Annotated in this window: 44 protein-coding genes and 1 other RNA gene (2 of these 45 only partly in view); 30 read left to right on the forward strand and 15 right to left on the reverse strand. The window is 47.8% G+C overall.

Translation table 11 applies throughout. The features are described 5' to 3' along the window. The 4 genes from M2137_RS05210 to M2137_RS05225 form a co-directional block, all read left to right on the forward strand. On the forward strand, positions 1–1,794 hold the 3' portion of the coding sequence (locus M2137_RS05210) for a TonB-dependent receptor (RefSeq protein ID WP_280765408.1). 1,443 nt of this gene lie to the left of the window's left edge; only the last 1,794 of its 3,237 coding nucleotides appear in the window; its start codon lies off the left edge, out of view; the stop codon is at positions 1,792–1,794. A 20-nt stretch (positions 1,795–1,814) separates the two neighbouring features. After that, positions 1,815–3,296, forward strand: coding sequence for a RagB/SusD family nutrient uptake outer membrane protein (locus tag M2137_RS05215; protein WP_280765409.1), 1,482 nt, complete (start codon positions 1,815–1,817; stop codon positions 3,294–3,296). A 75-nt stretch (positions 3,297–3,371) separates the two neighbouring features. Then, positions 3,372–6,257 carry a M16 family metallopeptidase gene (locus M2137_RS05220; RefSeq protein WP_280765410.1) on the forward strand — a complete coding sequence of 962 codons (2,886 nt, stop codon included), beginning with the start codon at positions 3,372–3,374 and terminating at the stop codon, positions 6,255–6,257. Positions 6,258–6,392: 135 nt separating this feature from the next. Then, a complete protein-coding gene (locus tag M2137_RS05225) occupies positions 6,393–8,066 on the forward strand; it encodes a putative transporter (RefSeq protein ID WP_280765411.1) in 1,674 nt (557 codons plus the stop codon). Here M2137_RS05225 and M2137_RS05230 read toward each other — a convergent pair. Further along, entirely contained in the window at positions 8,032–9,330 is a 1,299-nt protein-coding gene (locus tag M2137_RS05230; protein WP_280765499.1) for a YihY/virulence factor BrkB family protein, read from the reverse strand. The genes M2137_RS05225 and M2137_RS05230 overlap by 35 nt on opposite strands. Positions 9,331–9,455: 125 nt before the next feature. Further along, positions 9,456–9,812, reverse strand: an RNA gene (gene rnpB, locus M2137_RS05235) — RNase P RNA component class A. Between the two features lie 502 nt (positions 9,813–10,314). Here rnpB and purH point away from each other — a divergent pair. The 6 genes from purH (at position 10,315) to rodA (ending at position 17,606) form a co-directional block, all read left to right on the forward strand. Then, a complete protein-coding gene (gene purH / locus M2137_RS05240) occupies positions 10,315–11,838 on the forward strand; it encodes a bifunctional phosphoribosylaminoimidazolecarboxamide formyltransferase/IMP cyclohydrolase (RefSeq protein WP_280765412.1) in 1,524 nt (507 codons plus the stop codon). A gap of 6 nt (positions 11,839–11,844) precedes the next feature. Next, positions 11,845–12,864 (forward strand): rod shape-determining protein, encoded by a 1,020-nt coding sequence (locus M2137_RS05245; protein WP_280765413.1) that lies wholly within the window; start codon positions 11,845–11,847, stop codon positions 12,862–12,864. A gap of 70 nt (positions 12,865–12,934) precedes the next feature. Beyond that, complete coding sequence (gene mreC, locus M2137_RS05250) at positions 12,935–13,786, forward strand: rod shape-determining protein MreC (protein WP_280765414.1); 852 nt, start codon at positions 12,935–12,937, stop codon at positions 13,784–13,786. Next, on the forward strand, positions 13,783–14,307 hold the full coding sequence (gene mreD, locus M2137_RS05255) for a rod shape-determining protein MreD (RefSeq protein WP_280765415.1): 525 nt from the start codon (positions 13,783–13,785) through the stop codon (positions 14,305–14,307). Before mreC ends, mreD begins: the two co-directional genes overlap by 4 nt. After that, positions 14,291–16,150, forward strand: a complete 1,860-nt coding sequence (locus tag M2137_RS05260) for a penicillin-binding transpeptidase domain-containing protein (protein WP_280765416.1) — start codon at positions 14,291–14,293, stop codon at positions 16,148–16,150. Before mreD ends, M2137_RS05260 begins: the two co-directional genes overlap by 17 nt. Beyond that, positions 16,137–17,606 carry a rod shape-determining protein RodA gene (gene rodA / locus M2137_RS05265; RefSeq protein ID WP_280765417.1) on the forward strand — a complete coding sequence of 490 codons (1,470 nt, stop codon included), beginning with the start codon at positions 16,137–16,139 and terminating at the stop codon, positions 17,604–17,606. The genes M2137_RS05260 and rodA overlap by 14 nt, the downstream gene beginning before the upstream one ends. A 13-nt stretch (positions 17,607–17,619) precedes the next feature. Here the strand turns inward: rodA and M2137_RS05270 are convergent, their stop codons facing one another. Together M2137_RS05270 and ricT are read right to left on the reverse strand one after the other, a co-directional pair. After that, the gene (locus M2137_RS05270) at positions 17,620–18,096 is read right to left on the reverse strand and encodes a gliding motility lipoprotein GldH (protein WP_280765418.1); all 477 of its coding nucleotides are present in this window, start codon (positions 18,094–18,096) and stop codon (positions 17,620–17,622) included. A 9-nt stretch (positions 18,097–18,105) separates the two neighbouring features. Continuing rightward, on the reverse strand, positions 18,106–19,401 hold the full coding sequence (gene ricT / locus M2137_RS05275; RefSeq protein ID WP_280765419.1) for a regulatory iron-sulfur-containing complex subunit RicT: 1,296 nt from the start codon (positions 19,399–19,401) through the stop codon (positions 18,106–18,108). A gap of 533 nt (positions 19,402–19,934) precedes the next feature. On the opposite strand from ricT, the gene glmS reads away from it, so the two are divergent. The 9 genes from glmS (at position 19,935) to M2137_RS05320 (ending at position 28,707) form a co-directional block, all read left to right on the forward strand. Further along, positions 19,935–20,348: a methylaspartate mutase subunit S gene (gene glmS, locus M2137_RS05280; protein ID WP_280765420.1), complete on the forward strand. Its 414-nt coding sequence runs from the start codon at positions 19,935–19,937 to the stop codon at positions 20,346–20,348. 19 nt (positions 20,349–20,367) lie between these two features. Beyond that, the gene (glmL, locus tag M2137_RS05285) at positions 20,368–21,741 is read left to right on the forward strand and encodes a methylaspartate mutase accessory protein GlmL (protein WP_280765421.1); all 1,374 of its coding nucleotides are present in this window, start codon (positions 20,368–20,370) and stop codon (positions 21,739–21,741) included. 32 nt (positions 21,742–21,773) lie between these two features. Continuing rightward, positions 21,774–23,231 carry a methylaspartate mutase subunit E gene (locus tag M2137_RS05290; RefSeq protein WP_280765422.1) on the forward strand — a complete coding sequence of 486 codons (1,458 nt, stop codon included), beginning with the start codon at positions 21,774–21,776 and terminating at the stop codon, positions 23,229–23,231. A 124-nt stretch (positions 23,232–23,355) separates the two neighbouring features. Further along, positions 23,356–24,600, forward strand: coding sequence for a methylaspartate ammonia-lyase (locus tag M2137_RS05295; RefSeq protein WP_280765423.1), 1,245 nt, complete (start codon positions 23,356–23,358; stop codon positions 24,598–24,600). Between the two features lie 18 nt (positions 24,601–24,618). Then, positions 24,619–25,980, forward strand: coding sequence for an acyclic terpene utilization AtuA family protein (locus tag M2137_RS05300; RefSeq protein ID WP_280765424.1), 1,362 nt, complete (start codon positions 24,619–24,621; stop codon positions 25,978–25,980). Positions 25,981–25,991: 11 nt separating this feature from the next. After that, positions 25,992–26,312, forward strand: coding sequence for a DUF4387 domain-containing protein (locus M2137_RS05305; RefSeq protein ID WP_280749729.1), 321 nt, complete (start codon positions 25,992–25,994; stop codon positions 26,310–26,312). Positions 26,313–26,318: 6 nt separating this feature from the next. After that, positions 26,319–27,263, forward strand: coding sequence for an alanine-tRNA synthetase second additional domain-containing protein (locus M2137_RS05310; protein WP_280765425.1), 945 nt, complete (start codon positions 26,319–26,321; stop codon positions 27,261–27,263). Beyond that, positions 27,263–28,105, forward strand: a complete 843-nt coding sequence (locus M2137_RS05315) for a fumarate hydratase (RefSeq protein ID WP_280765500.1) — start codon at positions 27,263–27,265, stop codon at positions 28,103–28,105. The genes M2137_RS05310 and M2137_RS05315 overlap by 1 nt, the downstream gene beginning before the upstream one ends. Positions 28,106–28,140: 35 nt before the next feature. Next, the gene (locus M2137_RS05320; protein WP_280765426.1) at positions 28,141–28,707 is read left to right on the forward strand and encodes a Fe-S-containing hydro-lyase; all 567 of its coding nucleotides are present in this window, start codon (positions 28,141–28,143) and stop codon (positions 28,705–28,707) included. A 230-nt stretch (positions 28,708–28,937) separates the two neighbouring features. Here the strand turns inward: M2137_RS05320 and rseP are convergent, their stop codons facing one another. From rseP to M2137_RS05350, 6 genes are all read right to left on the reverse strand, one after another. Then, complete coding sequence (gene rseP, locus M2137_RS05325) at positions 28,938–30,266, reverse strand: RIP metalloprotease RseP (protein WP_280765427.1); 1,329 nt, start codon at positions 30,264–30,266, stop codon at positions 28,938–28,940. Between the two features lie 11 nt (positions 30,267–30,277). Next, complete coding sequence (locus M2137_RS05330) at positions 30,278–31,429, reverse strand: 1-deoxy-D-xylulose-5-phosphate reductoisomerase (RefSeq protein ID WP_280765428.1); 1,152 nt, start codon at positions 31,427–31,429, stop codon at positions 30,278–30,280. 3 nt (positions 31,430–31,432) lie between these two features. Then, complete coding sequence (locus M2137_RS05335; RefSeq protein WP_348538027.1) at positions 31,433–32,254, reverse strand: M23 family metallopeptidase; 822 nt, start codon at positions 32,252–32,254, stop codon at positions 31,433–31,435. A gap of 89 nt (positions 32,255–32,343) precedes the next feature. Then, a complete protein-coding gene (gene rimM / locus M2137_RS05340; RefSeq protein ID WP_280765430.1) occupies positions 32,344–32,871 on the reverse strand; it encodes a ribosome maturation factor RimM in 528 nt (175 codons plus the stop codon). Continuing rightward, the gene (gene murA, locus M2137_RS05345; protein WP_280765431.1) at positions 32,868–34,172 is read right to left on the reverse strand and encodes a UDP-N-acetylglucosamine 1-carboxyvinyltransferase; all 1,305 of its coding nucleotides are present in this window, start codon (positions 34,170–34,172) and stop codon (positions 32,868–32,870) included. Before murA ends, rimM begins: the two co-directional genes overlap by 4 nt. After that, a complete protein-coding gene (locus tag M2137_RS05350) occupies positions 34,169–34,792 on the reverse strand; it encodes a DUF4290 domain-containing protein (protein WP_280765432.1) in 624 nt (207 codons plus the stop codon). Before M2137_RS05350 ends, murA begins: the two co-directional genes overlap by 4 nt. Positions 34,793–35,296: 504 nt before the next feature. Here M2137_RS05350 and M2137_RS05355 point away from each other — a divergent pair. Both M2137_RS05355 and M2137_RS05360 read left to right on the forward strand, forming a co-directional pair. Continuing rightward, entirely contained in the window at positions 35,297–35,671 is a 375-nt protein-coding gene (locus tag M2137_RS05355; protein WP_280765433.1) for a BlaI/MecI/CopY family transcriptional regulator, read from the forward strand. Then, complete coding sequence (locus M2137_RS05360) at positions 35,668–37,092, forward strand: M56 family metallopeptidase (protein ID WP_280765434.1); 1,425 nt, start codon at positions 35,668–35,670, stop codon at positions 37,090–37,092. The genes M2137_RS05355 and M2137_RS05360 overlap by 4 nt, the downstream gene beginning before the upstream one ends. 23 nt (positions 37,093–37,115) lie before the next feature. On the opposite strand, the gene M2137_RS05365 is transcribed toward M2137_RS05360, so the two are convergent. Together M2137_RS05365 and M2137_RS05370 are read right to left on the reverse strand one after the other, a co-directional pair. Continuing rightward, entirely contained in the window at positions 37,116–39,581 is a 2,466-nt protein-coding gene (locus M2137_RS05365) for a bifunctional UDP-N-acetylmuramoyl-tripeptide:D-alanyl-D-alanine ligase/alanine racemase (protein ID WP_280765435.1), read from the reverse strand. Between the two features lie 52 nt (positions 39,582–39,633). After that, complete coding sequence (locus tag M2137_RS05370) at positions 39,634–40,620, reverse strand: GSCFA domain-containing protein (RefSeq protein WP_280765436.1); 987 nt, start codon at positions 40,618–40,620, stop codon at positions 39,634–39,636. Between the two features lie 256 nt (positions 40,621–40,876). On the opposite strand from M2137_RS05370, the gene M2137_RS05375 reads away from it, so the two are divergent. Both M2137_RS05375 and M2137_RS05380 read left to right on the forward strand, forming a co-directional pair. Beyond that, the gene (locus M2137_RS05375) at positions 40,877–43,216 is read left to right on the forward strand and encodes a TonB-dependent receptor (RefSeq protein WP_280765437.1); all 2,340 of its coding nucleotides are present in this window, start codon (positions 40,877–40,879) and stop codon (positions 43,214–43,216) included. Positions 43,217–43,227: 11 nt separating this feature from the next. Further along, entirely contained in the window at positions 43,228–44,109 is an 882-nt protein-coding gene (locus tag M2137_RS05380) for a DUF4249 family protein (protein ID WP_280765438.1), read from the forward strand. On the opposite strand, the gene M2137_RS05385 is transcribed toward M2137_RS05380, so the two are convergent. Both M2137_RS05385 and M2137_RS05390 read right to left on the reverse strand, forming a co-directional pair. Further along, on the reverse strand, positions 44,110–46,344 hold the full coding sequence (locus M2137_RS05385) for a S9 family peptidase (protein WP_280765439.1): 2,235 nt from the start codon (positions 46,342–46,344) through the stop codon (positions 44,110–44,112). Between the two features lie 350 nt (positions 46,345–46,694). Beyond that, positions 46,695–47,399: a SprT family zinc-dependent metalloprotease gene (locus M2137_RS05390; RefSeq protein WP_280765440.1), complete on the reverse strand. Its 705-nt coding sequence runs from the start codon at positions 47,397–47,399 to the stop codon at positions 46,695–46,697. Positions 47,400–47,483: 84 nt separating this feature from the next. Between M2137_RS05390 and gpmI the strand changes: the two genes are divergently transcribed. The 7 genes from gpmI (at position 47,484) to M2137_RS05425 (ending at position 57,186) form a co-directional block, all read left to right on the forward strand. Next, positions 47,484–49,007, forward strand: coding sequence for a 2,3-bisphosphoglycerate-independent phosphoglycerate mutase (gene gpmI, locus M2137_RS05395; RefSeq protein ID WP_280765441.1), 1,524 nt, complete (start codon positions 47,484–47,486; stop codon positions 49,005–49,007). 94 nt (positions 49,008–49,101) lie between these two features. Beyond that, positions 49,102–49,683 (forward strand): DUF3109 family protein, encoded by a 582-nt coding sequence (locus M2137_RS05400; RefSeq protein WP_280765442.1) that lies wholly within the window; start codon positions 49,102–49,104, stop codon positions 49,681–49,683. 26 nt (positions 49,684–49,709) lie between these two features. Beyond that, a complete protein-coding gene (locus tag M2137_RS05405) occupies positions 49,710–50,768 on the forward strand; it encodes a DUF2027 domain-containing protein (RefSeq protein WP_280765443.1) in 1,059 nt (352 codons plus the stop codon). Between the two features lie 76 nt (positions 50,769–50,844). Continuing rightward, a complete protein-coding gene (locus M2137_RS05410; RefSeq protein ID WP_280765501.1) occupies positions 50,845–51,324 on the forward strand; it encodes a CYTH domain-containing protein in 480 nt (159 codons plus the stop codon). 78 nt (positions 51,325–51,402) lie between these two features. After that, positions 51,403–52,827: a cardiolipin synthase gene (cls, locus tag M2137_RS05415; protein WP_280765444.1), complete on the forward strand. Its 1,425-nt coding sequence runs from the start codon at positions 51,403–51,405 to the stop codon at positions 52,825–52,827. Positions 52,828–52,858: 31 nt separating this feature from the next. Next, the gene (locus tag M2137_RS05420; RefSeq protein WP_280765445.1) at positions 52,859–55,018 is read left to right on the forward strand and encodes a S46 family peptidase; all 2,160 of its coding nucleotides are present in this window, start codon (positions 52,859–52,861) and stop codon (positions 55,016–55,018) included. Positions 55,019–55,143: 125 nt separating this feature from the next. After that, positions 55,144–57,186 (forward strand): HAMP domain-containing sensor histidine kinase, encoded by a 2,043-nt coding sequence (locus tag M2137_RS05425; protein WP_280765446.1) that lies wholly within the window; start codon positions 55,144–55,146, stop codon positions 57,184–57,186. Positions 57,187–57,204: 18 nt separating this feature from the next. Here M2137_RS05425 and prfB read toward each other — a convergent pair. Then, positions 57,205–57,671 (reverse strand): peptide chain release factor 2 gene (gene prfB, locus M2137_RS05430; protein ID WP_280765447.1); it runs 656 nt beyond the window's last position. Within the gene, positions 57,205–57,671 belong to an annotated coding region that runs on past the window's edge; the region does not span the whole gene.

A 57,671-nucleotide genomic window follows, 5' to 3' on the forward strand; every position in this document is an offset into this window, starting at 1 on the left:
GTTGACCAAACTACCGTGCATCAATTTGTCGGTAACACGATGTTTGAAGCCCGCTTTTTGAATGATTTTAAAGCAGATGTCAGTATTGGTCTACAATATTTAGGTAATAGCAGAGATCGGTTGACAAACCCATATTATGGAGACGCTAAAGGTTTGGGACGTATTCGGAAAACTCAATCGTCTTATCTGGGTTTCTCCTCTACGCAAAAACTTTCTTATTCAAAAAGTTTTGACAGACACAATATTGATGTGTTTGTTGCTCATGAATCAAATCTTCAGAAAGTGTCAATGATAGATGGTTCTAAATCGTTGCTGGTTCGTCCGAAGAATACAGAATGGTCCAATGCAGTTATTATGGGTTGGATGGATTCCGACACGTACGGTTTTGCCGTTGAAAGCTATTTCGGACAGGTTCGTTATGACTTTGATGATAAATATCATTTTAATGCCTCTATCCGTCGCGACGGTAGTTCCCGTTTTATGGATGGAAACCGCTGGGGTACTTTTGGATCTATTGGCGGTGCCTGGTTGATCACACGTGAAGACTTTATGCAAAATGCCGACTGGTTGAAAGAACTTAAGCTAAAGGCCAGCTGGGGAAAGATAGGTAATCAGGATTTAAGTATTGCAACAGCTACAGCCAACTATCATCCTTTCCGTGACCTTTATTCCATTTCGAACATGAATGATAAACCCTCTTTCTCTTTTGCTTATAAAGGAAACCCGGATTTGACATGGGAGAAAACAAGCATGTGGAATGCAGGATTGGAATTCAATCTTATTGATATTTTTGAGGGAGAAATTGAGTACTTCAATAAAACAACAACAGATCTTTTGTTCTACAAACAGGTAGCTCCTTCTTTGGGATATGCTTCTGTTCCGGTGAATGATGGTAAATTAGCCAGTTCGGGTTGGGAATTCAATTTGTTGACACATGTTGTTAATACCAATGATTTCAAATTTGATTTTCGTCTGAATGGTGCATTCTATAAGAATGAAATGTTGGAGATGCCGATTGATGACACGACAGGACAACCTAAACCTGTGGAGCTGAGAGGTTCTTACGCATGGGCTAAAGGCCGTGGTATCAGAGATTTCTATTTAAGAGAATATGCTGGTGTAGATTCGGAAACAGGATTAGCGCTTTTCAATCAATATTATAATGTGAAAGCTGATGGAACAAAGGAAGTTATCCATGAAATGGAAACCTATAAAAGCAAAAATACCATCGGAAAATTAGAGAAAGAGACCACTTCTGATTATGCCGAAGCGACGCAATTGTTTGTTGGTAAATCTTCTATGCCTACCGTTTCCGGAGGTTTCGGACTGGATATGGATTATAAAGGGATCACTTTAAATGCTACATTTACCTATTCTTTGGGTGGCTATGCGATGGATGTTGTTTACGCCGGTTTAATGGGTGATAATACTCCCGGATCGCGTAACTGGCACCCGGATATTGAAAAACGTTGGCTGAAACCGGGCGACATAACAGACGTGCCTCGTTTGATGGCTGGTTACGATTCTTATACAAACACAACAGGATCGGATCGCTTCTTGACAAGCCGTTCTTATTTAAACCTGGCAAATGTACGTTTAGGATATACTTTCCCGAAATCAATCATGAATAAGATCAAATTAAACGGTTTATCCGTCTATGTGTCGGGAGATAACCTGTTTGTGATGTCGGCTCGTGCTGGATTTGTATCTATGGCAAGTGTGGACGGAGAGTCGAACAGAAGCCAATATGTACCTTTAAGTACTATTATGGGAGGAATTAAAGTAGAATTCTAATAAAAAAAACAGAAAGTCTTATGAAAAAATATATAAAAATAGCAGGTGTCGCCTTATTGACACTGTCATTGACCGGCTGTTCGGATAGCTTTCTTTCGCAATTCGAGCCGCAAGGTTATATTTCCCAGGAACAACTGGAAGAAAATGCAAAATGGAATACTAATATTATGTTAGGCCAAGCAGCAGGTATTACTGCCACTTCTTTTGCAATGGGAACGGGAGGTACGGATAACCATGATGATTTTGGACAGAAATCGATCGATATAGCAACTGATTTAATGTCAGGAGATATGGTGATGAAAGGAGAAACCTACGGATGGTTTAGCGCCGATGCCCGGTTAATTAATAATACGAAAGACAGGACACGTCGTACATATATGGCATGGCGTTATTATTTCCAGGTGATAAAAGCTGCCAATTCTATCTTTGATACCGTTGGTGGTGATGGAAAGATGCCAGACGAAGGTAGCAATCGGGTATATTATGGTCAGGCAAAAGCTTTCCGCGCTTATGCTTACTTCAATATGGTGAACTTGTATGCCCGCCCATACGATGTGGCAAAAAATGAAAAAGCGCTTCCTATTTATACTTCACAGCTTACGGCAGAAACGTCAGTTCTTTCTACTGTTGATGAAATATACACATTTATCATCAATGATTTAAAAGAGGCTATTACAGCTTTGGATGGAGCAAGAAGGACAGATAAGGGTGCTCCCGATGTAGATGTAGCAAGAGGTTTATTGGCCTATGCCTATTTGAGTAAAGGCGATTATGCATTAGCTGCAGAGCAGGCTTTAGCCGTAATCGACAGAGGTGCCTATCCTTTAATGACTAAGCAGGAGCTTCTAACTACAGGATTTGCATCTATTGATATCCCCGAATTTATGTGGTGTATCGATTTAACGAAAGATAATTCTCCGGCTCTTCCTACTTTCTGGGGACATGTAGACCTTTTTACTTATAGCTATGCGGCTGCTGGGGATTTAAAAATGATTCCGGATAATTTGTACAAAGAAATTCCTGCAACGGATATCCGTAAAGGATGGTTCTTTTCAAACTCAAGCTCAGGCTATTATTTAGCGCCGATAGGTAAATTCTTTGACAAAGGGAGAGCGGTTATGGGAGACCGCTTGTGGGAAAATGACGAAGTATATATGCGTACTGCAGAGATGTATCTGATTGCATCCGAAGCCAGCCTGCGTGCCGGTGATCTGGCAACAGCTAAAACTGTTATTGCAGAACTTTTGGCTGATCGGGATGAGGTAGCGGCAGCTGCTGTTGAAACGATGACCAGTGAAGAATTACTGGAACTTCTCTATTTCAACTGGCGTGTTGAAATGTGGGGCGAAGGTCGTGGTTTGTTGACGATGAAACGTTTCAAAAAAACAGTAGTACGTGGTGCTAACGATTTTGCTTATAAAGGTGAAAGTTTCAGCTATGATGATTCTCGTTTTTATTTCGAAATACCGGAAAGAGAAATTACGAACAATCCTAACTTGTAATCTTTCTATTGCATAAAAGGAGGGAACCTTAGTGTCTTCTAAGGTTCCCTTTTTAATTACTAAATATACAACAAGATGAAAAAATCTGTTTTATTACTTCTATTACTGTCAACTTTATTTACTACGTATAGTCATTCCCAAGGATTAAAGGGGTTTAAATTGCCCAATGGTTTAACAGTCTATATCTGGGAGGATTTTACCAAGCCAGATGTGTTTGGTATGGTAACAGTCAATGTGGGTGCAGCTTCGGATCCGGATAATCTGACAGGATTAGCCCATTACCTGGAGCACGTTATGTTTAAAGGAACGGAGAAAATTGGAACGATGGATTGGGAAAAGGAAAAACCAATCTATGAACAGATCATTGCCAAATATGATGAATTAGCTGCTACACAAGATGCGGCTCAACGTGAAGCGATCTCTTTAGAGATTAATAAGCTGACGGTAGAGGCTGCCCAGTATATGGTAGGTAATGAGTTTTCGAATTTGACGGAAGAAATGGGAGGAATGATGCTGAACGCCCAGACAGGTTATGACTTTACCCGCTATTTCAATCTTTTCCCTCCTTCTGAAATATACCGGTGGCTGGAGTTGAATTCCGAACGTTTTATCAATCCGGTATTCCGTGCTTTTCAATCAGAGTTGGAAACGGTATATGAAGAATACAATATGGGTCAGGATGAACAAGGACGTCAAATCCAAAGCTTTATGTTGAGTAATATCTTCCCAGGACATCCGTATGCCCGGCCGGTAGTAGGGTATCCAGAGCATCTGAAAAATCCGCAGTTGAGTAAACTAATTGATTTTTATAATACCTGGTATGTGCCTGAAAATATGGTTCTCATATTAGTAGGAAATGTGAAAGCCTCCCAGGTACGTGGTATTATACAGGATAAATTCGGGCGTTTACAGGCAAGACAAGCACCACAACAGAAAGAGAATGCCAGCTGGAACATTAAAGGGAGAAAAGTGGTATCGACGAAATTGACTCCTTATCCCATGCTTCATCTTGCGTTTAATGGAGTACCTCAGGGACATCCTGATGAAATTCCTTTGGAAATATGTATGTCGATTCTCTCGAATGCAAGCCAGACAGGCCTATTGGATAAATTAACTTTGGAAGGAGATTTTATGCAAGCGAGTGCAAGCTTAGCTAACTTCAAAGAACAGGGTCGCATAATGATATCCGCTGTTCCTTACTTTGATATCAATCAGCGCAGATTCAATTCTTTAAGGGATACGGAAAAGATGCTTTGGAAAGAATTGAACAAACTCCAAGAAGGTAAGATTGAAGAGTGGTTATTGCAATCTATAAAAAGCACAATGATCAGACAGTTTGATTTGGCTTTTGAATCTTCTATGGAAAAAGCATTTCGTCTGATGGAGTCTTTTATAAACAAACAGGACGTAAGCGAAGTGTTAGCTTATAAAGACAGGGTGGCGGATATTTCCTTAGATGAGATTAAGGCTGTTGCTAAAAAGTATTTGACAGATGATTTTCTTGTGTTGGATATACAAGAAGGGAAAGCTCCCAAATCTGAAAAACTGGAAAAACCCGGATATGATCCGATTACTCCTTTACGTAATGTAAGATCGGCATACTCTAATACGTTTGCCTCGTTGCCCGTGATGAAGAAAGAACCGGAATTTTGTGATTTTAATGAGGTTCAACAAAAGAAAATCAATGATCTTTCTGAGCTTTTCTATACGAAAAATGAGGAAAATGAGATATTTACTCTTACGCTGAAATATGGTGTGGGAAGAGCGCTTATGCCGAAGTTGGATTATGCGGTTCAATTAATGAATAATGCTGGAATTATGGGATTCTATGAACCTCAGGAGTTAAAGCAGGCATTTAGCGAATTAGGCGCTTCCTGCCGTTTCCGTGTAGATGACAGTTATCTCTATGTGATTATGGAAGGATATGAAGAAAACCTACAGGAATCCTGTAACCTACTGACACGCCAAATTCTGATGCCGAAGTTGGAAGAGAAGCAGTTGAACAATATCATAGGAGGTGAAATGCAATCCCGTATGCGGGAAAAAGATTATGTGGAAAGTGTGAAGGATGCTGTTTCCGAATACCTATTCTATCAGGATAAGTCAGAGTATCTGGATCGGTTACCGATTACGGAGATCCGTGAAATGACAGTTAGCTCATTAACAGGTGAATTCTCCCGTGCTACAGATTACGAAGCAGAAGTTCATTATGTTGGGGGACGTCCTTTTGATGAGGTATACGATATTCTTAGTCAAAATTTACCTTTGAAAGCGAATGAAAGGCCAAGTATATCTCCGGAAGTAAAAGAAAGGGTTTTTTATAGTGAAAATACGATTTTCTTTTTGCCGGAAAACGATGCACAGCAAAGCGGAATCTATTTTTATATCGACGGAAAGCCTTTCAATATAAAGGAACGGATGACAATTAGTGCTGTCAATCAATATCTGAGTGGAGGTTTTAATGGTATCATCATTCAGGAAATCCGGGAATACCGTTCAATGGCATACCATACTTACGGGCGTATTCTTACACCTACTATACCCGACAAACCTTATTACTTTGATGGGTTTATAGGTACCCAGTCTGATAAAACGGTGGAAGCTATCGAGATATTTCTATCGATGATCAACGAAATGCCGGAATATCCCGAACGAATCAACAATATCAAAGAGTATTTGTATAAAGCAAAACTAAGCTCTAAGCCGACATTCCGTACGGCGAGTCAACAATATGAGGCTTGGAGAAAGCTGGGATTCTCTGAAGATCCGGCAAAAACGGAACTGGCTATTATCGAAAGCTTGACGTTTGATGACCTGATGAAATTTTATAACGAAGAGATCAAAGGGAAACCGATGGCAATTGCTATTGTTGGCGATCCAAAGCAGATCGATATCAAACAATTAGAGAAGTTCGGTAAAGTCACCCGACTGAATAAGAATCGGATTTTCTCTTCCAAATAATCCGGAATTAGTCTTTTATAAAAAAACATCGATCTGCAGGGCAATCCTGCAGATCGATGTTTTTTTATCCCTGTTTATTCGCCTGTCTTGGTGTTAATCCCCTATCTTTACACCCTCTAACACAGAACACTAAGGATGGAGAATATATTGACTTCCCTGTTTGATTCGCCTATGTTGCAGGCGGTTGTGGCCTTGTCGTTGGTTTCGGCGGTGGGGTTATTGTTTTCCCGGGTGAAGATTTTCGGTATTTCGCTGGGTATTACCTTTGTCTTTTTCGCAGGCATTATTGCCGGACATTTCGGTGTGACGGTTGAAAAGAATATGCTCTACTTCGCCCAGAGCTTCGGGCTGATCCTCTTTGTTTATTCCTTAGGTTTACAGGTCGGGCCGGGCTTCTTTGGGTCGCTTAAGAAGGGTGGCTTGCAACTCAACCTGATGGCGTTGAGTGTTATCTTCCTTGGATTGTTACTAACCATTCTTTTCAGTAAAATCACCTCTGTCTCTCTGCCAACTATGGTCGGTATCCTGTCCGGGGCGGTGACCAATACGCCTGTACTGGGGGCTGCCCAGCAAACGCTCTATCAGCTGGATCCGGAGAATGCGCGGGGAGTAACCGAGATGGCACTGGGCTGTGCGGTGGCTTATCCTTTGGGTGTCGTAGGGGTTATTTTGGCGATTGTCTTTCTGAAAAGGCTGTTTTTCTCGGAAGAGGAGGCTGAAAAGAATAAAATGAAAAAGGCACCTAAAGCGACGGTGACGGAGTTTAATGTGTCTAATCCGGCCATTTACGAGAAGAGTATTCAGGAGGTGATGCGCTCGGTCAAGCTGAAATTTGTGATCTCCCGTATCTGGCGCGATGGCAGTGTCAGCATTCCTACCTCAGAGACCCAACTGCACGAAGGCGACCATTTGCTCGTGATCTCTTCCAAAGAGGATCTTGACATCATACGTGCCCTGTTTGGCGGGCAGGAGAGCGCGGACTGGAACCGGGAGGATATCGACTGGAATGCGGTGGATCGCAAGCTGGTGTCGCGGCGCATTGTGGTGACCCAGGAAAAGGTGAATGGGGTGAAGCTTGGTACATTGCGTTTGCGTAATCTCTATGGCATCAATATCACCCGGGTGAACCGTGCCGGTATCGATCTGTTGGCCTCCCGCGATTTGCGCTTGCAGATTGGCGACCGCTTGACCATTGTTGGTGAAGGGGCGGCGGTGGCAAACGTGGGAAAGATCCTGGGCGATGAGGTCAAACGGTTGGACAGTCCCAACCTCTTGGCTGTTTTTATCGGTATTACGTTGGGTGTCGTATTAGGAGCTATTCCGATTAGTATACCGGGCATCAGTATGCCGGTGAAGCTGGGTATTGCAGGTGGGCCGATCATCATAGGTATTCTGATGGGTGCCTTCGGGCCGCGCCTGCATCTGGCTACCTACACCACTATGAGTGCCAACCTGATGTTGCGCCAGTTGGGCATTGTGATCTACCTGGCCGGCTTGGGTATCGATTCGGGAGCACATTTCTTTGAAACCGTTTTCCGCCCGGAAGGACTTCTTTGGATTGCCTTGGGGTTTGCCTTGACCGTGGTGCCTGTAATGCTGGTAGGCATAGCTGCTTCCCGCTTGTTTCGCCTTGATTATGCGCAGAATGTCGGCATGCTTTGTGGAAGTATGGCCAACCCGATGGCGCTTACCTTCGCCAATTCCACCGTCGAAGGCGACGAACCTGCTGTCTCTTATGCTACGGTGTATCCCCTTTCTATGTTTACGCGGGTCATTACCGCCCAACTGATTCTAATCCTATTTCTTTGAGTAGAATAGGGTTCTCCTTGTTATACATCTCCTCTCGTGAGCTGACAACCGCTTCCCATTCGTTCTGGAACAAGCCCTCCTTGTCGATGCGGAAGTTCTCGGAGCCCTCTCGGTCGACCTGTTGCAGGACGTAGGAGACAGACAGGATGTTGATGTCGATAGCCGGTTGGTAATAGATGGTCCATTCGTCATGGTCTTCCATCACTTCGGCTACCAGATTGAGCTCTGTTAGTTGGTAGAGAATGTCGGTGGCCAGCCGGATAGGGATATGGTATTCTTGCGAAAGCTCATCGGCGGTATAAGGTTTCTCCCCTTTTTCAAATCTTTTTACGATCAAGGTCATGATGACGATGATTACAAAGTCGCGGTAGCGGCGGCTGATGTTTTGTGTATCGGTTTCGTAGTTGAAGGTGCTCGCGTTTTGTATCGCATAGGCCAATGCACCGCCAAACAGGCAGATCACCCAGGACAATTGCACCCAAAGCAACAGAAGCGGAATGGCCGCAAAGGTTCCATAGATAGCATTGTATTTACCCACCCAGATCTGTCCGCTGATATAGAAGAGCTGGAAGATCTGAAAAGCGCTACCTGCCAGTACGCCGGCAATCAGACCCGGCACAAACCGTACTTTCGTATTGGGCAGGAATATATAGAGTCCGGTAAACACTAAGGAATATATAACAAAAGGAACGATCTTAAACAATAGATTGACCACCGGTGTGAGAAACACAAACTCCTCCAGGATAGTGCTTTGAATGGTCGAGATAAAGATCGACATCCCACTGGAGGCGATCATCAATACCGGGATAATGAGCATCACAGCCAGGTAGTCGGTGACTTTACGGGCAAACGAGCGTGATTTGTTGATCTGCCATATATCATTGAAGGTGTCTTCGATATTGGAAAGCAGGTTGATAACCGTATAAAGCAGTATCACAACACCAATGCCTATAATAAGTCCCCCCTGCGCCTCTGCCAGGTAGCCCTCTACAAATTCGAAGATTTTATTGAGTTCGTTGTCATGGCCGGGTAGGGCATCCTCCACAATATTGCGTACGGTGTCCTGGAAGCCAAATCCTTTGGCAATGCCTAATAAGACAGCCAAAAAGGGCACAATCGCCAGCATGGTGCTGTAAGTAAGCGCCGAAGCGCGGCTTTGCAGGTGTTCGTTCAGGAAACTGCGCACGGCCAATGATATGGATTTAGCGGCATTGATCCCGAAATGTTTGTAGCCGGAGACATCGTTGCGTGTGATACGCCACATATCGTAGGTGATAAAGCGGATGGCCCGGGCGATAAAATCAGTGATGCGCACTATGAAAGAGGTTTTTGCCTCTTTCTTCGGATGTTTTTTGATTTTCTTTGCTTCCATGTCGGGAAAGTATTAAAAATTGCAGTTTGCCTGTAAGCCGGGTTCTGTACTTCCCCCGAGGGAGAAGCGTCTGCCATTTATCTCGACTCTGGCTCTCACCAAAGCTCTAGCGGTCTACCCCCCGGCATCGGGCGGGCAGCCCTACATGCGCCGGTATACATGACCTTACAACCCATAAGACGTACGGCATCTCGCATTGCTGCGAAACCCGGTGAGCTCTCACCTCACCTTTTCACCCTTACCCCCGAGGGGGCGGTTGTTTTCTGTTACGTTACTCTGCCCTCGCGAACAGCTACCCGTTAAGTAGTATGGTGCCCTGTGTTGCCCGGACGTTCCTCCCATCCTTGCGGATGAGCGGCAGACCGGCAAACTGCAATCATGCGGGCAAAATTAGTGATTTATTTCTTAATAGCGGCCTGTTCGGATGGAGTTCAAGTTTATTTTACTCAGTTCAGCCCTAAGCGATTGTTAATTGCTTTGCCTCCTACGGAGAGGTGGTCTCTACCTCTTAAATGTTAAAATCGCGATTGTAAGCAAAAAGCCCGTTTTACTTACAAATCCATACGTTAAAAAGTGTTTCTCCCGGGAGTTTGTCTCCAAAGTCCCACGTTTTTGCGCGCAAAGTCCTGTGGAAATTACAAATCGTAAATTAGGGGTTTCGCCGAAAATGGTCAAATTAACGTTTGTTTACATAATTGTGTTTTTTCTGTCTGCCCCCCCTGTAAATAACAAAACAACAAATTTATTTAGCAATGTGTAAAAAAGAGGGAAAAAATACTGAAATCCCACCTAAATATATAAGTACAAAGGCGGCAAACTTGGAAATATTCGCTACTTTTGTGCTTCAAAAGAAATTTATCAAAACGAACAGTGTAAATGACTACAACAAAGAAAATAAAACGCGCACTGGTATCCGTTTACTACAAAGAAGGTTTAGATGAAATCATTTTGAAACTCCATCGCGAAGGAGTTTCCTTTGTTTCTACCGGGGGTACACAGGCGTTTATCGAATCTTTAGGGGTTCCTTGTGATGCCGTGGAGGACTTGACCGGTTATCCTTCTATTTTGGGTGGACGCGTAAAAACATTACATCCGAAGGTGTTCGGGGGTATTCTGGCCCGTCGTGAGAACGAGCAGGATCGTAATCAGTTGGAACAATATGAAATTCCTGAGATCGACCTGGTGATTGTCGATTTGTATCCTTTTGAAGAGACCGTTGCTTCGGGCGCGGAAGACCAGGCGATTATTGAAAAGATAGATATAGGCGGTATCTCGTTGATCCGGGGCGCTGCCAAAAATTATAAAGATGTGATTATTGTCGCTTCCAAGGCGCAATACGCACCGTTGATGAGTTTACTCAACGAAAAGGGAGCCAACTCCACGATCGACGATCGTCGTTGGTTTGCCAAAGAGGCCTTTGCGGTTTCTTCCGGTTATGATTCGGCGATTTTCAACTATTTCGATGCCGGAAACGGATCCTATTTCCGCGCGGCGGTAGACGGGCCGATCCCGATGCGTTACGGAGAGAACCCGCACCAAGCGGCTGCCTTCTTTGGTCGTCTCAGCGATATGTTCGACCAGTTGCATGGAAAGGAAATTTCCTATAACAACCTCTTGGATATCGATGCGGCCGTGAGCCTGATCGATGAGTTTGATGAGGTAACATTCGCGATCCTGAAGCATAACAATGCGTGCGGTATCGCCTCCCGTCCGACCGTACTCGAGGCATGGAATGATGCCTTGGCCGGTGACCCGGTGTCGGCTTTCGGAGGGATTCTGATTACCAATACAACGATTACCAAAGCAGCCGCGGAAGAGATGCATAAGATCTTCTTCGAGGTGGTGATTGCTCCGGCTTACGACGAGGAGGCACTGGAGGTGTTGAAACAAAAGAAAAACCGTATTATCCTGGTGCGTAAGGATTGCCAATTGCCGGCAACTCAATTCCGTTCATTGTTGAACGGCGTGTTGCAGCAGGAGAAAGACCTGAGCATTCAGGTGGCAACCGATCTGGAACCTTTGACAAAGAAGGCACCGACCGCAGCGGAGGTAGAAGATCTGTTGTTCGCTAATAAGATCGTAAAACACAGCAAATCGAATGCAATTACGTTGGTGAAAAATAAACAATTGTGTGCAAGCGGTATCGGTCAGACATCGCGTGTCGACAGTTTGCGTCAGGCTATCGAGAAGGCTCGCTCTTTCGAGTTCGATCTGCAAGGAGCGGTGATGGCTTCCGATGCCTTTTTCCCTTTCCCGGATTGCGTGGAAATAGCTTATGAAGCCGGCATCAGGGCGGTGATTCAACCGGGCGGATCGGTAAACGATCAGTTGTCGGTTGACTATTGCGATGCACACGATGTGGCTATGGTAAAAACAGGAGTTCGTCATTTTAAACACTAAAGAACAATGGGATTATTCTCTTTCACACAAGAGTTGGCGATGGATCTCGGAACAGCCAATACGATTATCATCAGCAATGGTAAGGTGGTGGTCGACCAACCGTCGATGGTTGCGCTCGACAGACGCTCCGACAAGGTGTTGGCTATCGGGGAGAAAGCACGACAAATGCATGGGAAAGCGCATGAAAATATACGGACAATCCGCCCGCTTCGCGATGGCGTGATTGCCGACTTCTTCGCCGCTGAGCAGATGATTCGCGGGATGATCAAGATGATGAATCCGAAAAACCGCCTCTTCTCGCCTTCGCTGCGTATTGTGGTTTGTATCCCTTCCGGAAGCACGGAGGTGGAGATGCGCGCCGTACGCGACTCGGCGGAGCATGCCGGAGGACGCGATGTGTATATGATCTATGAACCGATGGCGGCTGCGATAGGTATTGGCCTGGATGTAGAGGCACCGGAAGGTAATATGATCGTGGATATAGGTGGGGGAACCACCGAGATTGCTGTGATCTCATTGGGCGGTATCGTGTCGAATAAGTCGATCCGTATTGCCGGTGACGACCTGACGGGCGACATTATGGAATATATGCGTCGCCAGCACAATATCAAAGTGGGGGAACGAACCGCCGAATCGATCAAGATCAATGTCGGATCGGCTTTGACCTTCCTCGATAACCCACCCGAAGACTATATCGTACACGGGCCAAACCAGATGACGGCGCTTCCGATGGAGGTTCCGATCTCTTATCAGGAAATTGCGCATTGTATGGAAAAATCTATTTCGAAGATGGAAGCGGCTATCCTGAGTGCTCTGGAACATACGCCTCCCGAATTGTATGCCGATATCGTGCGTAACGGTATCTACCTGGCCGGTGGGGGCGCGCTGATGCGCGGGCTCGACAAGCGATTGACCGATAAGATTAATATCAAGTTCCATGTGGCCGAAGACCCGTTGCGTGCGGTGGCCAAAGGAACCGGCATTGCGCTGAAGAATATAGACAAGTTTAATTTCCTTATGAGATAAATTATAAATGAGGAATGAAGAATGAAAAATGATTCTTCATTCCTCATTCTTCATTCTTCATTTCCAAGAAATGCGTCAACTGATTGATTTCCTTGTTCGCAAGCGTCACTGGCTTTTGTTCTTTTTGCTGGAAGTAGTTGCTTTTCTATTGATTTATCAGAATAGCACCTACCAGCGAACCATACTGATCAGTTCAGCCAATGTGGTGACCGGGCATATTGCCTCGCTGGCAGGATCTGTCACAAGCTATTTCAGCCTGGGCGAAGTAAACCGGGAGTTGACGATGCGAAATGGAGAACTGGAAATGGAGGTGATTGCTCTACGTGACGAGATCGAGGCATTGCAAGCGAAGGAGCGTCCGTTTATGGGCTTTCTGCCTGAATCGATCGAACATTTTCCTTACTCTTTTGTAGCAGCCAAGGTGGTCAACAACAGTGTGACGCATCTGTCCAACTATATCACGATCAACCGGGGACGCAAAGCCGGTATCGAGCCGGATATGGGGGTGGTGTCCGATCAGGGGGTGGTAGGCATTGTGACCAAGGTGTCCGATTATTTTGCTGTCGTTATGCCGATGCTTAATCCTAAATTTGGCTTGAGTTGTAAGTTGGCCGGCAACAATTACTTCGGTACCCTGAACTGGAATGGGCGTGATCCGCGCTTAGTGCAACTCAATGAGCTGCCGCGGCATGTGGAATTCGAGAAAGGCGATACGGTCGTGACAAGTTCCTATTCGGGCATTTTCCCTCCGGGTATTATTGTGGGAACTGTTGTGGATGCCCGTCGCCAGCACGATGATAATTTTCATGCGCTGGATATTGCTCCGTCGACCGACTTCCAGTCGCTGACAAACGTGCGCGTATTGATTAACCCGATGCAGGCGGAACAACGACGCCTGGAAAGCGAGATAAAAGAAAGATGATACAGGATGTTATACGAGGGCTGATCTATTTTGTGGTGCTTGTACTTATACAGGTGCTCTTTCTGAATCATATCCATTTCCTGCGGATGGTGACTCCCTTTCTGTATGTCTACTTTCTGTTGAAATTGCCTTACGATATATCGCGTAACTATATGCTTCTGATTGCGTTCTTTACCGGGTTGGTGGTGGACGCGTTTACCAATACGCCCGGTATGCATGCGGCGGCCTGTACATTGGCTGTCTTTTGTCGGGAGCCAATGATTCGTTTCTGGGTCGGGAAAGACCTGCCGGATGGGGTATATCCTTCATATCGTTCGTTTGGTTTCGGCAATTTCTTCAAATACACGCTCTCTTTTGTGTTGATCCATCATACTGCTTTATTTCTTATTGAATCCTTCTCGCTTTTCGATCCGCTTTTCCTATCTTTACGCATTCTGGGAAGTAGCGCAATGACTATCCTGTTGATTTTAGCAGTAGAAGCATTTAATGTAGAGTCACAACAAAGTGAAGACAAACGATAAATTTAAGTTTGAAAACCGTAAATATGTCATTGGCGGGGCTGTCGTAGTGGTAGTCCTTCTCTTTATTATTCGTCTTTTCTTCCTGCAGGTATTGGATAACGATTATAAGATCTGGGCGGATAACAATGCCTTCCTGCGAAAAACCATTTACCCTTCCCGGGGAATCATCTACGACCGTGCCGGAAGACTGTTGGTTTATAACCAGCCGGCCTACGATGTGATGGTGGTTATGCGCGAGGTGCAGCCCTTTGATACGCTTGAATTTTGCAATACGGTAGGCATTACTAAGGAGGTATTCGATCGGCGCATCATAGAAATCAAGGATCGTCGCCTGAATCCCGGCTACTCCTCCTATGTTCCCCAGCTGTTTATGAATCAGCTTTCGGCACAGGAGTATGGGATGTTGCAGGAAAAGCTCTACAAATTCCCTGGCTTCTATATCCAGAACCGTACGCTGCGCGATTATGAATACCCGAATGCCGGCAATATCCTGGGCGATGTGGGCGAGGTAAACAAAAAAGATATCGAGAAAGATCCCTATTATGTGCAGACGGACTATTCGGGACGCTCCGGGGTGGAGCGCTCGTATGAGCATGTTTTACGAGGCGAAAAGGGTATTGAGATCCTGTTGCGCGACGCACACGGACGTATCAAAGGGAAGTATGAAGAGGGAATTCACGATGTACCTCCGGTGTCAGGTAAGAGCCTAAAGTTGAGTATCGATATGGAATTGCAGGCTTACGGCGAGAAATTGATGCAAGGGAAGCTGGGCAGTATTGTGATGATCGAGCCTTCAACAGGCGAAGTCTTGTGCTTAGTGACCGCTCCTTCCTATGATCCCCGTTTGTTGGTTGGCCGTCAGCGCGGTCCCAATCACATTATGTTGGAGAAAAACCCGCTGAATCCTTTGCTCGACCGTTCCATTATGGGCTTTTATCCTCCAGGTTCTACGTTTAAACCGTCGCAGGGTTTGATCTTCTTACAGGAAGGATCCACTACGGCTCATACGCATTACTCCTGTGCCCTGGGGTATACGTTCCGGGGAGGAAAGCCGGCTTGTCATGCGCATACTTCTCCTATCTCGCTGGTTCCGGCGATTGCCACCTCTTGTAACTCTTACTTCTGTTGGGGATTACATGATATGTTGGACGACCGGAAGCTTTATCCTACCGTGCAGGATGCTTTTGAGTCCTGGAAGAATCATATAGTTTCTATGGGTTATGGCTATCGTTTGGGTATTGACCTGCCGGGCGAATACCGCGGTTTCATACCCAACAGCAAGTTCTATGACAAGTATCATCCGACACGTTGGAACTCCAGTACGATCATCTCTATCGCGATCGGGCAGGGCGAGGTGACGGCCACGCCGCTGCAGATAGCCAACCTGGCTGCCACGATTGCCAACCGGGGTTACTTCTATACGCCGCATGTGGTTAAAGAGATCGAAGATACCCCTTTGGATTCAACCTATACCACCCGTCGTTATACAACGGTGGATCGTCTGCATTATGAGGTCGTTGCCGAAGGAATGCGACAGGCTGTCGTGACCGGCACCTGCTATCGCGCGGCTATTCCGGATATAGAGGTGTGTGGAAAGACCGGTACGGCAGAGAACCCGCATGGGAAAGACCATTCCGCTTTTATCGGCTTTGCGCCGTATAAGAATCCAAAAGTGGCGATTGCCGTCTATGTGGAAAACGGAGGCTGGGGAGCCAACTACGGGGTGCCTATCGGTCGTTTGATGATGGAAAAGTATCTTGAGGTTGAGCAATCGATCGAAAGCCAGTATATGGAAGAACAAATGATCCACTCTTCAACCCTTTTACCTTATGCGCAACAGTAAAAAGAGCCTTTGGCAAACAGTCGACTGGATTACGATCCTCTTCTTTGTCTTGTTGGTAGCAGCAGGATGGCTTAGCATTTGTGGCGCCAGTTATGATTTTGATAACGCGGGACTGTTCGACCCCTCCGGCCGTCCGGGCTCCCAGTTGATATGGATCGGCTCCTCTGTGGTGTTGATCTTTATCATTATGATGCTGGATGATAAGTTTTACGATGTGTTTGCTTACCTGATATATGGCTTTGTCATTGTCCTGTTGATCGCAACCATTGTCGGCGCCATGGCCAATTTGCCTTTTGTCCCTGACATCAAAGGCTCGCGTTCCTGGCTGGTGTTCGGACCTATCCGACTGCAACCGGCCGAATTCGCGAAGTTTGCCACAGCGCTTGCCCTGGCGAAGTTTATGAATGGGTACGGCTTTAAACTCAATACACCGAAGAATCTCTTCATTGCTTTGTTACTGATCGTCGTGCCGATGATTGCTATCCTGATGCAGAAAGAGACCGGCTCTGCCTTGGTTTACTTAGCCTTTTTCCTTGTGCTCTACCGCGAAGGTATGTCGGGCTATATCCTTTTGGCGGGCATTTGCGCTGTGCTCTACTTTGTAACAGGTATAAAGTATTCGGAAGATCTGGTCGGCATCACCCCTTTAGGTGAACTATTGGTTATGATTATGACCCTGATCATATCGACCGCCTTAGTTGGAGTGGTGGCGAAAGACAAGCGGAATATGCTGATCCTTTTTGGTGTAGTAGGGTTTGGCTACCTGGCGGCATACATAGCCTCTTTATATATTCCGCTGAATTTCGTTTGGGTAAGCTACGGACTTATCGCCTTAGTGATAATTTACCTATTAGTTCTTTCGCTGAAGAAGTGGGTTTGGTCGTATGCGCTCATTGCTTTCTTTGCTGTGTTATCGGTCGGTTTCCTCTATTCGGTCGATTATGTGTTCGACAATATACTGGAACCCCACCAGCAGGTGCGTATCAAGGTCTCTTTAGGCCTGGAAGACGATCCTACCGGTGCCGGGTATAATGTGAACCAATCGAAGATCGCTATCGGCTCCGGCGGGCTGACGGGGAAAGGCTTTCTGAACGGAACACAGACCAAACTGAAGTATGTGCCCGAACAGGATACCGATTTCATTTTCTGTACGGTAGGAGAAGAGCAGGGTTTTGTCGGAGCCTCCGCTGCTTTGTTGCTCTTCGGTTTGTTTATTCTCCGGCTTGTCTGGTTGGCCGAACGGCAGAACAATGCCTTCGGAAGGGTGTATGGCTATAGTGTGGCATCGATTTTCTTTTTCCACCTATTGATCAATATTGGTATGGTACTCGGTCTTACGCCCGTGATCGGTATTCCTTTGCCTTTCTTTAGCTACGGAGGCTCTTCGCTCTGGGGCTTCACGATCCTGTTGTTTATCTTCCTGCGCCTGGATGCCTCGCGCAAGGTGTGGCACTAAGTTTCTCTTCGGATTATCGGGCAGATTCTTCGATGCGCACGCCTATCTGCTGGATGCCCGGCAGGCTCTCTTTGCGCATGCCCTGGCGGAAGCTGATGGTGTAGGATCCTGTGTCGGGGAAAAGGTATCGGGTGTGTAATGGGAAGCTCGATTGATGTACCGACATGCCGTCGCCCAGCCATTTGCCGAAGTCGTCTGCCAGCATACATTCCAACGTGTCGCGTGCTACTTCTCCCGAAGGCAGTTTCTCTTCGAGGAATACCCAGAGGTTTTGAAACGGATAGAGATTATTGTTACGCACCTCGAATGTCATATCGTAGGGCCGGGCGTTGTCGTCGATCCGGAACACAAAGAAGTATTCTTCGGCCTTCTCCCAATTGCGTCCTTCCAGGGTGTGATATTCATCGTAGACCACTTTGTTGTCGCAGGAAGAAAACAACAAACTCCCTATCCCTAACCATACGAGTATGTTTCCGATACCCTTTTTCATCTCCCGGCGTTAGTTATCCGTTTTCTTGATCGGTCTTTTGATTTGGTTGGGACCCTGTTCCCTGTTCCGGTTAGGTGCTTGTTCCCTGTTTCGGTTTGGACCGCGCTCGTTGTTCCGGTTAGAGTTGCGCTCATTGTTCCGATTGGGAGCCTGATCATTGTTCCTGTTCGAGGGTTGCTCGTTGTTTCTATTCGCAGGCAGCTCGTCTCCCTCCGGTTTTTTCTTTTTCTTCTTTTTCTTCTTTTTGACGTTGTCGAAGCGGGTCACGCTCTCCTGTCCCAGGATATCCATCGCGTCTCTCTTGGGTGCTTGCTGTACCACCTCTTCAAGCGATTCCGGGCGTTCGCCCCGTTTGTTCATCCGGATAATATCAAAAGCGCGGTCGGCCGATATGGTGACTAAGTTGGAGGCGTATGTCCTTTCCGTCGAGTAGGTAATCTCCTTGTTGAATATGTCGCTCTTGAAGTGATAGTAGTTCCTGTCTTTCGTTTCCAATACCATTTCGCGGGCGGGCAGTTGCTTCTGCGCTTCCACGTAGGCATCTACTTCGTAGTTGATGCAACATTTCAGTTTCGCGCATTGTCCGGCCAGCTTCTGCGGATTCATGGAGATGTCCTGGTAGCGGGCGGCGCCGGTAGCTACTGATACGAAATTAGTCATCCAGCTCGAGCAACATAGTTCGCGTCCGCAAGGACCGATTCCTCCGATACGTCCTGCCTCCTGGCGTGCGCCGATCTGTTTCATCTCAATGCGCACACGGAATGCTTCGGCCAATACCTTGATCAGTTGACGGAAGTCGACCCGTTCGTCGGCAATGTAATAGAAGATGGCTTTGTTACCGTCGCCCTGATACTCGACGTCGCCGATCTTCATGTTCAGCCCCAGATCGGCGGCGATCTGACGCGAGCGGATCATGGTGTCGTGTTCGCGTGTTTTGGCTTCGGCGTATTTATCGAGGTCGGTCTGCTTGGCTTTGCGGTAGATTTTTTTGGGTTCTGCGTCGATGCGGACATGGTTCTTCTTCATCTGAAGATCCACCAGTTTGCCGGTCAGGGTGACCGTGCCGATATCATGTCCCGGACTTGACTCTACGGCTACCACATCTCCTTTTTCCAACGGGAGCTTCGCGCTGTTTACATAATAACCCTTGCGGGTATTCTTGAATTGCACCTCCACATACTCAGTAGCCTCTTCCGCTCCCGGAACATCATAAAGCCAATTGTATGTATTTAGTTTTTTATCTTGTTTTATACAGCAACCTTTCGAGCACATGCGAATGCTGCCGTTATTTAGCTTGAAATCCATGCGATTTAATGAATTGATCTATATATTGTTTCAATAGTCTTGTGCAAAAATAGTCAATAATTCTTATAATCGTGGAAAACAACTCTTTTCATTTTATCTGAAAAGAATAAATTGCAGGTTCGCGTGTTGGGGGAACAGCTGGGGAGGGGTTGAATATTTTCCCAAATATCAAATCGCTTTACGCCTTCGGTTAAGGGAGTGTTGATTTTTAAAACGTATTGTATTGTAAAATAAAATGGCGTTTTAGCTTACGCGCTGTATTTTAAGGAGGGAAGATTTGATTGCTAAAATAAAAATCTTGCTTTTTCTTTTTTATATTCAAATAATGGATATATTTGCCCCGTAATAAGACTGGTGTAGAGGTGTTTTAGGAAGTTTTCTTCTTGAAACATTTTCTTTTTTTTGAACAAGTAAATTGTGATAATGTCTTAAGTATTGATTTAAACGAGCAAAATGACAGTTATTGAAGCTTATTAGAACGAATTTTATAGGAAATTCGGGAAATAGCTAACTTAAACATATTCGAAAAACACATGGAAAAGAAGACAATTGTAACCGGGGTAATCGGTGCAGACGTGCATGCTGTTGGAAATAAGATCATAGCCTATGCACTGGAAAAAGAGGGATTTAACATTGTAAACCTTGGCGTTATGGTATCCCAAGAAGAATATATTGCGGCGGCTCTGGAGACGAATGCCGATGTGATCCTGGTTTCTTCCCTCTACGGACACGGAGAAATCGACTGTCAGGGGCTACGTCAGAAATGTGACGAAGCGGGACTCAAGAACATTCCGTTACTGGCCGGCGGTAACTTAGTCGTAGGGAAGCAAGACTTTGCTGAAGTGGAAAAGAGATTCTTAGATATGGGATTCACCAAAGCCTATCCTCCCGGAACAACCATAGAAACAACCATAGCCGACCTGAAAGAGATCTTAGGCCTATCGTAGGACTCCCCAACATTGTACGATGAATATTCTTACGGTAGATTTTGGTAGTACCTATACCAAACTCACGGCAATTAATGCGACAGATGCTGTTATTCTTGGCACCGCAAGCGCATTTACCACCATCGATACAGATATCATGCATGGCTTCACTACCGCTTTGCGCCTACTGGAGGAGCGGATAGGGCGATTCAGCTATGATCGCCTGTTGTGTTGCAGTAGTGCCGGTGGCGGATTGAAAATGATTGCCCTGGGGCTTGTGCCCGAGTTGACAGCCCAGGCTGCCCGCCTGGCTGCCTCGAGCGCCGGAGCCAAGGTGATCCGCACCTATTCGTTTGAGATATCCCGCATGGAACAGGAGGAGATCTATGAGATCAATCCCGATATTGTGCTTCTCTGCGGAGGAACCGATGGGGGCAACAAAGAGGTGATTACCGCCAATGCACGCCGCCTCTGCGAGATCGACCGGCCGTTTACGGTGATCGTGGCCGGCAACAAAAGCGCTTCACACGAGATCAAAGCCATTTTCGAAGCCGCGGGGCGGGAGTATGTCATCACCGAAAATGTGATGCCGACCTTCAATAAGCTTAATATCGAACCGGCTCGGCAAAGCATCCGCGAACTGTTTATCCAAAAAATTATCGATGCGAAGGGGCTTACCGCCGTTCAGGCGATGGCTACCGCCGATGTGATCCCCACGCCGCTGGCTGTTATGGCGGGCTGTGAATTGTTGAGCCGTGGCACACGGCAGACACCCGGTATTGGCGACTTTATGGCGGTCGATCTGGGGGGAGCAACGACCGATATCTATTCGATGTCGGATGGCAAACCCTCGATGAGTAATGTCTTGGAGAAAGGGCTTCCCGAGCCATTCAGCAAACGAACGGTCGAAGGCGATCTGGGTATGCGATACAGTCTCCCGTCGCTTTACGAAGCGTCTGATATAGAAGAGATAGCCTGTAAAACGGGTGTTTCTGCGGAAGCTATTGGAGCCTGGGTGGAGCAATGCATGGCCAATCCGGACCGGATTGCCAGCAGCGAGGAGGAACAGGCCATCGACAGCGCTTTGGCACAGCGGGCGGTCGAGATAGCGGTCGAAAGACATTGCGGCTATCTGGAGAGTTCATATACCCCATTGGGGGAGATATTCACCCTGACAGGGAAGGATCTTTCGGAGGTTTCCTATATAATAGGTATAGGAGGCGCCATTATTAACAGTAATCATCCGCCTAATATTCTAAAGGGAGCTATCTACAATCCGAAGAAGCCATATATCCTGAAGCCGAAACAACCGGCCTACCTATTCGACAAGCGGTATATATTTGCTTCGATGGGATTGCTCAGCAGTATGGATCCCGAATTGGCCCTGTATTTCATGAAGAAAGAGATTCAATAAATAAAACACAAAGCATAAATACAAAACAAAAAATGGAACTTAAAAACAGAAAACTTACCCAGGATGAGTTTTTTAAAGAACGTGAGGAGGTGCTCCAGCAATGGCCTACCGGCAAAGGGGTTAACCTTGAAAGAGCAATCGAATACCAGCAGGGTATAGCCTCTTCTAAACGTTTTGGTGATAAACTGGCAAAAGCCAAAGCGGAAGGGGTGACGCTGATACAGCCTCGCGCCGGTGTGGCTCTGTATACGGAGCATATCAAATTATTGCAATACCTGGAAACGGAAGGCGAAGCCGATCTGTTGCCCAGTACGATCGACAGTTATACCCGCTTGAACCGCTATAAAGAGGCTGAAGTAGGGATTGAGAAGAGTAAGGAGAGCGGTCGTTCGATGCTCAATGGTTTTCCGGCGGTAAACTATGGGGTAGACATTTGCCGTACGGTGACCTCTTCGTTGGAGGCTCCTGTGCAGGTGCGTCACGGAACGCCTGACGCGCGTTTATTGACCGAGATCACCATTGCCGGGGGATTCACCTCGTATGAAGGGGGAGGTGTCTCCTATAATATTCCTTATTCGAAGAACCACTCGCTGGAAAGCACGATTGCCCACTGGCAATATGCCGACCGCCTGGTAGGGATATACGAAGAGGCGGGTGTGTCGATCAACCGGGAACCGTTTGGTCCGCTGACGGGTACGCTGGTTCCGCCTTGTATCTCGAATTCGGTGGCCATTATCGAAGCCTTGCTGGCGGCTACACAAGGGGTGAAAGATATTACGGTAGGCTACGGACAATGCGGTAACCTGATTCAGGATGTGGCGGCTATCCGCGCGTTGAACCACCTGACACGGGAGTATCTGGATAAGTTCGGCTTTGAAGATGTGCGGGTAACCACCGTTTTCCATCAGTGGATGGGAGGCTTCCCGCAGGATGAGGCGAAGTCGTTTGCTGTGATCTCCTGGGGTGCTGCTGCCGCTGTATTGGCGAAGGCAACCAAAGTGATTGTAAAAACACCGCATGAAGCGATGGGTGTGCCTACCAAAGAGGCGAATGCTGCCGGGTTGAAAGCCACCAAGCAGTTGACCTCGATGCTGAAAGACCAGTCTTTTGTTGAAATACCGGCTGTTGTAGCCGAGAGCCAGATTATCAAAGAAGAGGTGATCTGTATCCTGAATAAGGTAGAGGAACTGGGTAAAGGCGACTATGTGCAGGGCACCATTGCGGCCTTTGAAGCCGGTGTGATCGATATTCCGTTTGCTCCGAGCAAATTCAATGCCGGCAAACTGATGCCGGCGCGTGATAATTCTGGTGCGGTTCGTCTGCTCGATACGGGTAATGTGCCATTGACCCCGGAACTGAAAGCCTTCCATCGTTCCAAATTGGAAGAACGTGCCGCGTTTGAAAAACGCCCGGTTAGCTTCCAGATGGTGGTCGACGATGTGTATGCAATTGGTAAAGGATTCCTGGTGGGGAGACCGCATGGGAAATGAAGAATCAAACAATTTTGAAATAACTATCTAAAAGCTCCCCTCCTGCCCGAGGAGGGGGTGGACCGCTGCTTGCTGCGGTGGGGTGGTGGGAGAATAAAATGTAAAGCAATTAATCAAAAACAAAATGAAAATAAAAAATGTAATATGTGCTCAGGGGAAAACAGGTTTTTTCTTTGACGACCAGAAAGCAATCAAAGCAGGAGCCGGACATGACGGCGCGTTTTATACCGGCCAGCCGATGACGGAAGGTTTCACCGCCGTGCGTCAGGCAGGAGAGTCAATCTCTGTGTTGTTTATACTTGAAAACGGAGCAGTGGCTCATGGCGACTGCGCCGCTGTGCAGTATTCGGGAGCAGCCGGACGCGACCCCTTGTTCCTGGCCAAGGACTTTATTCCGTTGATCGAAAAGGAGATTGCTCCGATGTATATTGGACGGGAGATCACCAGCTTCAAAGAACTGGCCGACCTGGTGGATAAGACGAAAAGCCCCTCTACCGGCAAGATCTATCATACGGCAATCCGTTATGGGGTGACGCAGGCGTGCTTAGACGCGGTGGCGAAAAGCCAGTCGAAACTGATGGCGCAGGTGGTGGCGGAGGAATACGGCACGACGGTATCCGACACGATGATCCCTATCTTTACGCAATCGGGCGACGACCGCTACGCGAATGCCGATAAGATGATTATGAAGGGTGCTCAGGTATTGCCGCACGCCCTGTTCAACCATGTGGAAGAAAAAACAGGACTGAAGGGCGAAAAGATCGAGGCCTATATCGAGTGGCTGCGCAACCGCATCCTGCAATTCAAGCCTTTTGAGAGCTATAATCCCGTTATCCATATAGATGTATATGGCACCTTAGGCCTTGTGTTCGACAATGATTTTAAGAAGATAGCCGACTATATCGCCGGTTTGGAAAAGATCGCTATTCCTTTTGCCCTGCGGGTGGAAGGTCCGGTCGATATGGGCGAGAAGGAAGCGCAGATAGAAGGGTTGCGTATCATCCGCGAAGAGTTGGAAAAGATGGGCTCCAAAGCGGAGATCGTTGCCGATGAATGGTGCAACACCCTGGAGGATATCAAGGATTTCACCCTGCGCAAAGCCGGACACATGATCCAGATCAAGACACCAGACCTGGGTGGTATCAACAATTCGATCGAGGCGGTTATCTTCTGTAAGGAGAACAATATCGGCGCTTACCTGGGAGGTACCTGCAACGAAACAAACCGTTCCGCGGAGGTATGTGCCCATGTCGCTATGGCAACTAACCCGGTGCAATACCTGGCCAAGCCCGGTATGGGCGTAGATGAAGGCTATATGCTTATATTTAATGAAATGCAGCGTATCTTAGCGCTGAAAAATGTTTTATAAATAAACCTACAATACAAGATGGAAGAAATAAGAATACTTTCCCCAACAGCTATTCTCGGCTATGGATTCCCGATGGACTCCTTTGTCGAAGGAATGAAACGTAAGCCGCATGTGATTGCAGTCGATGCGGGTTCCACCGATCCCGGTCCCTATTACCTGGGGGCAGGGAAGTCGTTTACCGATTTTAACTCCGTGAAACGCGATCTGGAAATCATGATCCCCGCTGCTATCGAAGCAGGCATACCGGTGATTATCGGCACAGGCGGCGGTAGCGGTGGACGGCCTCACGTAGCCTTCAACCTGGAGATCATCCGGCAGATAGCTGAAGAAAAGAAACTAACCTTCAAGCTTGCCGTTATCCAGTCGGAACTGGATAAAGAACTGATTAAGCAGAAACTGGCCGATGGCGATATCGAACCCTTGTTTCCGGCGGAGCAGATCACGGCAGAAGAGGTAGATAGCTGTGTGCGCATCGTAGCGCAGATGGGAGAAGAACCGTTTATCAACGCCCTCAATGAGGGAGCCAACGTGATCCTTGCCGGGCGTTCTTACGACCCGTCTGTCTTTGCCGCCCTGGCCATCAAAGAGGGATTCGATCGCGGACTGGCGATCCATTTGGGTAAGATACTCGAATGTGCCTCGATTGCTGCCACGCCGGGAAGCGGAAGCGACTGTATGTTCGGCTACCTGCATAAGGATGATTTTGTGCTCGAACCCCTGTCGCCTTTGCGTAAATGTACGACCCTATCGGTGGCTGCCCATACGCTTTACGAGAAGACAAACCCCTATATGCTGCCCGGACCGGGCGGAGCCATCGACCTTTACGGAGCCACTTTCACGCAGTTGACCGAGAATACGGTGCAGGTGAAAGGCAGTAAGTTCGTGCCCACGGAAGAGTATTTTGTGAAATTGGAAGGGGTGAAGAAGGTTGGTTACCGCACGATCTCTGTGGCCGGCGTGAAAGATCCGGTGATGATCGATAAGATCGACGATATTGTGCAGAGTGTAAAGGCGCGGGTGAAAGATAACTTCGAAGCCTATGGCATTACCGATTTTTTCCTCGACTTTAAGATCTATGGCAAGAATGGCGTGATGGGCTTGTTCCCCGGTGCCGACAACCGCACGGCGCATGAGCTTTGCATCGTGATCGAAGCGGTTGCTGATACGCAGGAGCGTGCCGATACGATCTGTGGCTTTGCCCGTAGCACCATGCTGCATTTCGGTTATGAAGGACGTATATCGACAGCTGGAAACCTGGCATTTCCTTTCTCTCCGTCCGACTGTAAGGTAGGCGAGGTGTACGAGTTTAATGTGTACCACCTGATGAAAGTCGACAATCCGTCGGAATACTTCCCGGTGGAGTACATTGAGTTTAAATGAATAATAAATCAATTATGGAATATACATTAAGAGATATAGCTTCGGTTATCCGGAGTAAGAATTCCGGGCCGTATGAACTGACCTTTGATGTGATCTTCAAAGACTTCGAGACCTACGAGAAGGTGAAGGCAGCCCATGCGATCAATGAACCGGCTTTTGCCGCTTTATACAATATCCCGGAGTCGGATATTATCAAATTAGTCTATTTTGATCCGGCGAAAGCTGTGAAGATCACGATTGTGCGTCCGATCCCGTCGGGAGCGTTGGGCGAAACGGATGTGTACGGTGCCCAGCAGCACTCTCCATTATTAGGCTATAAAGTTCAAATATAAAAGCGTATGCTCAGCCGGATACAGGACTATTCTGTCTTTTCGCAATATTTCGCCCCGCACGGACGAGAGCGGTTATTGTTCCTGGGTGAGCAGATCGCCCAACGCCATCTGACGCATACAGACAGGCTTGTCGGCATTGTTGGTGATGCCGGTTCGGGAAAATCATCCCTCATCCGGGGGATGTTTCCCGGACTGGAACTGTCGAATGACGACGATATGCTTAACCCGCGTAAGATCATGCAGGTGCGCGATCTGTTTGAGGATGTGCAGCAGTCGACCACCTATCATATCGATATGCGGTTTCAGATTGCCTTCACCCAGATGTATGAAATCGTTGAATTTGTACAGAACGCGCTCGAACACAAGCGAAGGGTCATCGTCGAGCACTTCAACCTGCTCTATCCGGCCTTGGGTATGAATGCCGATATCTTAGTCGGGATCGGGGAAGAGATTATCGTGACTCGCCCGAGCATCTTCGGCCCGCAACCACAGAGTATCTATAATATCGTATCCAGTTCGCTGCACTACCGCCGCGTGGCGCATACGATCGAAGATATCACCATGCTGATACTCTCTACGGAGTTCAACGTAGACCGCAAGATTATCTATCCTTCCGATATGCGGAATGGCTTTATCCTGAAATTGACCAAAGAGGTCGATCTGGATTTCGAACGTTTGAATGCCCGGGTGAAAGAGGAGATAGCCAAGAACTTAGACATCTGCTATTTCGACGAAGACCATATCCTGATCGGTGGAACCAAGGTGGTCTGCAATTTCCCGCGCCTGCACGTGCTCAACACCTCGGAAGTCGAAGCCTTTACGTTGATCAAGCGTTATATCCCGGATCCTAAATCGGACACCTTCTGTATCGTGGGTGTACTGAGCAATGATGAGAATATATCGATTGACAACCTGAATACGGTTCATTTCCTACAAAGAAAAAAGATATGATAAGAGAAATACATACCGACAAGATAACCGACCTGGTCGAAAAGCTTTGCATCGAAGCTAACTGTCACCTGACAGACGATATTTTTCAGTGCCTGAAAGCGTGCCGCGCCACCGAGAAGTCGCCTTTGGGCAAGGATATCCTCAACACCTTAGTCGAGAATGCTCAAATCGCCCGCGACGAAATGGCTCCGATCTGCCAGGACACTGGCATGACCGTGGTGTTTGTTACCCTCGGACAGGAGGTGCATATCGCCGGTGGTTCGCTGGAAGAGGCAATCAACGAAGGCGTTAGGCGGGGCTATGAAAAGGGCTATTTGCGCAAGTCTGTTGTGCGCGATCCCTTAGACAGGGTAAACACAAAAGACAATACTCCGGCGGTTATTCATTATGAGCTTGTGCCGGGCGACCAGTTTCACCTTATCGTTGCCCCGAAAGGATTCGGTAGCGAGAATATGAGCGGTCTGAAAATGTTGAAACCCAGCCAGGGGCTGCCCGGGATCAAAGAGTTTGTTATTCGAACCATCTCTGAGGCCGGCGCTAATCCCTGCCCTCCGATCATTGTCGGAATAGGCATCGGGGGAACGATGGAAAAGAGCGCCTACCTGAGCAAAAAAGCCTTGCTCCGCCCGGTAGGAGAAAAGAATCCCAACCCGATGTTAGCCGAATTGGAAGCCGAATTGTTGGATACTATCAACAACTTAGGCATCGGCCCGGCCGGATTTGGCGGCACAACAACGGCGTTGAGCGTAAATATCCTGACCTACGCTACGCATATTGCCGGATTGCCGGTTTCGGTCAATATCGGTTGCCATGCGACGCGACATGCGGAAGGAAAGCTTTAGGTAATTGATAATTAGGGCGAAACGAAGAAAAAGATATGGAAACAAAAACAATTATAACGCCTCCCTTTACGGATGAGGTGATCCGGAGTCTGAAAGCCGGGGATATGGTGTATATCTCCGGAGTCGTTTATACGGCTCGTGATGCGGCTCACAAACGCATGTGTGAATACTTAGACGAAGGAAAATCGATGCCTTTTGATTTCGAAGGGGCTGCGATCTATTATGCCGGTCCTTGTCCTCCGAAGCCGGGCAAACCGATTGGTTCTGTCGGCCCTACAACGAGCGGACGGATGGATCTCTATTCGCCCCGCCTTATAGAGCAAGGGCTTAAGGTAATGATCGGAAAGGGCTTTCGCAGCCAGGAGGTGATCGATGCTATTGTGAAACACAATGGTGTCTACTTTGCTGCGATCGGCGGTGCAGCTGCCCTGATGGGCAAATGCGTAGAGAGCGCCGAAGTGATCGCCTACGATGAACTGGGCACCGAAGCGGTCAGACGATTAGTGGTCAAAGAGCTACCCGTTATCGTCGCTATCGACAGCCAGGGACGTAATATGTACGAAGAGGGTCGTGCAATGTATCAATCCGCCTGTTGCGGGTGATATACAGATCTCCAAACCCTAAAATGACATTTTGATATTTTGGTAGGACTTTGTGCGCAAAAAGGCAGGACTTTGCGAACAAACTCCCGGGAGTAAATATTCGTTAACATTTGATGTGTAAGCAACCCGGGGCTATTTTAACTAAAAATAGCCCCGGGTTGCTTACATATCGGTTTTTCTTTTTTGCGATTTAAAGGAGAAGCCGAATCGCAGAAACCAATGTTTATTTTTTATTTGAAGAAATACCGTACGATATCGTTTCCGTTTGCGTAGATCAATAGGCCGAACAACAACAGCATACCGACGATTTGCGCATATTCGAGGAATTTGTCGCTTGGTTTGCGGCGGGCGATTACTTCATACAGTAAGAACATCACATGGCCACCATCCAATGCCGGGATCGGCAGGATATTCATAAAGGCCAGGATGATGGATAGGAAGGCGGTGCGTTCCCAGAATGTTTTCCAGTTCCACTGCGCAGGGAAGAGGCCACCGATCGTACCGAATCCTCCGAGGCTGGAGGCTCCCTCTTTGGTGAACACATACTTCATATCGCTCACATAGCCTTTCAGGGTGTTCACTCCCAGACGGATACCGGCCGGGAACGATTCAAAGAAGCCGTACGTTTTGGTATAGGTACCGTAGATATCGGCCGGCGCCATCAGGTAGAAGCCTAACTTTCCGTTCTCGTCGGTGTGTGCGGTGGTCGACATCGGTTGCCCGTTGCGGTAGTAGTCGATCTGAATATCCGCATCTTTATATTCTTCTAATATCTTGGCGGCATCTTCAAACAAGGGAGTCAGCGTGCCGTTAATAGCCACAATGCTATCGCCGGGTTGCAAGCCTGCTTTGGCGGCCGGGGTGTTCTTGCCCGATAGTTCGCGTACCATCATCGGGATACGGTTGGGGTCGGCAAATCCTTTTTTGTCGCGGAGGATGCGTTGCATCATATCGTCCGGAATAGGGATCACGGTTTGCACGCCGTTGCGCAATACGGTGACATTGGATGATTCCACCACCTTGCGGAAGCTGTTTTCGCCAAAGCGGTCTAACTTCTCACTATCGGCCATCAACAATACGTCGCCATCCTGGAAACCAATGTTATGGAATGTCTCGCTATAATACATACCGTTGGTCATTTTATCCAACGGAACGTATGTTTCTCCCCATTTAAACAACACCATGGAGTAGATGAAAAGCGCCAGGAGGAAATTGAACAATACCCCTGCAATCATGATCATCAACCGTTTTCCGGCCGACTTCGAGCGAAACTCGTATGGTTGGGGTGGTTGAGCCATCTGCTCTTTATCCATGCTTTCATCGATCATGCCCGATATTTTGCAATAGCCTCCGAGCGGAAGCCAGCCGATACCATATTCCGTTTCGCTGTTTTTCGGTTTATACCGGAAGAGGGCAAACCAGGCATCGAAGAAAAGATAGAACTTCTCTACACGCACTTTATAGATACGGGCGAAAAGAAAATGCCCGAACTCATGCACTATCACCAAAATCGACAAACTGAGAATCAATTGTGCCGCTTTAATCAAAAATGTTTCCATTTACAATCTGTTTACTTTATATATTCCGCAGCCAACCGGCGCGCTTCGGCATCGGTTGCTACATAGTCGTCATACGAAGGCTTTTCAATAAATGTTGCCTTCATCATTGTTTTCTCTATGATGTCACTCATGGCCAGGAAGCCTGTCTCGTCGCGCAGGAATGCTGCCACAACCACCTCGTTGGCTGCATTCAGTATGCAGGGCATATTGCCGCCACGGTGGATCGCCTCGTAGGCGAATGTCAGGTTGCGAAACCGACGGGTGTCGGGCTCTTCAAAGGTGAGTGAACTATATTGTTTGAAATCCAAACGGGGAGATACTCCTTTCAGTCGTTTGGGGTAGGAGAACGCGTAAGCGATCGGCAGTTTCATGTCGGGAATGCCCAGTTGAGCCATCACGGCACCATCCTGAAATTCCACCATGGAGTGGATAATAGACTGTGGGTGTACCACCACTTCGATCTGTTCCGGCGTAAGGCCAAACAGCCATTTCGCTTCGATCATCTCGAAGCCTTTGTTCATCATCGACGCCGAGTCGATGGTAACCTTCGCACCCATCGTCCAGTTGGGGTGGCGCAAAGCCTGTTGGCTGGTTACGGTAGCCAGTTCATCGATCGTCTTCGTGCGGAAAGGACCGCCTGAGGCAGTCAGGAATATCTTGGCTACCGGGTTCTCCCATTCGCCTGCCAGGCATTGGAAAATGGCGGAATGTTCCGAATCGACCGGTAGGATGGGGGTTCGGTTCTCCTGCGCCAGGCGGGTGATTAGTTCCCCGGCAACGACCAACGTCTCTTTGTTGGCCAGGGCAATGGCTTTGCCGGCTTGGATAGCTGCGATGGTGGGACGCAGGCCCGAGTAGCCAACCATGGCGGTCAACACCAATTGGATCGGTTCCATCTGCACCACTTGTGCTATCGCCTCGGCGCCAGCCCATACTTTGATCGGCAGGTCTTCCAGGGCTTCTTTCAGCTCCGGGTATTTTGTTTCGTTGGCAATCACCACCACTTCGGGCATAAAGGTGCGTGCCTGGTTGATCAGTAGATCGACATTGCTGCCCCCTGTCAGGGCATACACCTCAAACAGATCGGCATGATCGCGGATCACCTCCAACGCCTGCGTACCGATAGAACCGGTCGAACCTAATATGGCTACTTGTCTCTTCATGCGTCAGAAAGCAATGTATTCGCCCGGATTGACCGGTTGTCCGCGATACCATAATTCGAAATGCAGGTGAGGACCTGTCGACAGATCTCCGGTATTTCCTACCAATGCAATCGCTTCTCCGGCAACCACCTGGTCGCCTATCTCTTTCAATAGTAATTCGTTGTGTTTATAAACCGATAGGAAGCCATTGCGGTGTTGCACCTGTATCACATTACCGAACTTCGGATCGAACCCGGTAAAGACCACCGTGCCGTCGAGGGTTGACAATACGCTTTCCCGCAGCGAGGCAACAAGATCGATGCCATAATGCTTGATCTCCTGATTGTAGGCAGCCGACATCACACCGTTAAGCGGTTTAACGAAGAAAATACCATCGGGAATCGGATTGGGATTCAGGCTGGTGAGGTTATATCGTTCCTCCTCTTCGAATGCCTGAATAAAAGCTTTCTCGTTTTCTCCCCGGACAATCTCAAAATCCGGGTTTATCTGCGCCAATGTATCTAATGTGCGGATAGAGTCTATCTCGGTAGTGCCGGTCAGTATGCCCTGGATATTGTCCAGATACATGGCCTGAATGGCAATCATACGTTCTAAGGAATCGGCGCGCAATACGTTCTGCACGATCTCCTTCCGCACCTCGACATCGAGGTATCCGGGCAGATAGTTGCGTATCGGCGTCAGGATAATGATCATAGAGGTGAGAGTGACCAATAGTCCGGCAAAGAAGAGTACCATCGTTACGGCCGACAGCATGGATATACGGAACGACCATACCTCTTCCAAAGCGCTTTCATTAAAAAAGGAGAGCTTATACTTAAAGCGCATCTTATGCCAGAATTCACTTCTGGACGTTGCTTTTTTCTTTGTTCTATTTGTCTTTGTACTGTCTTTCTTTCCCATCTTTTTATCTTACTTCACCATAAATCCAACAATCCCTCCGGGAGGTGAATCCGTATCTCTTTGGCAATATGGTCGACCGCTGTGATCAACTCTTCGACGGCAGGGAACAGGATCTCTTTTCCGTCGTGTTCGATATGAAACAGGATGTTCTGCGTGCTTTCGTCCACCGCTGTTATCACACCCGACAAATTATTTTCATCATCCCTGACCTGGTAACCGATAAAACTGTCCCAGGTCATTTCGCCTATCAGGTTCTCCTCTTCGTCTACCAATTCGTAAGGCAGATACACTTCCCGTCCCATAAACTTCCGGGCCTGCTCTTCCGTGTCAACTCCTTCGAGTTTGATCAATATGATCGTACTGCCCTTATAGCGGTACTCCTCGATGAAGAACGGAACAAAAATACCTTCTATATCACATACCAGATAGGGCTCTTCGATATCGTCAAATAATTCAATGGTTGTTTGTAGCGATATCTCTCCCTTTACCCCGTGGGGCTTCGCAAACCGTCCGATACGGAATAACTCTTCTTGCCTTATCATAACCTCGTAATACGGGCGCCTACTTTGTTTAATCGTTGGTCGATATTCTGATATCCGCGGTCGATCTGGTCGATGTTGTTGATGCAACTGGTGCCGTCGGCACTCATGGCAGCGATCAACAAAGCGATACCCGCGCGTATATCCGGCGAAACCATGGTCGCTCCGCGCAAGCGAAACCGATTGCCCAATCCGATCACCGTCGCCCGGTGCGGGTCGCAAAGAATGATTTGCGCCCCCATATCGATCAGTTTATCGACAAAGAAAAGGCGGCTTTCGAACATCTTCTGATGGATCAACACGCTACCCACTGCCTGTGTGGCAACCACTAAGAACACACTCAACAGGTCGGGTGTCAGTCCCGGCCAGGGTGCATCGGCAATGGTCATAATGGATCCGTCGATGAAGGTGTCTATTTCGTATGTATCATGTGTAGGCACATGGATATCATCGCCTACCTGTTCTACTGTAATGCCTAAGCGGCGAAAAGATTCCGGAATGATGCCCAGGTGGTCATAGCCCGTATCTTTTATCAGGATATCGGAACCGGTCATGGCGGCCATACCGATAAAGCTGCCGACTTCGATCATATCCGGCAGGATACGATGTTCGGTGCCATATAAAGCCTCTACCCCTTCAATGGTGAGCAGGTTGGATCCCACACCGGAAATGCGCGCTCCCATGCGGTTCAACATCGTACAGAGTTGTTGCAGATAGGGTTCGCAGGCCGCGTTATAGATCGTTGTCTTTCCTTTTGCCAAGACGGCGGCCATCACGATGTTGGCCGTACCCGTTACCGAGGCCTCGTCCAATAGCATATAGGTGCCGGTCAATCGGTCGGCTTCCACCTTGTACAGGTGGCGCTCGTTATCGTAATCGAATGTGGCACCCAGCTTTTGAATACCGGTAAAATGAGTGTCCAGGCGGCGGCGTCCGATCTTATCGCCTCCCGGCTTGGGAATCAATGCTTTCCCGAAGCGGGCCACCATGGGGCCGACAATCATAACGGAACCTCTCAGTGAGGCGCTTTTGCGTAGGTAATCATCCGTACTTAGGTAGTCCAGGTCGATATCGTCTGCCTGAAAGGTATAGACATCCGCAGCCGGATGTTCCACCTTTACCTGCATATCGCGCAACAGTTGGATGAGGTTGTTCACATCTAAGATATCGGGCACATTGCTGATGGTGACCTTTTCCGCGGTCAACAGCGTGGCACAAATCACCTGCAGGGCTTCGTTTTTTGCCCCTTGCGGTACGATTTCACCCGATAGTCGGTAGCCTCCTTCTATGACAAACGAACTCATCTCCCTTTCCGTTGGTGATTTTTCTTATTGTTGTTGTTATTGTTGTTGGATTGCTGATTGTTGCGCGCCAGGATCTCACGGCTCTCAGTCAGCTTATGTGTCTCTTCGCTGAGCACGATCTTATTGTGCGACAATTCATCCAAGTCTTTGAAAATCTTCCGGTCGTCGACACTCTCTTTGTTCCATGTCAGGAACGACTTTTTCATGTGATTCGCCAGCATTTTGGTCAATTGCTCCCGTTCGTCACCGTTCTCCAATTCGGTAGCTTTGTCGATCATCAATTCCAGTGTGCGTCCATAATGACGGTAACGGATGCGCGAATTGTTATACGGAATACGGGGCGGACGGCTGTGCAGGTCCTCTTTGCGGATAATCTCGTAAGGGTAATCGATATCGAGCTTGAAATCCGACATAATCGCCAGGTGATCCCAGAGAATATGTTTGAAGTCATTGACGTCACGCAGGTGGGGAAACATATTTCCCATGATATTGATGATGGTATCGGCACAACGCTTCCGCTCATTGCGGTCTTCTATTGCGACACAATAATCCACCATATTTTGAATGTTACGTCCATATTCGGGCATAGCAAGCTTTTTCTCTTCTGTATTGTATTTCATTCTAAAAATCGTTTTAGGGAACAAATGTACAGATTATTATTGATTTGCCCCAAACGAGATCCTTAAAAGATATAGAATGTGTCTTACACTGAAAAAGGTGAATCCCGCCATCATTCTATCGTCGATGGGCATGGACAGTACTGTCGAAGCGCATGGACAGAACTGTCGAAGGGCATGGACAGTACTGTCGAGGCGCATCGACGATAGAATTCTCATGCAATATTGTGAATAAACACATTGATATTCATTGTATTGTTTGCGTCAAAGACGCGCCGCGTTGTTAAACCCCATGTGAAGTATAGCGGAACATGGGGTCGAGAGAGCAAATCATCCACCCTTGGCCTCGAAGAGGTCGAACTTACAATGGCGATGGTCTCAGCAGGGCTATGTTGGCCTTCGATTACTCTTTATCTGTGTTTTTACGAAAAATTAATAGTTTTTGTTTTGGAAAATAAAACAGATGTTCTACATTTGTAGAATAAAGTAAACGACAAGTAGAATATCATGCAGCAATTATCCAAATCTGAAGAACAATTGATGGAATACATCTGGCAACAAGACAGGGTCTTTCTAAAAGAGATTATGGAGCTTTATCCGGATCCCAAACCTGCCGTTACAACGGTTATGACATTATTGAAACGCATACAGGAGAAGGGATATGTTGCCTATCAATTGTATGGGAACTCCCGACAATACTACCCGCTGGTAAAAAAATCCGATTATTTCTCTCGCCATGTAAAAGGGATTATTTCGAATTATTTCGAGAACTCGCCTCTTCAGTTCGCCTCCTTTTTTACCCGGGAAGCCGATTTCACTACTGACCAATTAGAGGAACTCCGGAAAATAGTAGAATTAGAAATTGAAAAGAGAAAAAAATGATATCCTACATACTAAAAGTAATACTCTGCTCTGTCTTTTTCTTTGTTATATATAAAGTCTTGCTGGAAAAGGAAGTGTTGTATAGATACAACAGGGCTTACCTGCTTGGCAGTTTATGTTTGTCGCTGATCATACCGGCAATCACTTTTACGCAGGAAATACCTATCGTTGAGTTAGGGAATAGTATTATTACTGATAACACCATTTATTCCACCTCTCAACGGATAGTAGAGGAGGGGGCTACAATCATAATAGAAACCCAGGGGCAAACGTTAGATTGGATTACCATTTTATGGCTGATCTATGCCGGCGTAACCTTCATTCTTCTTTTAGATTTTATTTTTAAACTTACTAAACTATATGGCAAGATAAGGAAGGCTCAGTGTATACCTTACCGGCAAGGCTCCCAATTGGTGTTAACCCGGGATATGTGTACTCCTTGCAGTTTTCTGAATTATATATTTCTCAATCAGGCAGCGTATGCCGCCGGAAATATAGATGAGAAAGTGTTATGTCATGAACTGGCGCATGTTCGCCAGCGGCATTCGTATGATAATATCCTGCTGGAATTGTTAACTGTCTTTTTTTGGTTTAACCCGATGCTTATGGTTTATAAGCGTTTTATTCATCTCAATCATGAATATCTTGCAGATAAATCAGTGCTTGAACACCATCAGGATATCATTCAATATCAATATCTGTTAATCAATATGACCGGGAATCTCGAGAAACCGGGCATAGTGAGCCAATTCAATTTTTTATTCACAAAAAAACGTTTGATTATGATGACAAAAACAACATCACAAAAGAAAAAATGGCTGAAGCAACTGATCACCCTGCCTTTTGTACTGGTGGCTCTTTTTCTTTTCAGTAATAAGACCGTCGCATATGTACCTACTGTTGGAGATTATCCACTTACGTCTGTACAAGAAACGACTCAGGAAAACAGGGAACTGTCCCCTGTTCAGGAATTTAACTCCATACATGCAAAAGGTATCGTAGAAAAGAATGGACAAAAGCGGTACGACCAGGCATTGCTGTCACCGGAAGATATCGATCGGATGAGAACATTATTTCTGTCGATGACAACGGAAGAGCAGGATAAATTAAATGGGGTATTCTTACGTAGACAGGCATATGAAGAAAATATTCCCCCGCAAGAAGAGATGGAAGCATGGAAAGATCCTACGCAATATGGCATCTGGCTGGATGGAAAACGAATAGATAACGCGGAGTTAAATAATTATCAGCGAACGGATTTTGCCCATTATATGAAAAGCCGTTTGATGGCAAATGCAAAGGACTACGGGAAATATGTCTATCATCTATCTCTGGTATCCAAAGAAGCAAACCAAAAAATAGCGGAAGATGAAACACTTTATTTTTATAGCCATAGAATAGATAAAGTGAAGATAAAATGATTCCTCTTTTGTAATGCAGGTGATTACTCCCTAAAATAAACCCTTTTTACCCGAGGGGAGATGGAGGTGAGTACCTCGTAAGGGATGGTTTGCAGACGGGCGGCCATCTCTTCCACCGGCAGGCCTTCGCCGAAGAGGGTGACGGGGTCGCCTTCGGCGGCTTCGATGTCGGTGATGTCGACCAGGCAGGTGTCCATACAGATATTGCCGACAATCGGACAACGCTTTCCGTTGATCAACACTTCGCCGCCGCCGTTGCCCAGATGGCGGTCGAGTCCATCAGCATAACCGATCGGCAGGATGGCGATGCGGGAGTCGCGCTTAAGATAGGTCATTCGGTTGTATCCGACAGAGTCGCCGGCCGGCACATGTTGTATCTGCAGAATAATGGTTTTGAGGGTGCTGACGGGACGCAAGCCGTTTTGCCCCGACGCGCTGACTCCATACAGGCCAATGCCCAAACGAACCATATCCATCTGGTAGTCGCTAAAGCGTTCGATGCCTCCGGAGTTCAGGATGTGTTTGATTACCTTCTGTTCCAATCCCTCTTCCAGTTCCTTCGCGGCCTGTTCGAATTGACGGATCTGACCGAACGTAAACTCATCCAAAGCACTGTTGTCGGTCCCTGCCAGATGGGAGAAGAGTGAGCGCACCATAATACCACCCTGCTCGCGTATGCGGCGGATAATCTCCGGAATGTCTTTCGATTGGAATCCTAACCGGTGCATGCCGGTGTCGATCTTCAGGTGAACGGGGTAGGAGGTGAGTCCGCGGCGTTCGGTCTCCTTGATCACGGCATCCAAGAGGCGGAAGCTGTAGATCTCCGGCTCCAACTGGTTTTCGAACAGCATATTGAAGCTGCTGAACTCCGGGTTCATCACCATGATAGGGATGGAGATGCCTGCTTTGCGCAATTCGGCTCCTTCGTCGGCCACGGCTACGGCCAGGTAGTCGCAACGCTGCTCCTGCAAGGTCTTGGCAATCTCATACGATCCGGCGCCATAGCCAAAGGCTTTGACCATGCAGGCCATCTTGGTGCCCGGTTGCAGGCGGGATGTATAGTAGTTGAAGTTATGAATAATTGCATCCAGATTGACCTCGAGGATCGTTTCATGTACCTTCTTTTCCAATAGTTCGCTGATCCGTTCGAAATGGAAACGCCGCGATCCTTTGATCAGGATAAGCTCGTTTCGGAAGGTAAGATAGGTTTCCGAACGGATAAACTCGTCGGTCGTCAGGTAAAACTCCTTTTGCATCTCGAAGAACTGGCCGAACTCGGAGATGTCTCGTCCGATGCCGATCACGCGATCGACTCCTTTGCGTTTAACCAGGTCGGCTACCTTCTTATAGAGCGACTTCGGCAAGGTGCCCGATTGCAGGATATCGGACAGGATCAGGGTGCATGGCGTGTTTTGGTCTACCCGCCGTCCTTGCATGAATCCAAGCGCAATGTCTAAGGAGTTGATATCGGAATTATAGGTATCGTTAATGATCAGGCAGTTGTTGATGCCCTGCTTGATATTCAATCGCATATCGACCGGCTCCAGTTTCTCGAACCGGGAGGTCTCGTTCAGGGTGCTCGGCTTCAGGTAGATCATGGTGGTGAGGCAGTGGATCACGTTTTCAATGGAGGCATCGTCGGTGAATGGTATATTGATCTTCCGGTCAATACCCATCAAGGTGCAGGTGATAGTCGTTGCTCCCTCTCCTTTTTTGATCGAACTGATATACAGAGGTGCCTCTGAGTTCGTGCGGCTCCAGGCAACCGATTTGTGGGAAAGCAATGAGGCTTCTATGCAGTCGGTGAGAATCGGATCGTCGCCATTGTAAATGATCGCTTCCGCTTCGGTGAAAAGCTGTAGCTTCTCCATGATCTTTTGCCTAATGGAAATGAAATTTTCCTGATGCGCTTCTCCCACGTTAGTCAATATGCCGATTGTTGGATCGATGATAGGGCGAAGCCTCTCCATTTCGTCGGGTTGGGAGATGCCCGCTTCGAAAATAGCCAATGTGTGGCGGTCGTTCATTTCCCATACCGACAGGGGCACTCCGATCTGTGAATTGTAGCTGCGGGGCGAACGAACGATATTGAATTCGTTATGTAATAATTGGTAGAGAAACTCCTTCACAATGGTCTTCCCGTTGCTGCCGGTAATGCCAATTACCGGGATGCGGAACCGCTTACGGTGGTGTGCCGCCAGTTTCTGTAAGGCTTTTACGCTGTCTTTCACCAATAGGAAGTTGGCATCCGGCATGGTGTCGAACACGGGCAACATATCGCTTACAACAAAATTGCGCACCCTGAGGCGATAGAGATCTTCCACATATTTATGCCCGTCGTTCGTACGGGTGGGGATAGCAAAAAAAAGGCTTTGTTCCGGAAAGGTAAGACGACGGCTATTGGTCAGCAGTATACTGATCGATGCATCATGCCATTTTCCCTGTTTGACGCCTAAGATAGAGGCTATTTCTTTGATTGTGTAATCCATAGATGGTAATTGATAATTGATAATGGATAATGGATAGCTTGGCAATTATCAATTATCCATTATCAATTATCCATTGACTTCGTTCCTTTCTTAAATCAAAGGAAGGGAATTTTTTTTGAAACTCTTCCATCTTTAACAAAGTTTGATGGATAAACTGTTGGTGAGCGTCGCTATCCTGTTGAAAAGGACGGTGCTCGATAGCCTTTCGGATCTTGCGCCATTCCGATAATATCTGTTTGGTTTCATCCGTGAAGCGGTTCTCTTCGAAACGCTGTCCGATGTATTCAATCGCCAGCGAAGAGGGGTGAAGCATATCGTCTGCGTAATAGCGGTAGTCGCGCAATTCGTCCATCATAATCTCATAGGCCGGGAAGTAATCTATCTGTCCGGGGAAGGTTTTTTGCAATCGGTCGATAGCCAATAACAGGGTGGCTTTGCTCAATTGGTTGCCATGCGCCCCGTCTTTCCAATGGCGGATCGGACTCACGGTAAATAATAGTTTTACTTTGGGATTGTGTTCCCAGAGCGAGAGTAAGAGGTCGTGCCAGTCGGCGAAGATCTCATCGACCGTTAGCTGTTCGCGATCGAAGAGTGTTGCGGGTTGCTTATGGCAGTTGGCAACAATGGCTCCGTTATTTTTCAGGCGATAGACATAAGCGGTGCCAAAAGTGACCACTAAGCGGGTGGTATGTTGTAGTTTTTCGGCCGATTCCTCCAGGCGGCGGTTGATTGCCTCCAGTGTCTCCGTTTGCGACGGCATGGAGAAACGGCTGTGATGTGCATAGCTATGATAGGCACCTTCGTATAGGAAAAGATCTTCCTCCCTGAAACGCCCGGGTCGGATCAGCCTGCGGATCGCCTGCGCAACGGAGGCCGGGTTATACAATATCCCGAACGGATTGATATCTGTCTGAAATTTATTATCCACGAGCCGCTTCCCGATATTCTCCGTAAAGCAGGATCCCAACAGCATAATCGTGTCCGCGTAGGAGAACATCAACGGATCTTTTTCCTTAGCAACAGGTGTATAGAATATCATATCGTTATAATTTGAAATCAGTTACAATATTACACATTTCCCTCTTTGAAATGGGCATTTTGTCTAAATTGCCGGGGATTTTTTTCGAAAATCCGGGAAATATGGCTGACCGACCATGGTAGGCAACCAATTCCTTATGCGGTTGTTAATTTTTAACATATCATAGGATAAACAAAAAGGGGTATGTTGCTTACATTTTGATCTTCCTGTTATCTTTGCCGGAAATAGGCTATCCGATCAATACAATTGTATAAAAATGATTTTAATAAACCGTCTGTTCCTTCTCCTATTCACTTTTTCTCTTTTTGCCTTATCCGTAGAGGCGCAAGAGCAACGCTACACCATCAGTGGTCGTGTGACGGACGCGTCAAGCGGTGAGGATCTGATCGGGGCAGGAGTGATGGTGAAGGGCACCCGCTTAGGGACGGTAACAAATGCCTACGGTCATTATGCCTTGCCACTACCAACCGGCGAATATACCCTGATTTTCTCCTACCTGGGCTATGAAACCAAGGAGGTAGAGATCCTTCTGGGTGAGGATCAGCGTTTAATGGTTCGCCTAACGCCCGGCGTGAACCAGCTCTCGGAGGTGGTGGTCTCCGCCGAGGGGCAGAATGCGCATGTGAGCAAGGTGGAGATGAGCACGGAGCGATTGACTGTCAAAGAGATCAAGCGTATTCCCGCCCTGATGGGTGAGGTCGATGTGATCAAAGCGATCCAGTTGCTGCCGGGTGTCCAGGCGGCTGCCGAAGGCACCTCCGGTTTCAGTGTTCGTGGTGGTGGGCATGATCAAAACCTGATTCTTTTAGATGAGGCTACGGTCTATAATGCCTCCCATCTGATGGGCTTCTTTTCGGTATTTAACAATGATGCCATCAAAGATGTGACACTCTACAAAGGCGATATCCCCGCCAGCTTTGGTGGACGGCTCTCTTCGCTTCTGGATATCCGGTCGAAAGAGGGAAATACGCAGCGTTTCGCCGCCACCGGAGGGATTGGGTTGATATCCAGCCGTCTTACATTGGAAGGGCCGGTGGGTAATGAGAATGCCTCTTTCCTCGTGTCAGGACGACGCACCTATGCTGATCTTTTTCTGAAACTGTCGAACAATGAAGACTTGCGCAAGTCGAGTCTTTATTTCTATGACATGAATGCTAAGCTAAACTATCGGATCGATGATAACAACCGTATCTTCCTTTCCGGTTACCTGGGGAAAGATCACTTCGGCAATGAGTTTGCCGGCATGGATTTTGCCAATAAGACCCTGACAGCCCGTTGGAATCATCTCTTCTCGCCCCGTCTTTTCTCTAATTTCTCGCTATTGGCCAGTGTGTATGACTACGCTATGCTGATGGATATCGACACGCAAATCAACCAAGAGTGGAAATCACAGATGAAGGACTGGGAGCTAAAGGCGGACTTTACCTATCAGCTACATACGAATCATCAACTGAAGTTCGGGTATAACCTGCTTTATCATGACTTTATGCCCGGTGAGGGGGGTGGTACGACTGAGGAATCGATCATCGCGCGTTTTGGTATACCCCGCGAATATGCCCTGGAGCATGCTCTTTATCTCTCTGCCGAATCGACCATCGCCAATCGCCTGAAGCTGAAGTATGGATTGCGCTATTCGCTCTTCCAGAATATTGCTAACGGAGAAGAGCTCGATTGGCTAACAGGCTATGAGGTGGCTTACCGTAAGACATACGACCGTGGCACCTTCTATCACAACCAGGGACATCTCGAGCCGCGCCTGGGAGTTGCCTACCTTTTCAACGATGAACACTCCGTAAAAGCCAGCTATTCGCGTACCGTACAGTATATCCAGTTGGCTTCCAACTCAACAGCCGGATCTCCTTTGGATGTATGGTTTCAGACTTCTCATAACATCCGTCCGCAGCTATGCGACCAATGGGCACTGGGGTATTTCCGTAATTTTATGGGGAATCAATACGAAGCATCAGCGGAAGTCTATTACAAAAACCTGGAGCAGGTGATTGATTTCAAAGATCATGCCCAGTTGATCGCCAACGAAAACCTGGAGCAAGAGGTCCGTTTCGGTCGGGGTTACGCGGCTGGTTTGGAATTGATGGTTCGGAAAAACGAGGGACCTCTGACCGGTTGGGTGAGTTATACCCTTTCTAAAAGCCGTCGGCAGATAGATGATATCAACGAAGGGCGATGGTATCGCTCCCCGTATGACAAGCCGCATACGGTCTCTGTTGTGGCGAGTTATGAGCTTTCTCCTACCTGGAATATCTCGGCTAACTGGGTATATGCCAGCGGCACCCCGGTGACCTATCCGACAGGGCGCTACCAGATCGAAGGCACTTATGTGCCAATCTATTCGGGGCGTAATGAGTATCGTTATCCCGATTATCACCGGATGGATCTATCCGCCACCTGGCAACTCTCCAAGCCCGGCGCGCGCCTGAAGCATGAACTGAACTTCTCCCTGTATAACGCCTACGGACGAAAGAACGCCTGGGCGATACGTTTCCGGCAAGATGCTGACCGTCCTGATGTGACCTATGCGGAAATGGTCTACCTTTTCTCTGTTGTACCCTCCATAACCTGGAACTTCACCTTTTAACCAACCCCTGTATGATGCATAGAATACATCCCATATGGCCTCTTTGTTGGATCCTTCTTGTTGTCCTGTCCCTGTTTTCCTGTAAGGAAATAATCGATATTGATACGGATAATGCCCCGGAACGGCTGATTATCTATGGCACCTATTCCAACGAATATAAACGTCACGCTATCCGCCTGACCCGCTCGGCAGGCTATTTTGAGACGACGCCTCCCCAAGGGGTATCGGGCGCCGTGGTGACCCTGTATAGCGGAGATAAATCGATCGAGCTGTATGAACTATTGACCGAGCCGGGCACCTACCTGATGGAATCCTCCCGCAAAGGCGTGGAGGGACAGGCGTATCGTCTGCATGTAGCGGTAGACTTCGATGGTGATGGCGAGCGGGAGGAGTTCGAGGCGACCTCTTACCTGCCGTATGCTGCCCAGCTCGACTCGATCGCTTTCCGGAAAGTGACCCTGATCAATGACATGATAGAGATCAAGCTGTATGGACAGTTGCCGGATAACGAGGAGAATTACTTCAGCCTGCATGCCGCCCGCAATGGCCGTTTGATCAACGACTCCCTGGATGGCTATTTTATTATCAGTGAAGAATACCTGGGTAAGAAGGAGTTCGATGGCGTTGCCTGCTTCTATCTGAATCAGAAAAATGAAGAGACGCTGGTGCAGCCGGGTGATGAAATAGAATTGATCGTAGATGTGATAAACAAGGACTATGCCGACTTCCTCTCTCACGCGCAAAGCGAAGCCGAAGGATCCATCCCTTTCTTTGGAGGTCCTCCGGCTAATATCGAGTCTAATTTCAGATCGCTCTATAATCCCGGGCAGGTGGCCGTATCGGGCTTCTTTGCTACCTATGCCCGGTCGACAGTGACGCGGGTCTATGAGTAGTTACCGTCCTCCTGCCGGCAGGTAGTCGAGCCAATACTTCTCCATGCTTTTGCGCAGGTGGCGGGTAGTGCCTTTCCCTTCGCTGATGCCGTGGCTGCGCATCGGATAGCTTATCTGGGAGAATACCTTTTCGTGTTCGATTAATTTGTTGACCAATAGTTCGCAATTCTGGTAATGCACATTGTCATCACCTGTTCCGTGGATCAACAATAGATTCCCTTTCAACCCTTCTACATACGTAATGGGAGAGCCTTTGCGGTAGCCTTCCGGATTAGCCTGTGGCGTATTCATATAGCGCTCTTGATAAATAGTGTCGTACAGGCGTTGGTCGGCAACAAAAGCAATCGCGATGCCTGTCAGGAACACATCCGGGTAGCGGAACATACAGTTGAGTGTTTGGCTGCCGCCTCCACTCCATCCGGTAATGCCAATCCGCGATGGGTCGATGTAGGAGAACTGTCGCGCCATGTCCATAATACCCCGGCATTGATCTTCGGAGGCAAAAGTACCTACCTCGCCATAGATACATTTGCGCCATTCTCTTCCGCGCGGCGTATTGGCACCCCGGTTTTCGATACTGACAATCAGGTATCCCAGGTTGGCAAGGTATTGGTGCCAGAGGTCTCCACCTCCCCAAGAGTCCTGTACGGTGGCGCTGGCAGGTTCGCCATACACATCGATGATAACGGGGTATTTCTTTGTCGCATCGAAGTTGACCGGTTTAATCATCCAGGCATCCAACAGGAGGTCACCCGAGCGCACTTTCAGAAACTCTTTCGGGCGCAATCCCAGGGCGTCGTATTGCTCTTTGCCCTTTTGGTTGTCTACAATCACACGTGCCGTCTGGTGTTTCGGGAAAGAGACCATGGAAATAACGGGCGGTGTCACCGCATTATGGAACGTATGTACCGCCCATTTGCCGGTAGGCGACATGGTGTAACGGTGTTGTCCCGCTTGGTCGATGGGTGAAAGCCGCTGCACTTCCCCTTTGCCCATCAGACGAGCCGAATAGAGATAGCGCTGTGTGAAGTTATCGGGTGAAGCCATGAAATAGACCAGTCCCTTTTGTTTATCCATGCCTACGGGTGAAATATAGTCGAACTCCCCTTGGGTGATCGGCAGGATCTCTTTTCCGTCACGGCTCACCCGATAGAGATGGCGCCAACCACTTCGCTCGCTTTCCCAGGTGAAGTATTTATTGTTTTGCAACCATTGGATATTATCATTGGTATCCAGCCAGGCATCATCCCGGTCGGTAAAGATATTCTGCGGAGTCGGATTGTTCAGATCAACGATCCAGACAGTATTGGTGTTCTGTGGACGGTTGAGTTGCTGGATAAATAGTTCGTTGCTTTCCGGGATAAATTCCATGCGTGGCAGGTAGTTATTGCGCGGATCACCCGGTATATCGATCCAGGTAGTCGTGCCGCCCGTTGCCGCGATAAAGCCGACCTTCACCGCCGAATTGGCCGTGCCTGCTTTCGGATAGGGGAAATGTAGGATGGTGGGGTAGAGCTGATCGACGTTGTTGATAATGTCGAATACGCCCGTTCCTTCCGTATCGCTTTGCCAGTAAGCGATCTGCTTTCCGTCGGGACTCCACCGGAAGCCGTCTCGACAGCTGAATTCTTCTTCGTAGACCCAATCGAAGGTGCCGTTCACAATTGTCTCATTGCCGTCGAAGGTGAGTTGAGTAATTGTTTCCGAGGCCAGCTCTTCCACATAAATATTGTTTTTCGATACATAGGCTACGCGGGTAGCGTCGGGCGAGAATTTGGCAAACATCAGGGAAGACTCCGGCAAGCCCTTGCCGATCTGTTGCAACTTGTTGTCGGTCAGGCTGAGCACCCAGTAGTCACCCCGTGTGTCATAGCGCCATACCCGTTGGGTATTATTGTAGATCAATACTTTCTGATTGTCGTCGCTCCAAGTGATACTGCGTATCGGTAGGGGCTTTCCGGTTGCCTTGTCGGTAAAGAGCGAGGAGGGAATCAACACCTCCCGTTTGTTGTCTTTGGCTCGGTAGGCCACCACGTCCATACCTCCTGTTTCGGCATTACGTTCCAGGCGGCTGTAGCGCTCCCCGTCTTTTAGCCAGTTAATCGTTCCGCTTCCTTCGGTCTGTATCAGCCGGCCTGAGAAGACATCGTCGAAACTCAATGGATTTTGCGCAGTCGCGGCCGTGCCGTGGAAGCATAGAAATAGTGTCAGCGTAAAGATAAAAATCTGTTTCATGGTGTTATTATTGATCTAGTTAAACAAGCGAATAGTTGTGGGCTCAAATATAAGAATTTATCGAAAGGCGAATTATTATTTTGACAAAATCGCGGTTTTTTTTAATAATAGTGTAAACGGATGTTAAAATGCCCATTTCCTGCGAAACCCCTAATTTACGATTTGTAATTTCGGAGGGACTTTGCGCGCAAAAAAGCGGGACTTCGGAGACAAACTCCCGGGAGAAACACTTTTTAACGTATGGATTTGTAAGTAAAACGCCCGTTTTGCTTACAAATGCGATTTTAACATTTGGGTGTTTGCCGCTGACCCGAAAACAGATGGCAAATAGCTTAAATTGGAAAAAATCTTTAGGAAATCATCTGATAGCTTTTCAATTCCTTTCTCAGCGCTTTGGCTTTTTGCTTGGTTACGCTATCCATAAGTGCCCAGAAGCGGGGGCTATGGTTCATTTCGCGCGTGTGGCAGAGTTCATGCAGGAGCACATAGTCGATCAGATGCCAGGGGAGTTGCATCAGGTAGAGGGAGAGATTGATATTTTTTGCCGACGAACAGCTACCCCAACGGGTGTGGCTGCTGGTGATGCGGAGGTTATTGTAGGTGAATCCGTGTTGGCCTGCCAACAGGCGGAGGCGTATAGGCAGGAGGCGTTTGGCTTCCCTGCGGAAGATATTTTTGAGTATTTCGCGGATCTGCTGCTGGATAGGAGGTTGAGAGATATCGATATGCGCCGGAAAACGTAGGGTGAGTAACCCGTTTTGCAGGGAAAGAGCTATGTTTTTTCGCTCTTCACGCAGGATGGAGAGGCGGAAAGAGGCGGTTTGCAAGTCGGTGTTTTCGTCGATGATCGCGGGAGGCGGGGTTTGTTGTAGTTTGGTGGTTAGTTTCAGACGGTTCTCTTCGATAAAAGCCAATATACGTGGCTCATCCCGTAAGGAAGGCATGGTGCCGATCAGTTCGCCCCGGACTATTTTGAGCGTGATGCGTTTATAGCGCGTTCCCCACCGCAAAGTGATTGTTCCCAGATCCCTGTCTGTTATCTTCTTTTCCGCCATTGAGAAAACAAAAATACGCTATTTATTACTATCTTTGCACCCGCGTTTTCGAATAATCAACAAACAATATAAAAAAGCAAGTTTATGAACAAAAAAGCACTCCTTATTATCTGCGATGGCTGGGGCATCGGCTCAAAAGGAAAGAACGATGTGATCTATAATACGCCCACTCCTTACTGGGACTATCTATTGGAAAACTATCCTCACTCACAATTACAGGCATCGGGCGAAAATGTAGGTCTGCCCGATGGACAAATGGGTAACTCTGAGGTGGGGCATCTGAATATCGGCGCGGGACGTGTTGTCTACCAAGACCTGGTAAAGATCAATATCGCCTGCCGTAAGAACACCATCCTGGAGAATCCGGGTATCCAACGCGCTTATAGCTATGCGAAAGAAAACAACAAACAGATCCATTTCCTGGGGCTGGTATCCGACGGAGGCGTACATAGCTCGATGGAGCACCTGTTCAAACTAACGGAGATAGCCAAAGAATACGGGGTGAACAAAGCCTACGTGCATTGTTTTATGGATGGACGCGATACCGACCCGAAAAGCGGGAAAGGGTTTATCGAGCAACTGGAAAACCATCTGAAAACGACCGGTGGCAAGATCGCTTCGATCATTGGCCGTTATTACGCTATGGATCGTGACAAGCGGTGGGATCGCGTGAAAGAGGCGTATGACCTGTTGACCGCCGGCAAAGGGAAAGCCTCAGAGGATATGGTAGCTGCTATGCAGGAATCGTATGACGAAGGGGTGACCGACGAGTTTGTAAAACCCATCGTGCATGTAGAAAACGGGCAGCCGGTAGCCAAGATCGAAGAGGGTGACGTGGTTATCTTCTTTAACTTCCGCAACGACCGCGCCAAAGAACTGACGATCGTACTGACTCAGCAGGATATGCCGGAGGTGGGTATGCAGATCATTCCGAATCTGCAATATTTCACCATGACACCGTATGATGCTACTTTCAAGGGGTTGACTATCCTGTTCGACAAGGAGAACGTGAACAATACCTTAGGTGAATACCTGGCACATGTAGGCAAGACGCAATTGCATATCGCCGAAACAGAGAAATATGCGCATGTGACCTTCTTCTTTAACGGCGGATTGGAAACACCTTTTGATGAGGAAGACCGCATCCTGGTGCCTTCACCTAAAGTAGCTACCTACGACCTGAAGCCGGAGATGAGCGCTTTTGAGGTGAAAGACAAATTGGTAGAAGCTATCGGGAAAAACAAATATGATTTCATTGTCTGCAACTATGCGAACGGTGATATGGTAGGACATACAGGTGTGTATGAAGCTATTGAAAAAGCGGTAGTGACAATCGATGCCTGCCTGAATGATACGGTAGAAGCGGCAAAGGCCAATGGGTATGAGGTGATCATTATTGCCGACCATGGGAATGCCGATAATGCGTTGAATGAAGATGGCTCGCCCAATACGGCTCACTCGCTGAATCCGGTTCCTTTTGTCTATGTGACAGAAAACAAAGAAGCTGAAGTGAAAAATGGTATCCTCGCCGACGTGGCTCCTTCGATCCTTTACATCATGGGATTGAAGCAACCGAAGGAGATGACGGGGGAGAACCTGATTAAATGAATAGTAATTGATAGTTGATAATTGATAATTGATAGGGATGCTCTATTGTTCTCAATTATCAATTATCAATTATCAACTATCAATTCTTATTAACATGTTACAAATTGACGACACCCTCATTAGTTTTGATCTGATAGAGAAGTATTTCCTTTGCGATTTGTCCCAGTGTAAAGGGGCTTGTTGTGTGGAAGGGGATGCCGGTGCTCCGCTGGAAAAGGGAGAACTGGCTGTGTTGCGACGGATATTGCCTGAGATATGGGATGAACTGTCGCCTGAGGCGCAGGCGGTGATCGATAAGCAGGGCGTGGCCTATATCGATGCCGGTGGCGAGACGGTGACCTCTATTGTCGATGGGAAAGACTGTGTCTTTACCTGTTACGATGAGGTAGGCGTTTGCAAATGCGCCATTGAGAAGGCCTACCGGGAAGGGCGGATCGATTTCTACAAACCGGTCTCCTGCCATCTGTATCCGGTACGCATAAAGCATTACCAAACCTTTTCGGCCGTGAACCTCGACCGTTGGAGCATCTGCAAAGCGGCGGAACTATTGGGGAAGAAAGAGGGACTACCTGCCTATCGCTTTCTGAAGGAGCCGCTTACGCGCAAATTCGGCCAGGAATGGTATGATAAACTGGAAACAGCCGCCGAAGAGTGGCTGAAACAGAAGAAGAAATAAGTAGTTAAAGAAGTAAGAAGAAACAGATGAATATTAAAGTAGGTGATAAAGTACGTTTCCTGAACTCCGTAGGAGGAGGTATTGTACGCAGCTTCAAAGGGAAAGATCAGGTATTGGTGGAAGATGCCGATGGCTTCGAGGTACCGGCATTGATCCGCGAGTGCGTAGTGGTGGGCGAAGGCAATATGCAGGTGCATAGTACGACGCAACCTAAAACGCAAGCGCCTGTCGAAGTGAAAATGGCTGAACCTGAGCCTGATCCCCAAGACCTACCCATTATAGAGACCCGCGAAGGGGAGCGATTGAATATCTACCTGGCTTACCTGCCGGTAGACCCGAAGGCCTTGACGGATAGTGGCTATGAAGCCTACTTTATCAACGACAGCAACTACTTCCTCTATTATAACTACATGAACCGGGAGAACAATAGCTGGTACAGCCGTTCGCATGGAGTTGTCGAACCCAATACGCAGGTCTTCCTGGAAGAGTTCGGCAAAGAGCATCTGAACGACCTGGAGCGTATTTGCGTGCAGTTTATTGCTTTCAAGAAAGACAAACCCTATGCCTTGAAGAACGCCGTATCGGTAGAGTTGCGCTTGGATACCGTGAAGTTCTACAAGCTGCATTGCTTCCGTCCCAATGAATTTTTCGACGATGATGCGTTGGTCTATCCGGTTGTGATCAATGACCTGCCGGAGCGGGAGCTATTGGTATCATCCGCCGAATTGCAACAGGCGATGCAGGAAAAGGCGCGTGTCGACCGCCGGGAACCTAAGAAGGTGCAAAAGAAACCGGCGGCGGATGGTATACTCGAGGTAGATCTGCATATCAACCAGCTATTAGATACAACAGCCGGCATGAGCCCTGCAGATATGTTGGCATATCAATTAGAGAAGTTTCATGACACCCTGAAATCCTTTGCAACCAAGAAGGGACAAAAAGTGGTCTTTATCCACGGCAAAGGCGATGGCGTGTTGCGCAAAGCCATTGAAACAGAGCTGAAGACAAAATACAAACACTATCACTACCAGGATGCCTCTTTCCGCGAATACGGGTTTGGGGCAACGATGGTAACTATAAAGTAGAATTATGAATTGTGAATGATGAATTATGAGAGGTCGCTAATTCCCATAATTCATAATTCATAATTCATAATTCATAATTCATACCGTGCTCGAGATCGAACGTAAATACATAGTGACAGGTAACTTCTTACCGGATGTGATCCGCTCGGAGCGGTTTCGGCAGGGGTATATCTCTTCCCAGCCGGGCAGGACGGTGCGTGTACGTATTGCCGGGGAGAAGGGATGGCTGACTATCAAAGGGCCTTCCCAGGACGGCGGGCTGAGTCGCTATGAGTTCGAACAGGAACTGTCGCTACAAGACGCGGAAGAGTTGTTTCTGCTTTGCGAACCGGGTGCCATCGAAAAGACAAGGCATTGGGCGATTGTCGACGGACATACTTGGGAAATAGACCTCTTTCATGGCGCCAACGAAGGTCTATTACTCGCTGAGATAGAACTGGTCTCGGCGGATGAGTCGTTTACCCTGCCCAACTGGATCGGAAAAGAGGTGACGGGCGATCGTCGTTACTACAATTCTATGTTGACCCAATATCCTTACAAAGACTGGAAAGAATAGCGCCAATAAGCCTTTTCCTGTTTTCATTTCCCCTATCTTTTCCCTATCTTAGTGGCCTGTTTTCCGATCTAAAAGCGAATGGGCACATATGAAATAATATCATTAATTGTTCAAATACTCTATGTCGTAACAATCATAGGGGTGATCACGGTGGTTGTTTCCGAGAACCGCAACCCGCAGAAGACGATCACCTGGGTATTGGTACTAACCTTCTTACCGGTGATCGGACTGATTCTCTATCTCTTCTTTGGCGAAAACCACCGGAGGACATGGAGCGTAAACCGCCGAATGACCAAAGACCTGGAGGGTAAAGCGACTCCCTATTTTAATCTACAGGACGAAGAAAGCTGCGATGATACCTACCGTAAGCTGAAGATATTACTTAAGAACGTAGGCAATTCGCTTGTCTTAAATGGCAATCAGATAGAGCTGTTTTCGGAAGGGAAGGATAAATTCGATCGGTTGTTTGCCGATATAGAGAAGGCAGAAAAGCATATCCATCTGCTCTATTACGCGATTGGAAGCGATCGGGTGGGTAACCGCTTGAAAGAATTATTGATCCGCAAGGTCAAAGAGGGCGTAGAGGTACGGATTATCTACGACGATGTGGGCTGCCTGAAGACAAAGAAGAGTTTCTTCAAAGAGTTGGAACAGGGAGGCGTACAGGTGGATTGCTTCTTGCCGATCCGTTTCCCGTATATCGCGCGGCGGGTAAACTACCGCAACCACCGGAAGGTAGCTGTGATCGATGGTCGGATCGGATATATCGGAGGGATGAATATAAAGGATTGTTATGCGGAAGGTGTGAGTTGGGGCGTATGGCGCGATCTGAGTATGCGTGTGGAGGGAAAGGCGGTGCATGCTCTGCAGGTTGTTTTCCTGTTGGATTGGTATTATTCGCACAAAGAGAGCCTGGAAAGCCCCTATTATTTTCCGGAGATATCCGACAAAGGGCATAATCCGATACAGATCGTTACCAGTAGTCCTATGAATACCTATGAGTCCCTGACCGAAGGCTTCTTTCAGGCTATTACCAATGCCCGGAAATATGTTTATATACAAACACCCTATTTCATGCCCTCCGATCAGATCCTAAAAGCCATGCAGATGGCAGCGCTGAGCGGTGTGGATGTGCGGCTGATGCTACCCAAGCGATCGGATAACCGCTTAGTCGGGGCAGCTTCTAATTCTTTTATCCGTTCCTTATTGGAGAGTCATGTAAAGGTTTATCTCTATACGGCGGGTTTCTTGCATACCAAACTGATTGTGGCGGATGATGATTTGGCGATTATCGGATCAGCCAATATGGATACGCGAAGCTTTGAACTGAACTTTGAGAGCAGCGCTTTCGTGTATGACGTGGATACTGCCCGGCAATGCAAAGAGATCTTTTTCCGTGATATGCAAGATGCTTACGAGGTGGATATCGACAAGTGGATGAAGCGTGCGCGGTGGAAGCATTACATTGAGTCATTGTTGCGGCTGATGACTCCTGTCTTTTAGTCACTTTTTTTCTAACAAAAAACATAATGATATGAAACGAATTTGTATTTCTTTATTGATTTTATTCATCTCCCTGCCTATGATGGCAGACGAGGGAATGTGGTTGTTGCCGCTGTTGAAGCAGCAGAAGTTTACCGATATGCAGCGCCTCGGCTTGCAATTGGATGCCGAAGACCTGTATAATCCCGAAGGACCTTCTATCAAAGACGCGATCGTGCATTTCGGTGGCGGGTGTACGGGTGAGGTGGTGTCGCCCGATGGATTGATCCTGACTAATCACCATTGCGGGTATGGGCAGATACAGCAGCATAGCACTGTGGAAAATGATTACCTGACGCATGGCTTTTGGGCGAAATCACGTGCCGAAGAGCTTCCCAATCCGGGCTTATCGGTTACTTTTATTGAAGCGATCGAAGATGTGACTGAGTATGTCAAGAAGGAGCTGGAGAAGGATACGGACCCGCTTAGTATGAATTTTATGAGCCCACGCTACCTGAATCAGCTGGCACGCGAGAAGGTGGGCGAGGCTTTCTTAGCTAATCATGCAGGGGTATCGGTAGAGATCCGGGCTTTCTATGGTGGCAATCAATATTATATGTTTACCAAAAAGAGCTATTCCGATGTACGTCTGGTAGGTGCTCCCCCTTCCTCTATCGGTAAGTTCGGTGCTGACACCGACAACTGGATGTGGCCGCGCCATACGGGCGACTTCTCTGTCTTCCGGGTATACGGCGATGCCAATGGGGAACCGGCTGTCTATTCGGAAACGAATGTACCGCTGAAGGTGAAGAAATGGCTGCAGATATCCCTCAAAGGGGTGCAGGAAGACGACTATGCCATGATGATCGGTTTCCCGGGAACGACTAAGAAGTATTATACCTCCTGGGAGGTAGCCGAACGTCGTGACATAGACAATGCTGTCCGTATCGCCATGCGCGAATTGCGTCAGCAGGCTTTGTTAGAAGAGATGCTGGCTGATCCGGCGGTACGTATTCAGTATTCCAGCAAATATGCCGGTTCGACCAATTCCTATAAGAACGCCATTGGCACGAATTGGGCGATTGGAAAGCGTGATTTTGAAGAGGTGAAGCGGGCAGAACAAGAACGTCTGTTAGCCTGGTCGCGTCAGAACAACAAAACAGAATACCCCGATGCCCTGCGTGCCATGGAGCAGATCATTGCCGATCGGAAGGACTTACGTTTCCGTAGCTGGATGCTGAACGAAGCCATTCTGTTAAGTCTGGAGTTCACACGTGTGCCCTATCAGGTGGAAGCCTTGATGGAAGCCATGAAGAATAAGAATAAAGAGGAGCAGGAAAAACTATTGACCCGCCTGAAAAGAGATTATGAACGATTTGCCAATAAAGATTATGCGCCGGCAGTCGATCGGAAAGTAGCCAAGGTCATGCTGAAAGAATACTGTGCCCGGGTAGCCAAGGAGAACCAGCCTGCCTATTTCGCAGAGATCGATAAGGCGTTCAAAGGTGACGTGGATGCCTTTGTGGATTATCTTTTCGATAAGTCGATCTATGGCAGTGAGGCCAATTTCAACCGCTTCTTTGCCAAACCGACCCTGAAAGCGTTACAGCACGATCCGATGATCCTCTTCGCAGCCTCCGTACAACAAGAAAGAGCCTACCTAACCGAGGCACAGGCCGCCTTCGATGCCGCCTATGCATTGGCGCACCGCTCGTATGTGAAAGGATTATTGGAGATGGATCAGGACAAAATGAACTTCCCCGATGCCAACTCCACCCTTCGCCTCACCTACGGACAGGTTAGGGGGTATGCTCCCCGCGACGCGGTGTATTACAAACACCAGACCACCCTCGAAGGCGTAATGGAAAAAGAGGATCCCGACAACTGGGAGTTTGTGGTGCCCGATCGTCTGAAAGAATTATATAAAACAAAGGATTACGGACGTTATCAGACGGCGGAGGGACAGATGCCCGTTGCCTTCTGCGCCACAACCCACTCGACAGGTGGTAATTCCGGCAGCCCTGTCCTGAATGCAAATGGTGCCCTGATCGGCATCAATTTCGACCGCAACTGGGAAGGCGTAGGAGGAGATATCCAATACCTGCCCGATTACCAACGCAGCATCATCGTGGATATCCGCTATGTCTTGTTTATCATGGATAAATATGCGGGTGCCTCCTACTTGATAGAGGAGATGGATCTGGAAGAATAAAGGGATTATTCCTGACAGAAAACAGGAAAACCCGGTTAATTCCTGTCAAAAGCATTCCGTATTGGGTAGTTTTTTTTACATTTGTTGAATTATAAAGTGTGAGCATAGATAAAATAACTATTCCAATGAATACCTTTACTCATCGGTTTGTGCGTATTGTATCCCTTCTTTTGATCGGGTTATTTATTATATGCGCCTCAGGCTATGCGGAAACTCAGTGGCCGGATAGCCTGAGGAAGCATCTCCAAACTCTTCCCGACAGCTCCCGATTGCTCTATTTGGAGAAGCTGGCGAACGACCATGCCTTGGAGTACGATTATATTCAATTCTACCGACAAGAAGCCGAAAGGCAACAAGATGCCGATCACCTGGCTCGTGCCCTCTCGCGGCAGGCCAACTATTATTATGTAGAGAAAGAGGATGCCTTGGCGCCTTTTGTTGAGGAGGTAGAGCCTCTACTGATAAAGATGAATCATCCGGTCGAATTGATACAGATCTTACGATTTAATCTTTACCTCTTGGTGCGGCATGGGAAGAACCAGGAAGTGTTGGATGGTGTCGAGAAGATGAAAACCTTATCCCGGGAAATGGATTATCCGATTGGCATAGAGATGGCGGATCAAAACCTGGCCTATTTTTATTTCCTCAACAATATGCCGGAAGATGGCGAAAAAATCTACCTGGATGTGTTGGATCGTATGGAAAAACGGAAGGCACCGCTTATTCAGCAAATAGCTCTGTTGGTTCAACTATTTCAATTCACACCGGGCGATAATCGGATGACATATGTAAAAAAGGCGGAAGACTATATCGCGGAGTTGAGGAAAGATCCGGAGGCTGCCGCGGCAAGCGCTTATCAGTTAAGTCGATATGATTACTCTGTGCAATTCTCCAATGCCTGGGAATTGATTCGATTGGGAGAATTTCCGAAAGCGCTTGAACATATCAATCAACTGGAAATACTGGTGAAAGAAAACGATATGGAGATCGACCGGCAGATCGGCCTCGACCAGTTGTATAATGAATACTATATGAAGCTGGCCTCCGTGACGGACAACCCGCAGATAAAGGAGGGGTATATTCGGAAAAGCATCAATTACATCGATAATATCATCGAACTCGGACGGCAACAGAATATGCTGAGTTCCCAGGAGCATTACATGAGTCAGAAAGCCAGTATCTATTATGATCTGGGCAACTACAAAGAGGTAGTCGATCTGCAGAAAGAGATCATGCTCTTGAAAGACTCGATCAACAAAACCGGTTATCAGGAGAGCCTGGCCGATATGCGTACGCGTTATGAAGTCGACAAATTAGAGATGGAGAAGGTTCAGGCGGAAATCGAAGCCAAACAGATGCGTACGCAACTGATGTTGTGGATTGGCGGATGTATTTTCCTGATCGTTCTTGTCGGTGGCCTGTTGTTTATGACCCGTATAGCTCAGCGAGGCAAGGCGGTCATGGCAGAAGCCAAAGAGAAAGCGGAAGCGGCCGACCGCCTGAAATCGACCTTTTTAGCCAATATGAACCATGAGATACGCACGCCGCTGAATGCCATTGTCGGTTTCTCTCAGATACTGGTCGATGAAGAAGACCGGGAGCGACGGCAGGAATTCTCCCATATTATCGAGAACAACAACGAATTGCTTCAGACACTCATCGGTGATGTGTTGGATATCTCCAAGATCGAATCGAACACCATCAGCTTGTATTACAAAAAGCAATCGCTCGAAGCGATGATGAAAGAGATCTACGATATGATAAGGCTGCGGGTCTCTCCGTCGGTCGAACTCCTGTTGGATCCTTGTGATGAATTGGTTGTCGAGACCGATCGCAGCCGGTTGATACAGGTATTGACCAACCTACTGACCAACGCCGTGAAGCATACCCATACCGGCCATATCCGTTTTGGGTATGAGCGCAAAGGAAGCGAAGTGCTTTTCTACGTGGAAGATACCGGCGAGGGCATTCCGAAAGAGGAACAGGAGGCGATATTCAACCGCTTTGCTCAGTTGCAAAACGGTAAGAAAGGGGTCGGCCTCGGATTGGCTATATGCAAAGGATTGGTCACCCAAATGGGTGGACGCATCTGGGTCGAATCGACACCAAAAAAGGGATCTACCTTCTATGTGCGCATCCCTCAAGATAAACCGGAAAAGAGAGCCTAAGCTCTCTTTTCTTTTTTATTATTTCTCAGCGGCTTCTCCTCCGAATTCCATCAGATAAGCCTTGATAAATCCATCGATCTTACCATCCATCACCCCGTTTACGTCGGAGGTCTGGTAGTTGGTACGATGGTCTTTCACCCGTCGGTCGTCGAACACATAGCTACGGATCTGCGATCCCCATTCGATCTTCTTCTTTCCGGCTTCGACCTTCTGCTGCTCAGCCATACGTTTCTGCAACTCCATATCGTACAACATAGAGCGCAACAGACGCATCGCATTCTCGCGGTTGCCCAACTGTGAGCGGCTTTCGGTGTTCTCGATCAGGATCTCTTTGGCTTCGCCCGTGTCGGGATCTTTGTAGTTATAGCGCAGACGCACACCGGTTTCCACCTTATTTACGTTCTGCCCACCGGCACCTCCCGAACGGAACGTGTCCCAGGTATAATCCGCCGGATTGATTTCGATCTCGATCGTGTCGTCCACCA

This window comes from Parabacteroides sp. PFB2-10, from assembly GCF_029893085.1.
Classification (GTDB): Bacteria; Bacteroidota; Bacteroidia; order Bacteroidales; family Tannerellaceae; genus QVMG01.

What these genes read in the sequence shown, in the direction of transcription:
- M2137_RS05215 (WP_280765409.1), top strand. Translation starts at nt 1,815, where the DNA reads ATGAAAAAATATATAAAAATAGCAGGTGTCGCCTTATTGACACTGTCA.
- M2137_RS05220 (WP_280765410.1), top strand. Translation starts at nt 3,372, where the DNA reads ATGAAAAAATCTGTTTTATTACTTCTATTACTGTCAACTTTATTTACT.
- M2137_RS05225 (WP_280765411.1), top strand. Translation starts at nt 6,393, where the DNA reads ATGGAGAATATATTGACTTCCCTGTTTGATTCGCCTATGTTGCAGGCG.
- M2137_RS05230 (WP_280765499.1), bottom strand. Translation starts at nt 9,330, where the DNA reads ATGTGGCGTATCACACGCAACGATGTCTCCGGCTACAAACATTTCGGG.
- purH (WP_280765412.1), top strand. Translation starts at nt 10,315, where the DNA reads ATGACTACAACAAAGAAAATAAAACGCGCACTGGTATCCGTTTACTAC.
- M2137_RS05245 (WP_280765413.1), top strand. Translation starts at nt 11,845, where the DNA reads ATGGGATTATTCTCTTTCACACAAGAGTTGGCGATGGATCTCGGAACA.
- mreC (WP_280765414.1), top strand. Translation starts at nt 12,935, where the DNA reads ATGCGTCAACTGATTGATTTCCTTGTTCGCAAGCGTCACTGGCTTTTG.
- mreD (WP_280765415.1), top strand. Translation starts at nt 13,783, where the DNA reads ATGATACAGGATGTTATACGAGGGCTGATCTATTTTGTGGTGCTTGTA.
- rodA (WP_280765417.1), top strand. Translation starts at nt 16,137, where the DNA reads ATGCGCAACAGTAAAAAGAGCCTTTGGCAAACAGTCGACTGGATTACG.
- M2137_RS05270 (WP_280765418.1), bottom strand. Translation starts at nt 18,096, where the DNA reads ATGAAAAAGGGTATCGGAAACATACTCGTATGGTTAGGGATAGGGAGT.
- ricT (WP_280765419.1), bottom strand. Translation starts at nt 19,401, where the DNA reads ATGGATTTCAAGCTAAATAACGGCAGCATTCGCATGTGCTCGAAAGGT.
- glmS (WP_280765420.1), top strand. Translation starts at nt 19,935, where the DNA reads ATGGAAAAGAAGACAATTGTAACCGGGGTAATCGGTGCAGACGTGCAT.
- glmL (WP_280765421.1), top strand. Translation starts at nt 20,368, where the DNA reads ATGAATATTCTTACGGTAGATTTTGGTAGTACCTATACCAAACTCACG.
- M2137_RS05290 (WP_280765422.1), top strand. Translation starts at nt 21,774, where the DNA reads ATGGAACTTAAAAACAGAAAACTTACCCAGGATGAGTTTTTTAAAGAA.
- M2137_RS05295 (WP_280765423.1), top strand. Translation starts at nt 23,356, where the DNA reads ATGAAAATAAAAAATGTAATATGTGCTCAGGGGAAAACAGGTTTTTTC.
- M2137_RS05300 (WP_280765424.1), top strand. Translation starts at nt 24,619, where the DNA reads ATGGAAGAAATAAGAATACTTTCCCCAACAGCTATTCTCGGCTATGGA.
- M2137_RS05310 (WP_280765425.1), top strand. Translation starts at nt 26,319, where the DNA reads ATGCTCAGCCGGATACAGGACTATTCTGTCTTTTCGCAATATTTCGCC.
- M2137_RS05320 (WP_280765426.1), top strand. Translation starts at nt 28,141, where the DNA reads ATGGAAACAAAAACAATTATAACGCCTCCCTTTACGGATGAGGTGATC.
- rseP (WP_280765427.1), bottom strand. Translation starts at nt 30,266, where the DNA reads ATGGAAACATTTTTGATTAAAGCGGCACAATTGATTCTCAGTTTGTCG.
- M2137_RS05330 (WP_280765428.1), bottom strand. Translation starts at nt 31,429, where the DNA reads ATGAAGAGACAAGTAGCCATATTAGGTTCGACCGGTTCTATCGGTACG.
- M2137_RS05335 (WP_348538027.1), bottom strand. Translation starts at nt 32,254, where the DNA reads ATGCGCTTTAAGTATAAGCTCTCCTTTTTTAATGAAAGCGCTTTGGAA.
- rimM (WP_280765430.1), bottom strand. Translation starts at nt 32,871, where the DNA reads ATGATAAGGCAAGAAGAGTTATTCCGTATCGGACGGTTTGCGAAGCCC.
- murA (WP_280765431.1), bottom strand. Translation starts at nt 34,172, where the DNA reads ATGAGTTCGTTTGTCATAGAAGGAGGCTACCGACTATCGGGTGAAATC.
- M2137_RS05350 (WP_280765432.1), bottom strand. Translation starts at nt 34,792, where the DNA reads ATGAAATACAATACAGAAGAGAAAAAGCTTGCTATGCCCGAATATGGA.
- M2137_RS05355 (WP_280765433.1), top strand. Translation starts at nt 35,297, where the DNA reads ATGCAGCAATTATCCAAATCTGAAGAACAATTGATGGAATACATCTGG.
- M2137_RS05360 (WP_280765434.1), top strand. Translation starts at nt 35,668, where the DNA reads ATGATATCCTACATACTAAAAGTAATACTCTGCTCTGTCTTTTTCTTT.
- M2137_RS05365 (WP_280765435.1), bottom strand. Translation starts at nt 39,581, where the DNA reads ATGGATTACACAATCAAAGAAATAGCCTCTATCTTAGGCGTCAAACAG.
- M2137_RS05370 (WP_280765436.1), bottom strand. Translation starts at nt 40,620, where the DNA reads ATGATATTCTATACACCTGTTGCTAAGGAAAAAGATCCGTTGATGTTC.
- M2137_RS05375 (WP_280765437.1), top strand. Translation starts at nt 40,877, where the DNA reads ATGATTTTAATAAACCGTCTGTTCCTTCTCCTATTCACTTTTTCTCTT.
- M2137_RS05380 (WP_280765438.1), top strand. Translation starts at nt 43,228, where the DNA reads ATGATGCATAGAATACATCCCATATGGCCTCTTTGTTGGATCCTTCTT.
- M2137_RS05385 (WP_280765439.1), bottom strand. Translation starts at nt 46,344, where the DNA reads ATGAAACAGATTTTTATCTTTACGCTGACACTATTTCTATGCTTCCAC.
- M2137_RS05390 (WP_280765440.1), bottom strand. Translation starts at nt 47,399, where the DNA reads ATGGCGGAAAAGAAGATAACAGACAGGGATCTGGGAACAATCACTTTG.
- gpmI (WP_280765441.1), top strand. Translation starts at nt 47,484, where the DNA reads ATGAACAAAAAAGCACTCCTTATTATCTGCGATGGCTGGGGCATCGGC.
- M2137_RS05400 (WP_280765442.1), top strand. Translation starts at nt 49,102, where the DNA reads ATGTTACAAATTGACGACACCCTCATTAGTTTTGATCTGATAGAGAAG.
- M2137_RS05405 (WP_280765443.1), top strand. Translation starts at nt 49,710, where the DNA reads ATGAATATTAAAGTAGGTGATAAAGTACGTTTCCTGAACTCCGTAGGA.
- cls (WP_280765444.1), top strand. Translation starts at nt 51,403, where the DNA reads ATGGGCACATATGAAATAATATCATTAATTGTTCAAATACTCTATGTC.
- M2137_RS05420 (WP_280765445.1), top strand. Translation starts at nt 52,859, where the DNA reads ATGAAACGAATTTGTATTTCTTTATTGATTTTATTCATCTCCCTGCCT.
- M2137_RS05425 (WP_280765446.1), top strand. Translation starts at nt 55,144, where the DNA reads ATGAATACCTTTACTCATCGGTTTGTGCGTATTGTATCCCTTCTTTTG.